The sequence below is a fragment of the Methylobacterium sp. UNC300MFChir4.1 genome, assembly GCF_900110155.1.
In the GTDB taxonomy this organism is placed as follows: Bacteria; Pseudomonadota; Alphaproteobacteria; order Rhizobiales; family Beijerinckiaceae; genus Methylobacterium.
Window position 1 is genome coordinate 168,715 of sequence record NZ_FOCS01000011.1, and the last position, 52,445, is coordinate 221,159.

At 72.9% G+C, this 52,445-nt stretch carries 52 protein-coding genes and 1 pseudogene (1 of these 53 running past the window's edge); 16 read left to right on the forward strand and 37 right to left on the reverse strand.

The features are described from left to right. Together BMY19_RS16640 and BMY19_RS16645 are read left to right on the forward strand one after the other, a co-directional pair. Nucleotides 1-306: the 3' portion of an RBBP9/YdeN family alpha/beta hydrolase gene (locus BMY19_RS16640; RefSeq protein WP_100252336.1), read on the forward strand. Its footprint begins 246 nt before the window's first position; 306 of the gene's 552 nt are visible here — the last part of the coding sequence; its start codon lies off the left edge, out of view; its stop codon occupies nucleotides 304-306. 152 nt (nucleotides 307-458) lie between these two features. Next, nucleotides 459-686: a hypothetical protein gene (locus BMY19_RS16645; protein WP_012319110.1), complete on the forward strand. Its 228-nt coding sequence runs from the start codon at nucleotides 459-461 to the stop codon at nucleotides 684-686. An 8-nt stretch (nucleotides 687-694) separates the two neighbouring features. Here the strand turns inward: BMY19_RS16645 and BMY19_RS16650 are convergent, their stop codons facing one another. From BMY19_RS16650 to BMY19_RS16685, 8 genes are all read right to left on the reverse strand, one after another. Further along, entirely contained in the window at nucleotides 695-1,723 is a 1,029-nt protein-coding gene (locus BMY19_RS16650) for a YcjF family protein (protein ID WP_100252337.1), read from the reverse strand. Nucleotides 1,724-1,751: 28 nt separating this feature from the next. Further along, nucleotides 1,752-3,197: a YcjX family GTP-binding protein gene (locus BMY19_RS16655; RefSeq protein ID WP_100252338.1), complete on the reverse strand. Its 1,446-nt coding sequence runs from the start codon at nucleotides 3,195-3,197 to the stop codon at nucleotides 1,752-1,754. Between the two features lie 87 nt (nucleotides 3,198-3,284). Then, nucleotides 3,285-4,394, reverse strand: coding sequence for a hypothetical protein (locus BMY19_RS16660; RefSeq protein WP_100252339.1), 1,110 nt, complete (start codon nucleotides 4,392-4,394; stop codon nucleotides 3,285-3,287). Between the two features lie 46 nt (nucleotides 4,395-4,440). Then, nucleotides 4,441-5,229 (reverse strand): histidinol-phosphatase, encoded by a 789-nt coding sequence (gene hisN, locus BMY19_RS16665; RefSeq protein WP_012319114.1) that lies wholly within the window; start codon nucleotides 5,227-5,229, stop codon nucleotides 4,441-4,443. 108 nt (nucleotides 5,230-5,337) lie between these two features. Beyond that, nucleotides 5,338-7,437 (reverse strand): AI-2E family transporter, encoded by a 2,100-nt coding sequence (locus tag BMY19_RS16670; protein ID WP_100252340.1) that lies wholly within the window; start codon nucleotides 7,435-7,437, stop codon nucleotides 5,338-5,340. Between the two features lie 114 nt (nucleotides 7,438-7,551). Then, the gene (locus BMY19_RS16675; protein WP_100252341.1) at nucleotides 7,552-9,006 is read right to left on the reverse strand and encodes an MmgE/PrpD family protein; all 1,455 of its coding nucleotides are present in this window, start codon (nucleotides 9,004-9,006) and stop codon (nucleotides 7,552-7,554) included. A gap of 278 nt (nucleotides 9,007-9,284) precedes the next feature. Then, complete coding sequence (gene pncB / locus BMY19_RS16680; protein WP_091680394.1) at nucleotides 9,285-10,577, reverse strand: nicotinate phosphoribosyltransferase; 1,293 nt, start codon at nucleotides 10,575-10,577, stop codon at nucleotides 9,285-9,287. A 122-nt stretch (nucleotides 10,578-10,699) separates the two neighbouring features. Continuing rightward, a complete protein-coding gene (locus BMY19_RS16685) occupies nucleotides 10,700-11,203 on the reverse strand; it encodes a pyridoxamine 5'-phosphate oxidase family protein (RefSeq protein WP_024830124.1) in 504 nt (167 codons plus the stop codon). 127 nt (nucleotides 11,204-11,330) lie between these two features. Here BMY19_RS16685 and BMY19_RS16690 point away from each other — a divergent pair, with 127 nt between their 5' ends. The 3 genes from BMY19_RS16690 to mobA all read left to right on the forward strand — a co-directional run bounded on the left by BMY19_RS16690 (nucleotide 11,331) and on the right by mobA (nucleotide 13,541). Beyond that, the gene (locus BMY19_RS16690) at nucleotides 11,331-11,618 is read left to right on the forward strand and encodes a hypothetical protein (protein ID WP_170862981.1); all 288 of its coding nucleotides are present in this window, start codon (nucleotides 11,331-11,333) and stop codon (nucleotides 11,616-11,618) included. Between the two features lie 155 nt (nucleotides 11,619-11,773). Beyond that, the gene (gene apbC / locus BMY19_RS16695; protein ID WP_020095387.1) at nucleotides 11,774-12,922 is read left to right on the forward strand and encodes an iron-sulfur cluster carrier protein ApbC; all 1,149 of its coding nucleotides are present in this window, start codon (nucleotides 11,774-11,776) and stop codon (nucleotides 12,920-12,922) included. A 70-nt stretch (nucleotides 12,923-12,992) separates the two neighbouring features. Further along, the gene (mobA, locus tag BMY19_RS16700) at nucleotides 12,993-13,541 is read left to right on the forward strand and encodes a molybdenum cofactor guanylyltransferase MobA (RefSeq protein WP_244534938.1); all 549 of its coding nucleotides are present in this window, start codon (nucleotides 12,993-12,995) and stop codon (nucleotides 13,539-13,541) included. Between the two features lie 152 nt (nucleotides 13,542-13,693). On the opposite strand, the gene BMY19_RS16705 is transcribed toward mobA, so the two are convergent. From BMY19_RS16705 to BMY19_RS16730, 6 genes are all read right to left on the reverse strand, one after another. After that, entirely contained in the window at nucleotides 13,694-14,152 is a 459-nt protein-coding gene (locus BMY19_RS16705; RefSeq protein WP_010686120.1) for a peptidylprolyl isomerase, read from the reverse strand. Nucleotides 14,153-14,229: 77 nt separating this feature from the next. Beyond that, entirely contained in the window at nucleotides 14,230-14,727 is a 498-nt protein-coding gene (locus tag BMY19_RS16710; protein ID WP_100252342.1) for a hypothetical protein, read from the reverse strand. 7 nt (nucleotides 14,728-14,734) lie between these two features. Beyond that, on the reverse strand, nucleotides 14,735-15,283 hold the full coding sequence (locus tag BMY19_RS16715; protein WP_020095390.1) for a peptidylprolyl isomerase: 549 nt from the start codon (nucleotides 15,281-15,283) through the stop codon (nucleotides 14,735-14,737). A gap of 27 nt (nucleotides 15,284-15,310) precedes the next feature. Further along, nucleotides 15,311-15,814, reverse strand: a complete 504-nt coding sequence (gene coaD, locus BMY19_RS16720; protein ID WP_100252343.1) for a pantetheine-phosphate adenylyltransferase — start codon at nucleotides 15,812-15,814, stop codon at nucleotides 15,311-15,313. A gap of 49 nt (nucleotides 15,815-15,863) precedes the next feature. Then, nucleotides 15,864-18,596, reverse strand: coding sequence for a DNA gyrase subunit A (gene gyrA / locus BMY19_RS16725; protein WP_091927538.1), 2,733 nt, complete (start codon nucleotides 18,594-18,596; stop codon nucleotides 15,864-15,866). Nucleotides 18,597-18,809: 213 nt separating this feature from the next. After that, complete coding sequence (locus BMY19_RS16730) at nucleotides 18,810-19,139, reverse strand: hypothetical protein (protein ID WP_091977339.1); 330 nt, start codon at nucleotides 19,137-19,139, stop codon at nucleotides 18,810-18,812. Between the two features lie 247 nt (nucleotides 19,140-19,386). Between BMY19_RS16730 and BMY19_RS16735 the strand changes: the two genes are divergently transcribed. After that, nucleotides 19,387-20,244: a S49 family peptidase gene (locus BMY19_RS16735; RefSeq protein WP_100252344.1), complete on the forward strand. Its 858-nt coding sequence runs from the start codon at nucleotides 19,387-19,389 to the stop codon at nucleotides 20,242-20,244. Between the two features lie 4 nt (nucleotides 20,245-20,248). Here the strand turns inward: BMY19_RS16735 and BMY19_RS16740 are convergent, their stop codons facing one another. Together BMY19_RS16740 and BMY19_RS16745 are read right to left on the reverse strand one after the other, a co-directional pair. Then, a complete protein-coding gene (locus BMY19_RS16740) occupies nucleotides 20,249-21,967 on the reverse strand; it encodes a methyl-accepting chemotaxis protein (RefSeq protein WP_100252345.1) in 1,719 nt (572 codons plus the stop codon). A gap of 97 nt (nucleotides 21,968-22,064) precedes the next feature. Beyond that, nucleotides 22,065-23,150: an NAD(P)-dependent oxidoreductase gene (locus tag BMY19_RS16745; protein WP_348529856.1), complete on the reverse strand. Its 1,086-nt coding sequence runs from the start codon at nucleotides 23,148-23,150 to the stop codon at nucleotides 22,065-22,067. Between BMY19_RS16745 and BMY19_RS16750 the strand changes: the two genes are divergently transcribed. Together BMY19_RS16750 and BMY19_RS16755 are read left to right on the forward strand one after the other, a co-directional pair. After that, nucleotides 23,044-24,066 carry a P1 family peptidase gene (locus BMY19_RS16750; RefSeq protein WP_100252346.1) on the forward strand — a complete coding sequence of 341 codons (1,023 nt, stop codon included), beginning with the start codon at nucleotides 23,044-23,046 and terminating at the stop codon, nucleotides 24,064-24,066. The two genes, BMY19_RS16745 and BMY19_RS16750, sit on opposite strands and share 107 nt — an antisense overlap. 122 nt (nucleotides 24,067-24,188) lie before the next feature. Then, complete coding sequence (locus tag BMY19_RS16755; protein WP_100252347.1) at nucleotides 24,189-24,455, forward strand: GCG_CRPN prefix-to-repeats domain-containing protein; 267 nt, start codon at nucleotides 24,189-24,191, stop codon at nucleotides 24,453-24,455. A gap of 66 nt (nucleotides 24,456-24,521) precedes the next feature. Here BMY19_RS16755 and BMY19_RS16760 read toward each other — a convergent pair whose 3' ends face one another. From BMY19_RS16760 to BMY19_RS30925, 10 genes are all read right to left on the reverse strand, one after another. Next, on the reverse strand, nucleotides 24,522-25,136 hold the full coding sequence (locus tag BMY19_RS16760; RefSeq protein ID WP_100252348.1) for an NIPSNAP family protein: 615 nt from the start codon (nucleotides 25,134-25,136) through the stop codon (nucleotides 24,522-24,524). A gap of 106 nt (nucleotides 25,137-25,242) precedes the next feature. Then, the gene (locus BMY19_RS16765; protein WP_020095400.1) at nucleotides 25,243-25,524 is read right to left on the reverse strand and encodes a hypothetical protein; all 282 of its coding nucleotides are present in this window, start codon (nucleotides 25,522-25,524) and stop codon (nucleotides 25,243-25,245) included. Further along, complete coding sequence (locus BMY19_RS16770) at nucleotides 25,521-27,911, reverse strand: response regulator (protein ID WP_100252349.1); 2,391 nt, start codon at nucleotides 27,909-27,911, stop codon at nucleotides 25,521-25,523. The genes BMY19_RS16765 and BMY19_RS16770 overlap by 4 nt, the downstream gene beginning before the upstream one ends. Nucleotides 27,912-27,963: 52 nt before the next feature. Further along, a complete protein-coding gene (gene rarD, locus BMY19_RS16775; protein ID WP_020095402.1) occupies nucleotides 27,964-28,860 on the reverse strand; it encodes an EamA family transporter RarD in 897 nt (298 codons plus the stop codon). Between the two features lie 146 nt (nucleotides 28,861-29,006). Next, nucleotides 29,007-29,609, reverse strand: a complete 603-nt coding sequence (locus BMY19_RS16780; RefSeq protein ID WP_100252350.1) for a pyridoxamine 5'-phosphate oxidase family protein — start codon at nucleotides 29,607-29,609, stop codon at nucleotides 29,007-29,009. Beyond that, nucleotides 29,606-29,938: a lipid-A-disaccharide synthase N-terminal domain-containing protein gene (locus BMY19_RS16785; RefSeq protein WP_020095404.1), complete on the reverse strand. Its 333-nt coding sequence runs from the start codon at nucleotides 29,936-29,938 to the stop codon at nucleotides 29,606-29,608. The genes BMY19_RS16780 and BMY19_RS16785 overlap by 4 nt, the downstream gene beginning before the upstream one ends. After that, entirely contained in the window at nucleotides 29,932-30,723 is a 792-nt protein-coding gene (locus BMY19_RS16790) for a glycosyltransferase (RefSeq protein WP_100252351.1), read from the reverse strand. Before BMY19_RS16790 ends, BMY19_RS16785 begins: the two co-directional genes overlap by 7 nt. After that, nucleotides 30,720-32,441 carry an ArnT family glycosyltransferase gene (locus tag BMY19_RS16795; RefSeq protein WP_100252352.1) on the reverse strand — a complete coding sequence of 574 codons (1,722 nt, stop codon included), beginning with the start codon at nucleotides 32,439-32,441 and terminating at the stop codon, nucleotides 30,720-30,722. The genes BMY19_RS16790 and BMY19_RS16795 overlap by 4 nt, the downstream gene beginning before the upstream one ends. Nucleotides 32,442-32,606: 165 nt before the next feature. Continuing rightward, complete coding sequence (metC, locus tag BMY19_RS16800) at nucleotides 32,607-33,797, reverse strand: cystathionine beta-lyase (RefSeq protein WP_020095407.1); 1,191 nt, start codon at nucleotides 33,795-33,797, stop codon at nucleotides 32,607-32,609. Nucleotides 33,798-33,904: 107 nt separating this feature from the next. After that, nucleotides 33,905-34,078, reverse strand: coding sequence for a ribosome modulation factor (locus BMY19_RS30925; RefSeq protein WP_012319140.1), 174 nt, complete (start codon nucleotides 34,076-34,078; stop codon nucleotides 33,905-33,907). Between the two features lie 88 nt (nucleotides 34,079-34,166). Between BMY19_RS30925 and BMY19_RS16805 the strand changes: the two genes are divergently transcribed. Continuing rightward, a complete protein-coding gene (locus BMY19_RS16805; protein WP_056532366.1) occupies nucleotides 34,167-34,436 on the forward strand; it encodes a hypothetical protein in 270 nt (89 codons plus the stop codon). A 100-nt stretch (nucleotides 34,437-34,536) separates the two neighbouring features. Here the strand turns inward: BMY19_RS16805 and ntrC are convergent, their stop codons facing one another. The 3 genes from ntrC to dusB are packed head-to-tail and all read right to left on the reverse strand — an operon-like array spanning nucleotide 34,537 to nucleotide 38,225. Further along, the gene (gene ntrC / locus BMY19_RS16810; RefSeq protein ID WP_012319142.1) at nucleotides 34,537-36,003 is read right to left on the reverse strand and encodes a nitrogen regulation protein NR(I); all 1,467 of its coding nucleotides are present in this window, start codon (nucleotides 36,001-36,003) and stop codon (nucleotides 34,537-34,539) included. A 48-nt stretch (nucleotides 36,004-36,051) separates the two neighbouring features. Continuing rightward, the gene (locus BMY19_RS16815) at nucleotides 36,052-37,194 is read right to left on the reverse strand and encodes a two-component system sensor histidine kinase NtrB (RefSeq protein ID WP_020095410.1); all 1,143 of its coding nucleotides are present in this window, start codon (nucleotides 37,192-37,194) and stop codon (nucleotides 36,052-36,054) included. Continuing rightward, nucleotides 37,191-38,225, reverse strand: a complete 1,035-nt coding sequence (dusB, locus tag BMY19_RS16820) for a tRNA dihydrouridine synthase DusB (protein ID WP_100252353.1) — start codon at nucleotides 38,223-38,225, stop codon at nucleotides 37,191-37,193. The genes BMY19_RS16815 and dusB overlap by 4 nt, the downstream gene beginning before the upstream one ends. A 171-nt stretch (nucleotides 38,226-38,396) precedes the next feature. Between dusB and BMY19_RS16825 the strand changes: the two genes are divergently transcribed. Beyond that, nucleotides 38,397-39,728 (forward strand): bifunctional 2-C-methyl-D-erythritol 4-phosphate cytidylyltransferase/2-C-methyl-D-erythritol 2,4-cyclodiphosphate synthase, encoded by a 1,332-nt coding sequence (locus BMY19_RS16825; protein ID WP_100252354.1) that lies wholly within the window; start codon nucleotides 38,397-38,399, stop codon nucleotides 39,726-39,728. A gap of 59 nt (nucleotides 39,729-39,787) precedes the next feature. Here the strand turns inward: BMY19_RS16825 and BMY19_RS16830 are convergent, their stop codons facing one another. Then, the gene (locus BMY19_RS16830; protein ID WP_100252355.1) at nucleotides 39,788-40,186 is read right to left on the reverse strand and encodes an MAPEG family protein; all 399 of its coding nucleotides are present in this window, start codon (nucleotides 40,184-40,186) and stop codon (nucleotides 39,788-39,790) included. Between the two features lie 103 nt (nucleotides 40,187-40,289). Between BMY19_RS16830 and BMY19_RS16835 the strand changes: the two genes are divergently transcribed. Together BMY19_RS16835 and BMY19_RS31360 are read left to right on the forward strand one after the other, a co-directional pair. Next, entirely contained in the window at nucleotides 40,290-40,787 is a 498-nt protein-coding gene (locus tag BMY19_RS16835) for a CinA family protein (RefSeq protein ID WP_020095414.1), read from the forward strand. A gap of 77 nt (nucleotides 40,788-40,864) precedes the next feature. After that, nucleotides 40,865-41,013, forward strand: a pseudogene (locus BMY19_RS31360) (FAD-dependent oxidoreductase); the annotation flags it as partial. A gap of 281 nt (nucleotides 41,014-41,294) precedes the next feature. On the opposite strand, the gene BMY19_RS16845 reads toward BMY19_RS31360, so the two are convergent. The 7 genes from BMY19_RS16845 to BMY19_RS16875 all read right to left on the reverse strand — a co-directional run bounded on the left by BMY19_RS16845 (nucleotide 41,295) and on the right by BMY19_RS16875 (nucleotide 48,397). Then, a complete protein-coding gene (locus BMY19_RS16845; protein ID WP_020095415.1) occupies nucleotides 41,295-41,753 on the reverse strand; it encodes a type II toxin-antitoxin system RatA family toxin in 459 nt (152 codons plus the stop codon). A gap of 15 nt (nucleotides 41,754-41,768) precedes the next feature. Further along, complete coding sequence (gene lipA, locus BMY19_RS16850) at nucleotides 41,769-42,752, reverse strand: lipoyl synthase (protein ID WP_020095416.1); 984 nt, start codon at nucleotides 42,750-42,752, stop codon at nucleotides 41,769-41,771. A gap of 134 nt (nucleotides 42,753-42,886) precedes the next feature. Further along, nucleotides 42,887-43,618: an MIP/aquaporin family protein gene (locus BMY19_RS16855; protein WP_100252357.1), complete on the reverse strand. Its 732-nt coding sequence runs from the start codon at nucleotides 43,616-43,618 to the stop codon at nucleotides 42,887-42,889. Nucleotides 43,619-43,877: 259 nt separating this feature from the next. Then, the gene (gene glpK, locus BMY19_RS16860) at nucleotides 43,878-45,383 is read right to left on the reverse strand and encodes a glycerol kinase GlpK (protein WP_100252358.1); all 1,506 of its coding nucleotides are present in this window, start codon (nucleotides 45,381-45,383) and stop codon (nucleotides 43,878-43,880) included. 55 nt (nucleotides 45,384-45,438) lie between these two features. Continuing rightward, nucleotides 45,439-46,971, reverse strand: coding sequence for a glycerol-3-phosphate dehydrogenase (gene glpD / locus BMY19_RS16865; RefSeq protein ID WP_100252359.1), 1,533 nt, complete (start codon nucleotides 46,969-46,971; stop codon nucleotides 45,439-45,441). An 83-nt stretch (nucleotides 46,972-47,054) separates the two neighbouring features. Then, nucleotides 47,055-47,876, reverse strand: a complete 822-nt coding sequence (locus BMY19_RS16870) for a DeoR/GlpR family DNA-binding transcription regulator (protein ID WP_020095420.1) — start codon at nucleotides 47,874-47,876, stop codon at nucleotides 47,055-47,057. Nucleotides 47,877-48,154: 278 nt separating this feature from the next. Then, the gene (locus BMY19_RS16875; RefSeq protein ID WP_043343441.1) at nucleotides 48,155-48,397 is read right to left on the reverse strand and encodes a hypothetical protein; all 243 of its coding nucleotides are present in this window, start codon (nucleotides 48,395-48,397) and stop codon (nucleotides 48,155-48,157) included. A 206-nt stretch (nucleotides 48,398-48,603) separates the two neighbouring features. On the opposite strand from BMY19_RS16875, the gene BMY19_RS16880 reads away from it, so the two are divergent. The 4 genes from BMY19_RS16880 to BMY19_RS16895 form a co-directional block, all read left to right on the forward strand. After that, nucleotides 48,604-49,098 (forward strand): chemotaxis protein CheW, encoded by a 495-nt coding sequence (locus tag BMY19_RS16880; RefSeq protein WP_100252372.1) that lies wholly within the window; start codon nucleotides 48,604-48,606, stop codon nucleotides 49,096-49,098. Between the two features lie 7 nt (nucleotides 49,099-49,105). Next, nucleotides 49,106-50,650 (forward strand): CheR family methyltransferase, encoded by a 1,545-nt coding sequence (locus BMY19_RS16885; RefSeq protein ID WP_100252360.1) that lies wholly within the window; start codon nucleotides 49,106-49,108, stop codon nucleotides 50,648-50,650. Continuing rightward, entirely contained in the window at nucleotides 50,650-51,225 is a 576-nt protein-coding gene (locus tag BMY19_RS16890; protein WP_100252361.1) for a chemotaxis protein CheW, read from the forward strand. Before BMY19_RS16885 ends, BMY19_RS16890 begins: the two co-directional genes overlap by 1 nt. A 36-nt stretch (nucleotides 51,226-51,261) precedes the next feature. Further along, nucleotides 51,262-52,445 (forward strand): methyl-accepting chemotaxis protein (locus BMY19_RS16895; protein ID WP_100252362.1); only part of this gene is annotated, 1,184 nt, incomplete at its 3' end.

A 52,445-nucleotide genomic window follows, 5' to 3' on the forward strand; every position in this document is an offset into this window, starting at 1 on the left:
TTCCCCGAGGGGGTGGTGCGCGGCGCCCTCCTGGTGGCGCTCCCGGACGTCGAGGAGGCGCCGGGCCTGCCCGACGCGGTCCGGGCCTTCGCGCCGGTGCCGCGCGATCCCCTGCCCTTCCCGTCCCTGCTGGTGGCCAGCCGTACCGACCCGTACTGCCGCTACGAGCGGGCGGACGACTTCGCCCATGCCTGGGGGGCGCTCACGGTCGACGCGGGCGAATCCGGCCACCTCAACGTGGCAAGCGGGCACGGTCCCTGGCCCGAGGGGCTGATGCGGCTCGCCGGGTTCCTGAAGGGGCTCTGAGCCTGCGAGCCCTGCGGCGCGCGGACGATCGGCGTCCCCGTGGCTCGGCGGGATGGGACCGGCGCGGGTCGCATTAACGCGCTGTTTACCACCGCCCTCTTCAGTGGCGGCACGGGCGGTCCTTCGTCCCGAAGCCGCCCCTGGAGAGCACCGTGACGCGCAAAGAGCTTCTGGAACGACTCGAAGCGGTGCAGACCGCCCTCGGCCCCCGGGCCCAGAGCAACTTCAACAGCTCGCTGTTCAACGACGTGACGCTGCTTAAGCGGATCGAGGCCTTCGAGGCCAAGCTCGGCGAGCCCGAGAAGCCGAAGACCGCCGACTACACCGGCAACATGTTCTCGCGCATCGCCAACCGCCGCGCCGCCGCGGGCGCCAAGTAGCCCCGCCCCTACTTCGGCTCGGCCTCGGCCGAGCGCAGCAGCTCGCCGGCGACGTCGGCGAGCCGCGGCGGGGCTTCCCGCACGAACGGCAGCGGCCGGCAGACGTTGAGCGCCGCGAGCCCGAACCGGGCGGTCATCAGCCCGTTGAGCACGCCCTCCCCCAGCTTGGCGGAGACCCGGGCGGCGATCCCGAGCCCCAGAACCTGCTGCATCACGCTCTCGCCCACCGCCATGCCGCCGGTGACCGTGAGATGCGCGAGCGCCGCGCGCCCCAGTCGCAGGAAGCCCAGGAAGCCCGGCCGGCCGCCGTAGATCGCCGCGATCCGGCGCAGCAGCCGCACCGCCGCGAACACGACGAACGCCACGTCGACGATCGCCCGCGGGCTGAGCGCCGTCACCGCCGAGACCTGCTTGGCCGTCGTCGCGATGGCGTTGCGCGCCTGCCGGTCGAGGCCGGCGAGCAGTTCGTGCTCGGCCAGTCCGATCCGGTCGTCGACGTCGAGGATCGCGTCGGCGGCGGCGTCGATCCGGGCGCGGCCCGCCGACAGGGCGTCGCGGTCCGCGTAGAAGGTCGAGAGCGCCTGCACCACCGCCTGCGCGCCGGTGTGGTCGCGGGTGGCGAGGGCGTCCAGCGCCGACTGGCGGAGCCGCTCGATCTTGCGCTCGCGCCGAAGGCCGGCGAGCTCCCGCACCACGATCGCCAGCAGCGCCAGCGCGGCGAGGCCCAGCAGCGCGAGGGCGACCCAGCCGAGCCAGGGGGCGGCCTGGAACAGGTCACTGATCATCCGCTCGACCGACAGGCCGACGCCCAGGGAGACGAGGCCGCCCACCGCCGAGAAGAACAGGGCGCCCCAGGGCGAGCGCGAGCGCGGCGCCACCGGCACGGCGACGCCGTCGGCGGCGTCGAGGATCTCGAAGGGTTCCTCGACGATCCTGGCCTGCGGCGGCCGGGGCCCGAGCGGCGTCGTGGTCACGCTCGGCTCGCCGACCGGTTCGGGGCTGATCCGGAAGGCGCGGGGTTTCTGGCCGGAGGTCATGGTCGCGGGCTCCGCATCGCACACATCGTCACGCCAGCCGGTCGCCGATCAGGAACTGCATCGCCCGGTCGAGCCGGATCTGCGGCAGGTGCCCCGCGCGGCCGAGCCCGTCCGGGCGCACCAGCGGCGGCCGGAAGCGCGGGAAGCGCAGCGAGCCCGGCTCGACCGCGCCCTCCAGCACCGCCTCGGCGCGGGCCGGCAGCTCGCCCGGGAAGATCGCGGCCTCGCTGTTGCCGTCGAAGACCTCGTCGCCCACCACCTCGCCGGCCTCCGGGGTGCCGGCCACCGCCCGCAGCGTCTCCGACCCGTCGTGGACGGTGGTCTCGCGGGTGGCGCGCACGGAGGCCAGCGCCACGGTGCCCACCCGGGCGCCCGCGGCCTCGGTCCGCCGCATGGCCCGCGACACGAGCAGCCGCAGCAGCGCGTCGAGCCGGTCGTGGCTCGTCTGGTGGAGATGGTCGGCCTTGGTGGCGGCGAACAGCACGCGGTCGGCCCGTGGCGCGAACAGCCGCGACAGCACCGTGTTGCGGCCGATGTTGAGGCTGAGCAGCACCGCGTTTAGCGCCTCCTCCAGCTCAGCCAGGGCGGTCGGCCCGGCATCGACCGCCGACAGGACGTCCACCAGCACGATCTGCCGGTCGACCCGCTGGAAATGGTCGCGGAAGAACGGCGTCACGACCTTGGACTTGTAGGCCTCGAAGCGCCGCTCCATCAGCCCGGCGAGGCTGTCGGGGGCGATCGTCTCGGTAAGCCGGTCGAGCGGCGCGAAGGTGAGCGCCGGCGAGCCCGCGAGGTCGCCCGGCATCAGGAACCGGCCCGGTGGCGTCGTCGCCACGGCTTCGGGGCCGGCGCGCAGGCCCGCGAGGTAGGTCTTGAAGGCGTCGCTCGCCCGCTCGGCCGCGACCTCGTCGAGGGGGCCGTTCGGGTCGAAGCCCTTGAGCGCCTCCAGCCAGGGCGCCGCCACGGCGGCGCGGCCGGGCCGGCGGGTGCCGCCGATCGTGGCCCGGGACCACGCCGTGTAGCTGGTCTCGATCAGCGCGAGGTCGAGGAGCCACTCGCCCGGGTAGTCGACCACGTCGAGCATCAGGGTCGCGGGGCCGGAGCGCCAGCCGGCGGCGCGCTCGTAGGCGATCTCCAGGCGGAACTGGCTGATCCGGTCGGTGGAGCGCGGCCAGCGCCGCGCCTCGGTGAGCGTCGCGAAATGCTCCTCGAAGGGGAAGCGCGGCACGTCGTCGTCGGGCTGCGGCACCAGCTTGGCGCGGCGCAGGCGGCCCTCCTGCGCGGGCGCGAAGGCCGGCAGCGCGTGGGTCTCCACGAGGTGGTGGATCAGCGCCGTGGTGAACACGGTCTTGCCCGAGCGCGCGAGCCCGGTCACGCCCAGCCGCAGGGTCGGCTGGACCAGCAGGTCGTGCGAGGCTTCGGCGAAGGCTTTGACGGCCGAGCCGGCGCGCGCGGCAAGGTCGATCAGGGGCACGGGCGAGCTCGTGGTGAGGGGAACGGGCCGGGCAGAGGTGGCGCGGGCGGGCCGGAACCGCAAGGCTTGCCGCCCGGGAAGCCTCCCCTAGGGCGGCGTGAGCGGCCTCAGCCGGGCGATCGCCCCGGCGACGAGGTCCGGGCCGGCCCGCAGCGTGCCGAGTTCCACCGCCGACATCGCTAGCATCACGGGCGCCAGGTTGGCGCGCGGCGCGCCGTCCGGCCCGAACAGGTCGAGGTCGTCGCCGGGCTTCAGGCCGACGCTGGCGCTGATGCGGTTGGCGTAGGCCTGGATCCGGACCTCGTCGCCGGTGCAGAGCGGGGCCGGCAGGCGCAGGTCGAGGACCGGCAGGCCGGCCGCGATCGCCGGCAGCAGCGCGGATTCGGCGACCATCCGGTCGGCACTCGGGACGCGACTTGGCTTCCGATCGAGCAGCGCCGACGGGTCGGCGACGCTCCCGGCCGGGCGGCCGGTGGAGGCGGAGATGCCCGCGGCGATGTCGGGAACCGGCTGGAGCATCGCCACCCGCGGGATGGCGACCGGGCGTCGGGTCGGGCGGCCGGCCATCCGGGCGAGCGGCGACCAGGGCTGAACCCGCAGGGCCGCCCGGCCCCGCGGCGCGCCGCCGGGGCGGTGCGCGGCGAGGTAGCGCGCCCGCAGGGTCCGCCCGAGCCCGCGGGGCGCGAGGGCCGCCGAGACGACCGGCGCCGCCGCCGGCCGGCCCGGCCGCGCGGGCGCGGCACCGACGCGGCACTCGGCCGGCGCCCAGCGGCGCACGATGGCCAGCGCTGTGCGACGGCCGTAGTCGCGGTAGTAGCGCCGCAGCAGGCTCGCGGCGGCGTCGGCGCCGTCGTCGAGGGTGGCGAAGGCGGTGTGGCCCTCCCCGTCGGCGCCGATCTCGCCGGACCAGCGGGCGGACTTGATGCACCAGCCGTTGTTGAGCCGCACGCAGCGGGCGACGTAGGGCGGATCGTCGGCCAGCGAGGCGGTGATCGCCAGCGCCCGCGGCGTCAGCTGCGCGCCGGTCTGGGCGTGCCAGTTGGACACGGAGCGGGTCGCGGGGTCGAAGCGCGGGGGTGGGCTGTCGGCCGGAGCGGAAACGGTCGCCGGGGGCGGAAGGGCGCGCGCGAGGGCGTCCGCGCCGGCCTCGGCATGCGGCACCAGGGTCGTGATCAGGATCAGCGCGTTCAGCAGCACGCGGTCGGGCCTTCGCGGCGGCGGACGGGCTCGATGCGGACGCGCGTCACGGGTTCAGAACCTTGAGCGCGGCCTCGTGCAGCCGCGGGTCGCCGGCCGCGATCACGCGGCCGCCGCCGGCGGCCGAGCCGCCGTCCCAGGCGGTGACCCGCCCCCCCGCCCCCTCGACGATCGGGATCAGCGCGACGATGTCGTAGGGCTTGAGCCCGGCCTCGACCACGAGGTCGATCTGGCCGGCCGCCAGCATGCAGTAGGCGTAGCAATCCGCGCCGTAGCGGGACATCCGCACCTGGCCTTCCAGCGCCCGGAATCGCTCGGCCTCGTCGCCGGCCGCGAACAGCCGGGGATCCGTGGTCGCCAGAATCGCCTGGGCGAGGTCACCGCAGCGGCGGGTGCGCAGGGTCCGCTCGCCCGCCGGCGCGCGGAGCTTGGCGCTGCGCCCGTCCCCGGTGAACCGCTCCGCGAGATAGGGCTGGTGCATCATCCCCCGCACCGGCACGCCGTTTCGGGTCAGCCCGATCAGGGTTCCCCAGGTCGGCAGGCCGCCGATGAAGGCGCGGGTGCCGTCGATCGGGTCGAGGACCCAGACGCACTCGGCGTCGGTGCGCTCCGCGCCGAATTCCTCGCCGAGGATGCCGTGGCCCGGGAAGGTCTGGCCGATCATCGCCCGGAGGACGACCTCGGCGGCCCGGTCGGCCTCGGTGACCGGATCGAACGGCGCCCCGCCGCGGGCCTTGTCGTCCAGGCCGAACTGGGCGCGGAAGAACGGCAGGATCGCCTTCCCGGACGCGTCCGCGAGGTCGTCCATGAACCGGCCGAGTTCAACGACGCTCATCCGTTCCGTCCCCTGTTGCGCCCGAAGGCCGCCCGGCCAAACGGCCCGTCCCGACGAAACCGGCGCGCGCCCCTGCCCGTCAAGCCCCCGCCCCCGCGCATCCGCGACTCACGCCCCGGCCGGAGCGGGCAGACGCGCCGCCTCGCCGCGTGCGTCCGAAGTGCCCTCCGATGTGTCTGCCGATGCGTCCGTCGATGCGTCCGTCGCGGTCGCGCAGGTCGCGTCCTCCTGCGCGGCCGCCAGAATAGCCTCGACGGCCTCGCGCAGCGATCCCACCTGCGCGTCGGCCTCGGCGCCCCCCGGCCCGCCGGCGAGGCGGTTCGCCCCGCTGTCCTGGGCGAGCCACAGGCCGAGCAGGATCGGCACGCCCGGGACCCGGCCGCGCAGCCGGCGGATCAGGCGGCGCAGGTGCGTCGGCTCGCCGTCGAGCGCCAGGGAGACCACGCAGGCGATCCGCGCCGGCCCGGCCTCGAACCGGCCGATCCGCACGGAGGCCGTCTCGGCGAAGGGGACCGTGCGGACGCCGAGGCCGCGCTTCTCCAGGATCTGCGCGAGGATCGCGGCCGCGGCCTCGTCCAGGAAGCCGCGCCCCGCCACGCACAGCACCGCGCCCTCGCGCGTCCAGGCGACGGGCAGCGCCTCCGCGGGCGGCCCCATCGGGAGCGGGCTGCAGGCGCTCTCCTCGCCGTCGCCCGTCGCCCCCGCGACGGCGTCGCTGCGGTCGGAGAGGTCGGCGATCAGCTCGGTGAGCGCGGCGCGCATCGCGCCCTTCTGCTGCGCGGTCAGCACCCCGCGGGCCGCGTCGCGGGCGGCGAGTTCCAGCGCCTTGAGCACGACGTCGTCGTAGTAGGATGAGAGCGAGCATTGCTGCAGGATCAGCTCGGCATGGCCCAGCACCTCCTCGGAATCGCCCGCCAGGATGCGCTGGTAGAAGTTCTGGACAGGCGTCAGCGCCGGCCGGTCGCCGAACAGCACGTCCAGGAACTCCAGGTGCTCGACGTAGCGTCCGAGCACCACGAGGCAGACGGTCAGGGGCGTCGAGAGCAGCAGGCCGACCGGCCCCCATAGCCACGTCCAGAACAGGGCCGAGACCAGGACCGCGAAGGGCGAGAGTCCGGTGGATTGCCCGTAGAAGATCGGCTCGAAAACCTGGCCGGTCAGCGGCTCCAGGACGACGAACAGGATCGCCACGGCGATCATCATGTTCCAGCCGGGATCGACCGCCGCGGCGAGCGCCATCGGGAGGATCGCCGACAGGACCGCTCCGAGATACGGCACGAAGCGCATCAGGGCCGCGAAGATCGCCCAGAGCACCGGGTTCGGCACGCCGATGAGGTAGAGGCCGATGCCGATGACCACGCCGAAGGCGGCGTTGAGGGCGAGCTGGACCACGAAGTAGCGGCTCAGGCGCTTGGCCGCGTCGTCGATGGCCACGGTGGTCCGGTGCAGGTCGCTCGATCCGGCCAGCCGGATCATGCGGTCGCGCAGGTCCTCGCGCTGCATCAGCACGAACAGCAGCACCACGAAGACGATGCCGACCGTGGCCAGGGGATGCATCACCGGCGTGAGCACGGTCGAGAGCATCTCCAGGGAGCCCGGCGGGGTCGTGGCGACCTCGACGAGGACGGGCTTGGGCGCGGCCTGGGCCGGCTCGGGAGCCGCCGACGGCGTCGACGTTGACGGCGACGATGCCGTTGAGGGCGGTGGCGCGGCCGGCTGCGCCTCCGGGCTGCCGGCCTCCTTGGCGCCGCCGTGGAGCGCCCGGCCGATATTGGCGACGTATTCCGTGACGTGGCCCACGGGCGAGTCGCGCAGGCCGTTGATCTTGCGCTCGATCGTGGCCCGGTAACGCGGGACGTCCCCCGCGAGATCGGCCGCCTGGATGCCGATCAGGGTCGCCAGGGAGGCGACGATGCCCACGGTCAGGAGCACGCTGACGCCAACCGCCACCAGCCGCGGCAGCCGCAGCCGCCGCAGGCGGTTCACCAGCGGCGTCAGCACGAACGACAGCAGCAGCGCGATCGCGATCGGGATGAAGATCTCGCGGCCGAAATACAGGGCGGCGATGATGGTGGCGCCGACCACGACCGGCGACGCCATGGCGGCCCGCGGCGTCTCGGCCGCGGCGACGCGGGTCGGTCGCGGCGGGATCAGGGGAGTCCCGGGCCGTGCTGCCGGTTCGACCCCGACCGGGGTTCTCGTGCCCATACTGTGATCCACGTCCCGAACGCCACGCGCGGGCGGCCGCCGGGAGCGGCGGAAGCCTCGCGGACGGGGAACGGCACAGGACGCGAAATCGATCCCGAGGGTTTCGCGTTCAGGTTAGGCCCCCGCGACGCCGGCCCGCGCCACGTCGCCCGCATCCTTCAGCTCGGGCAGAGACCAGCACAGCTGCATCACCTTCCTGGCCTGCGCGTCCGGCAGGATGCCGGCGGCGAGGTCGGTGAATTTCGCCTCCAGCTGCGCGTCCGACATCGGCTTCTCGACGCTTCCGATGGCGTGCTCGATATGCCGGTGGAAGGTCCGCCCGTCGTTCAGCGTCACGGTCATGTCGACCTGCGCGGGATCGACGCCGGGGGTGATCACCGGCACCACCTTCTGGCGCAGGGCCACCACACGCGGATCGTTCACCGCCCGGTCGCTGAACTGCTTCTCGCCGCCCGCACCCTCCACGAAGGCGACCGCGGCGGCGTGGTAGATGCTGAACTTGCCCTCCAGGCCGGTCTTCGGCGCGGTCTTGCCGGTCAGCTCCAGGACGAGCGGGTGGACCTTCAGGTCGACGCGCTGGATGTCCTCCGGCTTGACGTGGTCCTGGTCGCGGATCTGGATCGCCGCGTCGATCGTCGGGTGCATGACGATCCCGCAGGCGAAGGGCTTGTAGGTGTTGAGCTGCGCCTCGTAGCGGGTGCCGAGCCCGTCGGTGATCTGCGACCAGTCCTGCTTGGTGGAGATCGTGTTGGCCCAGCCGCGCTTGGCCTCGATCATGCCGTCCGACGAGGTGAAGCCCTTCGCGGCCAGGATCGCTGCGAACAGGCCGTTGGACGCGGCCCGGCCCGGGTTGAAGCTCTTGTTCATCGAGCCGAACGACTCGCGCAGGCCCACCGGCTGCGAGGCGGCGAGGCCGAGGGCGTAGACCATCTGCTGCTCGGTGAGCCCCATCAGCTTGCCCGCGGCGGCGGCCGATCCGAACACGCCCGCGGTGCCGGTGATGTGCCACCCGGCATCGTAGTGGTTCGGGTAGACCGCGTTGCCGATCCGGCATTCGGCCTCGATCCCGACCACCAGGGCTTCGAGGAAGTCCTTGCCGGAGACCGGTTTCATCGCCGCGTAGGCCAGGATCGCCGAGGCAACCGGGCCGGCCGGGTGGATGATCGTCTTCAGGTGGGTGTCGTCGAAGTCGAAGATGTGGCTCGACACGCCGTTGAGGAACGCGGCGTTCATGATGTCGAACCGCTCGGTCCGTCCGAACAGCCCGGCCTGCGGCGGCCCGGAGAAGGGCTGCAGCGCCGAGACCGCCACGTCGACGGTCTCGTGGTGCGAGCCGCCGATGGCCACCCCGACCCAGTTGAGGAAGCTGCGCACGCCCTCGCGGCGGACGGGCTCCGGCAGGGTGTCGTAGGAGGATCCCAGGATCCACTGCGCGAGGATCTTCGTGACGTGCGGCGGCGCTGCCTTCGCGGCCGGCTGCGCGGCCTCGGCCGCCTGCGCGCCCTGCAGGGCGGGCGCCGTCAGGGCGAGGCCCGCGGCCCCGATGAGCGAGCGGCGATTCATCGACATGGCGTTCTCCCGGACAGGGCCGCCCGAGGCGCCCCGATTGCCGGACATGATAATGAATTCATCCCTGGGTCGGCGGCCTCCGTGTTTCACCGCAGCGGGTCTGATACCGTTTCCGGTTGAACGCTTCGGTCGGTGCGGCCCGCTCCGTCCTTGCGAGCGCAGCGAAGCAACCCAGGGCTGCGGGACAGCAGGGAGCGTGGCGCTATCTGGATTGCTTCGCTCCGCTCGCAAGGACGGCGGAACCGATCTGATCAACCGGAAACGGTACGAACCCCCCTTCACACCACTACCGGGAGGGCCTCCTGCGCGCCCACACCGAATACCCGCCGGTACCGGGCGACCTCGTCGGCCGGGCCCTGCGCCTTGGTGGGATTGTCGGAGAGCTTCACGGTCGGCCGGCCGTCGGCCTGCGTGACCTTGCAGACGATGGAGACCGGGTCGAGCTTGCCGTCCGGCAGGAGCCCGCGGAAATCGTTGGTGAGCAGCGTGCCCCAGCCGTAGCCGATGCGCATGCGCCCGTGGAATCGGGCGTGGATACGCTCGATCTCGTCGATGTCGAGGCCGTCCGAGAAGATCGCGAGCTTCTCCCGCGGGTCGTGCCCGCGATCCTGCCAGAAGCGGATGACCTCCTCGCCGCCCTCGATCGGATCCTTCGAGTCGATGCGGATGCCGGTCCAGTCGCTGACCCAGTCGGGGGCGTTCGCCAGGAATCCGGTGGTTCCGTAGGTATCGGGCAGGATCACCAGCAGGTTGCCGCCGTAATCCTCCTGCCAGTCGGCGAGCACCGCGTAGGGCGCGGCGGCGAGCGCCGCGTCGTCCTCGGCGAGCGCCGCGTAGACCATCGGCAATTCGTGGGCGTTCGTCCCCACCGGCTCGACCTCCTGCCGGGCCGCGATCAGGCAGTTGGAGGTGCCGAGGAACGCGCCGTCCAGGCCCTCCGCCATGGCCTGGACGCACCAGTCCTGCCACAGGAATCCGTGGCGCCGACGCGTGCCGAAATCCGCCACCGACAGGTCCGGAAGCCTCTGCAGCCGCTCGATCTTCTCCCAGACCCGGGTCATGGCGCGGGCGTAGAGCACCTGCAGGTCGAGCTTGCCGAGGCCCCGCAGCACGGCCCGCGCCCGCAGCTCGTTCAGGATCGCGAGCGCCGGGACCTCCCACATGGTGGTCTCGACCCAGGGGCCGTGGAAAGTCAGCTCGTACTGGCCGTCATGGACGGCGAGCTCGTATTCGGGGAGCTGGAAGGTCTCGAACCAGGAGACGAATTCGGGGCCGAGGATGCGTCCCTGGCCGCGGAACACGTTGCCCCGCAGCCACGTGATCTCGCCCTTGCTGAGGCGCAGCGTCCGCGCGTGGTCGAGCTGTTCCCGCAGCAGCCCGGCATCGACCTCGTCGGCGATCCGGATCCGGCGGGTGCGGTTGGTGATGCCGAAGGTGGTCTGGATGTCGGGGTGCCGGCGCAGGATCGTCTGCGCCATCAGGAGCTTGTAGAAATCGGTGTCGAGGAGCGACCGCACGATCGGGTCGATGCGGAAACTGTGATCGTAGACCCGTTTCGCCAGATCGAGCATTCGTCAGGCACTCTGCCGCGCTTGGAACGCGCAGAGCGCATGCCGGAACCGCACACGTCAAGAAGACGGGCGGCCTCCGCCCGGAGACCGCCCGCGAAACCGCCGATCCTGACGACCGATCCTCAGGCGAGGTCGACCTTCTTGGTCTCGGTCTTCGGGCTCTCGCCGGTGAGCGAGGCCTTCACGTAGCCGTAGAGGTGCAGCATCGTGCTGTTCGGGCTGTCCCAGTACTCGCCCTTCTCCGGGTGGACGCGGATCAGAGCGACCTCCGGATCGTCCTTGCCGTTCGGGAACCAGGTCTTCAGGCTCTCATTCCACTTCGCGTCGATGATCGACTGGTCGCGGACGATCTCGGCCTTGCCGGCTACCGAGACGTAGTTCTGGCTCGACGGGTCGGAATAGGCGAGGTTGATCTGGTTGTCCTTGCTGATCTCGGCCGTCTTGGGCGAGTGCAGCTTGGTGAAGAACCACAGGTCGCCGTTCTCGTCGGCGTCGTTGTTCCACATCGGGCGGCTGTTGAGCGTGCCGTCGGAGTCGACGGTGGTCATCATGGCGATCTTCACGTCCTTGATGAGCTCGAACAGCTTCTTCGCGCCCTCGTGGTCGCGGTGGTTGCCCTGATGCATGAAAGTGGTCTCCTACGCGTCGTTTCGGTCCCGGCGGGGTCTCCGGAGGGTGCCCCGGCCGAAGGCTGCCCCGACAACGGATCAGTCTCCCGTTGGTTCAGCTTGCCCGTGCGGTGAGGAGGTTCGTATGCGAGGTGTTCGGAGATTGGGGCGTACGGCCGCGGCGCTGGCGCTGGGCGCGCTCTGTCTCGGCGCTCGGCCGGCCGGCGCCGAGGTGCGCTTCGGCCCGGGCGTGCGCATCGGCGGCCACGACTTCTCGAACCGCCGCTACGGCAGCGTCCACATCGAGCGCGTGAAGCGCCTGCGCGGCCCCCTCGGCTGCCGTCGCCTGCGGCACGGGGTCTACCGGCGCGGCGACGGGACCGTGGTGCGCGGCCCGATGGAGGCGTGCAACCTCATCGCCCGGCCGCACTGACGCCGGCACGGTCCGGGCGGCGCCCCGCTCCGGCGCGCGATGGCCGCGGGGACGCGGGCCACCGGCGCGCGCCGATCTCGGGCCCGGGGTCTGGTGTTCTGGGCCCGCTCGGTTACATGCACTGGCATACCTGCTTGCCCCGGTGGAGAACGATTTTGGCGATCACCCGCGACGACGTGCTGAAGGCGCTCGCCGACGTCACCGTCGATGCCGCCGGCACCACCCTGCCCGGCTCGGGACGGCTGTCCCAGGTCGTGGTCGATCCGAACAGCCGCGTGATGTTCTCGATCCTCGTCGATCCCAGCGAGGCCGAGCGGTTCGAGCCGGTGCGGCGCCAGGCCGAGGGGCGCGTCCTGAAGATGCCGGGCGTCTCGGGCGTGTTCGCGAGCCTCACCTCCGAGCGGAACCAGAGCCACCCGGCCCAGAGCGGCGCCGCTCCCCGGCCCGTGACGCCGCCGCCGGTCGCGCCGCCGCGGCCCGGCGCGCCGCCGAACCAGGGCCCGCAGATCGCGGGCGTGCGCCACATCGTGGCGGTCGCCTCCGGCAAGGGCGGCGTCGGCAAGTCGACCACCGCCTGCAACCTCGCCCTGGCGCTCCAGGCCCAGGGACTGAAGGTCGGCCTCCTCGACGCCGACATCTACGGCCCCTCCGTGCCGAAGCTGTTCGGGCTCTCGGGCAAGCCCAACGTCGTCGACAACAAGGCCATGGAGCCGATGGTCGGCTACGGCCTCAAGGTCATGTCGATCGGCTTCCTGATCGAGCCCGAGACGGCGATGATCTGGCGCGGCCCGATGGTGCAGTCGGCCATCACCCAGATGCTGCGCGACGTGCTCTGGGGCGAGCTCGACGTGCTGCTCGTCGACATGCCGCCCGGCACCGGCGACGCGCAGCTCACCATGGCGCAGGCGACGCCGCTCTCCGGCGCCGTGATCGTCTCCACCCCGCAGGATCTCGCGCTGATCGACGCGCGGCGCGGCGTGACCATGTTCAAGAAGGTCGCGGTGCCGATCCTCGGCGTGATCGAGAACATGGCGACCTTCGTCTGCCCGAATTGCGGCCACGCCTCGCACATCTTCGGGCACGGCGGCGCGCGGAACGAGGCGCAGCGGCTCGGCGTGCCGTTCCTCGGCGAGGTGCCGCTGAACATGACCATCCGCGAGACCTCGGATGCCGGTCGGCCGGTGGTGGCGACCGATCCGGAGGGGCCGCACGCCAAGGTCTACCGGGACATCGCCGCCCAGCTCTGGGCGAACCTGTCCGGCGCTCCGGCCGGGCGGACGGCGCCGAAGATCGTCTTCGAGTGATCCTGTGCCCTCCCCGCCTCTTCCGCCGCCGGTCCTGGGCCTGATCCTCGCCGGCGGGCGGGCGCGGCGGATGGGCGGGGGCGACAAGCCGCTGCTGCGGCTCGGGGGGCGGACCCTGCTGGAGCGGGTGGTCGAGCGGCTCGGGCCGCAATGCGGGGCGGGACTGGCGCTCAGCGCCAACGGCGACCCGGCGCGGTTCTCCGGCTTTCCCGGTCCGGTCCTGCCGGACCCCGTGCCGGATCAGCCAGGCCCGCTCGCCGGCATCCTCGCCGGGCTGGAGCACGCCGGCGCGCGGGGTATCGCGCGGGTGGTGAGCGTGTCGGGCGACGCGCCGTTCCTGCCGGAGGATCTGGTAGCGCGCCTCGGCGCGGCCGGACCGGAGACCGGCATCGCGCTCGCGGCCTCAGGGGAGCGGCAGCACTACACGATCGCGCTCTGGCCGACGGCTCTGAGCGACGCGCTTCGGGACTATCTCGAACGCGGCGAGCGGCGCGTCGGCGCCTTCATCGCGCGCCACGGGGCCGCGGTCGCGACCTGGCCGGTCGAGCCGGTGGACCCGTTCCTCAACATCAATTCGCCGGCGGATCTGGCGGCGGCGGAAGCCCTGGACCGCGGGTGATGCGGCCCGCCGTCATCACGAGCGAAGCGAAGTGACCCAGGGCAGCGCGACGCGTGAAGACGCGGCGCTACTGGCTCGCTTCGCTCCGCTCGCAAAGACGGTACAGCCGAAGCCATCGGGAGATGGCTTCGGCTGTGAGGCTTGATCCGAGCTCAGGCCGCCGCGACGGTCGCCTTCACGATCTTGTCCGGCGAGCGCGGCGGCTCGCCCTTGTTGATCGTGTCGACCACGTCCATGCCTTCCACGACCTTGCCCCACACCGTGTACTGCTTGTCGAGGAAGCGGGCGTCGTCGAAGCAGATGAAGAACTGCGAGTTCGCCGAGTGCGGGAAGTTCGTCCGCGCCATCGAGCAGGTGCCGCGCACGTGCGGCTCGGCGTTGAACTCGGCCTTCAAGTCCGGCAGGTCGGAGCCGCCCGAGCCGGTGCCGGTCGGGTCGCCGGTCTGGGCCATGAACCCGTCGATCACCCGGTGGAACGGCACGCCGTCGTAGAAGCCCTGGGCGGCGAGCGTCTTGATGCGCTCGACGTGGCCCGGGGCGAGGTCGGGGCGCAGCGCGATCACGACGCGGCCCTTGGTGGTCTCCAGCACGATGGTCTCGTTGTCGGCCATAGTCTTTCCTTCCGGTTGGGGGAACTGTATCGGCGCGTGCCGGATCCGGCCAGCGCCCGTGTCGGTCTCGCCGGCGCTCAGGCCGGCGGGCGGTAGACGAAGCGGAGCGCCACCGGCCGCCCCGCGATCGCCCGGCCCAGACCCGGCGTGATGTGGACCGGGGTGCAGCGCGCGAGGGCGTCGAGGGTCCCGCGCACGAGGGTATTCCGCCGATCGCCCGCGACCCCCGCCGCGTAGGTGACGCGGGGCGGCCCGATGAGGCTGCCGTCGCGTCGCAGCGCGAGCCGCAGGGTGATCTCGATGTCGTCGGACCCGCCGGTCGGGCGGCCGAGGCCGCCCGGCGCCTGCCAGCAGGCGGCGAGCGCCGGGTAGAGCTCGGCCAGGGTGTCGGCTGGCTTGGTCGCCATCCGGGCGACCGGGACCGGGACCGTGGCGCGCAGGGTCTGGGGCAGGCTCAGCGGGTAGCCGCCCCCCGGCTCCTCGGCGTAGCCGTAGAACGGCGCGCCGTCATAGGCCGCGGCGGCCGCCGGGATCAAGCTCAGCAGGAGGATCGAGGCGGCGCGCCGGCCCGGCATGCGGCCGCTACTTGGCCTTCTCGGCGAGCGTCATGCTGACGATCTTGTCGGGATCCTGGACGGCCCCGCCCGGCGCGCCCGGGGCGGCCTTCTTGATCTTGTCGAGGACGTCGAGCCCGTCCGTGACGTTGCCGACGATCGTGTACTGGCCGTTCAGGAACGGCGCGTCGCCGAGGCAGATGAAGAACTGCGAGTTCGCCGAGTTCGGATCCTGCGAGCGGGCCATGCCCACGGTGCCGCGGCGGAACTGGGCCGACTGCGTGAACTCGGCCGGGATGTTCGGCAGGCTGGAGCCGCCGGTGCCGTTGCCCTTCGGGTCGCCGGTCTGGGCCATGAACCCGTCGATGACGCGGTGGAACTTGAGGCCGTTGTAGAAGCCCTGCGAGACAAGGGTCTTGATCTGCTTGACGTGCTTGGGCGCGATGTCGGGCCGCAGCTCGATGGTGATCCGCCCGTCCTTGGTCTGGAGATAGACCGTGTTGGCGTCGGCGGCCCGGGCCGCCTGAGCGGTGCCGAGCGTCAGGGCGAGCGCGAGGAGGGCGTGGCGTCGGTTCATCGAAGTCCTTCCAGGGTCGGGCCGGTGTCAGGAATGGGCGGCGAAGCGCTGCCGGAGGCGCGCGGCGACGGGAGCGGGCACGAAGGGCGAGACGTCGCCCCCCATGCCGGCGATCTGGCGCACCAGCGTCGCGGTGATCGGGCGGGCCTGCGTCGAGGCGGGCAGGAACACGGTCTGCACCTCGGGCGCCATGGCACCGTTCATGCCGGCGAGCTGCATCTCGTAGTCGAGATCCGTGCCGTCGCGCAGGCCGCGGATGAAGATCGCGGCGCCGCAGCGCCGGGCGGCTGAGACGGCGAGATCGTTGAAGGTGACGATCTCCAGCGCCGCACCCTCGGCCTGGGCCACCGGCCCGCAGGTCTCGCTCAGCAGCGCCGCCCGCTCCTCGGCGGAGAACAGCGGGGCCTTGCCGGGGTGGACGCCGATGGCGATCACGAGGCGGTCCACCAGCCGGCAGGCCTGGCGGACCACGTCGAGATGGCCGTTCGTGACCGGATCGAACGAGCCGGCGTAGAGGGCAGTGCGGGTCATCGCGACCCGACCTAGAGCATTTTCGCGCCGGACGGAACCGGGCGGCGCCTCAGGCCTCCTCGCCGCCCTCGGGACCGGCCTCGGCGCCCTCGTCCTCGCCCTCGATGTGCTCCACCGAGACGACCTTCTCGTCCTTGGCGGTGTTGAACACCGTCACGCCCTGCGAGGCGCGGCCGACGATGCGGATGTCGTCCACCGGCACGCGGATCAGCTGGCCGCCGTCGGTGACCAGCATGATCTGGTCCGAGGCCTCGACCGGGAAGGACGCCACGAGGCTGCCGTTGCGGGCATTGACCCGCATCGCCGTGATGCCCTTCCCGCCGCGTCCCGAGGTCCGGTACTCGAACGACGAGGAGCGCTTGCCGAAGCCCCGCTCCGACAGGGTCAGCACGTACTGCTCGGCCGCGCCCATCTCGTTGTAGCGGTCGAGCGAGATCGCGGCCGCCTCGGCGCCGTCCTCGGGCTCCGCGTCGCCGTTCTCCTCGGCCTCGCCGGTCACGGCGCGGCGCATCTTCAGGTAGCCGGCCCGCTCCTCGGCGCTGGCGTCGAAGGCGTTCAGGATGGTCATCGAGATGACCCGGTCGTCCTTGGCCAGCAGGATGCCGCGCACGCCGGTCGAGTCGCGGCCCTTGAACACGCGCACGTCCTCGACGGGGAAGCGGATGCACTGACCCAGAGCGGTGGTCAGCAGCACGTTCTGGTCCGGCCGGCAGATCTCGACGTGGACGATGTGGTCGCCCGGGTCGAGCTTCATGGCGATCTTGCCGTTGCGGTTCACCGTGGTGAAGTCCGAGAGCTTGTTGCGCCGGACGTTGCCGCGCGCGGTCGCGAACATGACGTCGAGCGTCTCCCACGACGCCTCGTCCTCGGGCAGCGGCATGATCGTGGTGATGCGCTCGGAGGTGTCCTGCAACTGCAGGATATTCACCAGCGCCTTGCCGCGGGCGTTCGGGGCGGCCATCGGCAGGCGCCAGACCTTCTCCTTGTAGGCCTGGCCCTGGCTGGAGAAGAACAGCACCGGCGTGTGGGTGTTGGCCACGAACAGGCGGGTGACGAAATCCTCGTCGCGGGTCGCCATGCCGGAGCGGCCCTTGCCGCCGCGGCGCTGGGCCCGGTAGGTCGAGAGCGGCACGCGCTTCACGTAGCCGGCGTGCGACACGGTCACCACCATGTCCTCGCGGGCGATCAGGTCCTCGTCCTCGACGCTGCCGTCGAAGTCGACGATCTCGGTCCGGCGCGGGGTGGCGAACTGCTCGCGGACCTCGGCGAGCTCGCCCTTGACGATGCCCTGGATGCGGGCGCGCGAGCGCAGGATGTCGAGGTAGTCGGCGATCTCGTCCGCCAGCGTCTTCAGCTCGTCGCCGACCTCGTCGCGGCCCAGAGCCGTCAGGCGCTGCAGGCGCAGGTCGAGGATGGCGCGGGCCTGGGTCTCGGACAGGCGGTAGGTCCCGTCCTCGGCGACGCGGTGGCGCGGGTCGTCCACGAGCGCGATCAGCGGCGCGATGTCGTGGGCCGGCCAGTCGCGGGCCATCAGGGCCTCGCGGGCCGTGTTCGGGTCCGGCGAGGTCCGGATCAGGCGGATCACTTCGTCGATGTTGGCGACCGCGATCGCGAGGCCGCACAAGACGTGGGCGCGCTCGCGGGCCTTGCCGAGGAGGAACTTGGTCCGCCGGGAGACGACCTCCTCGCGGAAGTCCACGAAGGCCTGGAGCAGGTCCTTCAGGTTCATCAGCTCGGGGCGGCCGCCGTTCAGCGCCACCATGTTGCAGCCGAAGGAGCTCTGCAGCGGCGTGAACCGGTAGAGCTGGTTCAGCACCACGTCGGCCATGGCGTCGCGCTTGATCTCGACGACGATGCGCATGCCCGTCCGGTCGGACTCGTCGCGCAGGTCGGAGATGCCCTCGACCCGCTTCTCCTTCACCAGCTCGGCGATCTTCTCGACGAGCGTCGCCTTGTTCACCTGATAGGGGATCTCGGTGAAGATCAGCGCCTCGCGCTCCTTGCGCAGCTCCTCGACATGCGACTTGGCGCGCATGATCACCGAGCCGCGACCCGTCGCGTAGGCCTGCCGCGTGCCGGCCCGGCCGAGGATCATGCCGCCGGTCGGGAAGTCCGGGCCGGGCACGATCTCGGTGAGCTGCTCGATGGTCAGGCCCGGATCGTCGATCAGCGCCACGCAGGCGTCGATCAGCTCGCCGAGATTGTGCGGCGGGATGTTGGTCGCCATGCCGACCGCGATGCCGCCCGCGCCGTTGACCAGCAGGTTCGGGAAGCGGGCCGGCAGGACGGTCGGCTCCTCGCGCGACTCGTCGTAGTTCGGTCCGAAATCGACGGTGTTCTTGTCGATATCGGTGAGCAGCGCGGTCGCGGGCTTGGCCAGCCGCGATTCGGTGTAGCGCATGGCGGCCGGCGGATCGCCGTCCACCGAGCCGAAATTGCCCTGCCCGTCGATGAGCATGAGGCGCATGGAGAAGTCCTGCGCCATCCGCACGAGGGCGTCGTAGATCGATTGGTCGCCGTGCGGGTGGTAGAGACCGATCACGTCGCCGACGATGCGCGCCGACTTGACGTATTTCCGCTCGGGCAGGTGCCCGGATTCGAAGGCGGAGTAGAGGATGCGCCGGTGCACCGGCTTGAGACCGTCGCGGGCGTCGGGAAGCGCCCGGCTCACGATCACGCTCATCGCGTAATCGAGGTAGGAGCGGCGCATCTCGTCGGTGATGGAGACGGGGCGGATGTCGCTGGCGGGCGGGGCGGCGCCAGTCGGATCGTTCTCGGCCAAGTCGGTATCCGTTCTGAAGCCCGGACGGGCGGTGCTCACGGCCGTTCCCGGGTGGCGCGCGATGCGCCGGAACGGCCTCTCGGAAGAGCAGTGATATCAGACGGTTAAATAAGGTTTTCCGAGGCCGCCCGCAAGGTCGCAGCGCGGCTGCCGGCGCGCGTCCCGGCAGGGATGCGTCCCGGCCGGATCGGGCCGGGACGCGCAGGGCTGCGCTCAGTAGAACGTGACGTGCCGGTGGCCGTACGGGCGGCCGTAGGGCCGGCCGTGCCAGACGTGGTGACGGTGCCAGTGGCGGCGGAAATGGTGGTGCCGGTGCCAGTGATGGCGACGGTGCCAGTGGTGGCGGCGGTGGTGCCAGTGGCGCCGCCAGTGGTGGCGGCGGTGCCAGTGGCGGCGGTGGCGCCAGTGGGCCTGCTGCACCGCGGGGGCGGGCGCGGCGGCCTCGGCGCTCGCGGGGACCGGCAGGGGCGCCGCGCGCGCGGGCGCACTCGCCAGCCCGCCGAGCAGCGCGGCGAGGAGGACCAGGATCGGCCAGGGTCGCATCGTTTCTCTCCCGTGTGAGCGCCCGTCCGAGTCCAGCGGATCCGGGCCGGCACGAGGCTCGCGCCGTCGCCTGAAACGGCCAAGGTCGGCAAACGGTTCGATCCGTTCCGACTGCGCAGATGCGCCGCCCTCGCGCACCACCCTCGCGCACCGCCCTTGCGCGGGGCCGGAAAGCGCCCAGTTTCCGACGACAGGCGCTTCCGGGCCGTCTCCCGCCCGGCTTCCCGATGAGCCGCGTAAGACTCCCATGGTGTTCGCGTTCCCCGACACATTCCGCGCCCTCCTCCCGCGCCGCTTCCGGGACCGACGCCCGCGGGTCGCGGTGGTCCGACTGTCGGGCACGATCGGGGCGGTCTCGCCGCTCCGGCCGGGGCTCTCGATCGGGGGCGTCGCGGGCAGCCTGGAGCGCGCCTTCGGGATGCCGGGGGTGAAGGCGGTGGCGCTGGTGATCAACTCGCCCGGCGGCTCGCCGGCGCAGTCGCACCTGATCCACCGCCGCATCCGGGCGCTGGCCGAGGAGAAGGGCGTGCCGGTGATCGCCTTCGTGGAGGATGTCGCGGCCTCCGGCGGCTACATGATCGCCTGCGCGGCCGACGAGATTGTCGCCGACGCGACCTCGATCGTCGGCTCGATCGGCGTGGTCTCGGCCGGGTTCGGCTTCCACGGCCTCCTGGAGAAGCTCGGCGTCGAGCGCCGGGTGCACACGCAGGGCGAGGCGAAGTCGATGCTCGACCCGTTCCGCCCGGAGGAACCCGCCGACGTGGAGCGCCTGAAGCGCATCCAGGCCGACGTGCAGGACCTGTTCACCGGCCTCGTCACGGCCCGGCGCCCGGGCCTGTCGACGTCCGAGAACCTGTTCACCGGCGCGGTCTGGACCGGGCGGCAGGCGCTGCCCCTCGGCCTCGTCGACGCCCTGGGCGACGTGCGCACCGCGATGCGCGCGCGCTTCGGCGAGAAGGTCGACCTGCGCCTCGTCGCCGAGGCGCGCGGCGGCCTGCTCTCCCGCATCCTGCGCCGGGGCGGCGCGCCGGGCGGGATCGACCTGGCCGAGGGGGCGATGGCTGCGTTCGCGGAGCGCGCGGCCTTCGCCCGCTACGGGCTCTGAGGGCTCAGGCCGCGACCTGACCGAGGAAGCGCTCGATCTCGCCCTCGAGGTCGGCCGCGACCGCGTCGACGGTCTGAGCCGCCTCGGTGACCGTGGCGGCCATGCGGGCCGAGCGCCGCGCGGCGTCGGCGACCGTGGTCAGGCCGCCCGCGATGGCCTCGGTGGCGCCGGCCGTGTCGGCGACGTTGCGGGAGATCTCGGCGGTGGCCGCGCCCTGGGCCGAGACCGCCGACGCGATCCCGCCCGTGGTGGCGCTGACCGCCCGCATCCGCTCGCCCATCCGGCCGATGGCCGCCACGGCCGCCGTCGTCGAGGCCTGCACGCCGGCGATCTGGCTGCCGATCTCCTCGGTCGCCCGCGCGGTCTGCGACGCCAGCGCCTTCACCTCCGCGGCCACCACGGCGAAGCCCTTGCCGGCGGCGCCGGCCCGGGCGGACTCGATCGTGGCGTTGAGCGCCAGCAGGTTGGTCTGCTCGGCGATCTGGCGGATCAGCCCGACCACCGCGCCGATGCGCCCTGCGGCCTCGGCGAGCTCGCCGATCTCGGCGTTCATGGCGTCCGACTCCGCGGCGGCCGTGGCCACCAGGGCCTCGGCCTGGTCGAGCTGGGTCCCGATCTCCGCGATGGAGGCGGAGAGCTCCTCGGCGGCGCTCGCGACGGTCTGGACGCTGGCGGAGGTCTCGTGCGAGCCGCGCTCGGTCTCGGCGACGGCGGCCTCCGCCTCGGCGGAGCTGGCCGCCATCTCGCCGGCCCGGGCGCGCATCGCGCCGGTGCTGGCGGTCAGCGCGTCCTTCAGGCGGACGATCTGGCCCCGGAACGCCTCGATGGCGCGGTCGAGGGCGGCCCGCCGCCGCGTCTCGTCGGCCGCGCTCGCGCTCTGCAGGCTCTCGAGCTCCCGGGTCCGCAGGCCGGAGACGCGCAGCACCTCGAGGGCGCGCGCCACCGTGCCGATCTCGTCGCCGCGCGCCGCGTGGGGGATCGCCGAGTCCAAGTCGCCCGCCGCGAGGGCCTCGATCCGCGCGGCGATCGTCGCGAAGGGCCGGAACAGTCGCGCCGCCGCCAGCCCCACGAGGGCGCAGGCCAGCACCGCGATGATCAGGGCGGCGACGCTGAGGCTCGTCATCGTCTGGGCATGGGCGTCGAAGTACATCTCGATCGGCAGGCCGACGAACAGGATGCCGTTCACCTTGCCGGCGGCGTCGACCGTCGGCTGGTACACCGTGTGGTAGCGCCACCCGAACAGGGTCGCCGGCCCCTCGTAGGTTCGCCCGCCGCGGATCGCGGCCTGGGCCGGGCTGTCGCCGGCGAGCGCCGTGCCGACCGCGCGGGTCCCGTCCTCCCGGCGCACGGTGGTCTGGCGCCGCACGAAGCTGTCGGAGGCGGGCTCGTAGCTGAACACCGTCGCCAGGCCGCCCGAGTAGGCGACGGCGTCGTCCACGACGCGGGCATCGGCGAAGCCCGACAGGCTCGGCGTCGACACCCGGGCGACGCGCACGCCGTCGAGATCCGCCGCCGCGCCCTCGACCCGCGCCGCCAGGACGAGCGCCAGAGTTCTCAGGTTGCGCTCGCCGTTGGTGCGCTGGCGCGCCTCCATCTGCGACCAAGTTTGTCGCGAGACCGTAATCCAGATGGCGCCGGCGGTGAGTGTCACGGCGAGCATCGCCAGCAGGATGACTTTCGTCGACAGAGTCATCCTGCGCAGCGAATAGGAATGTGTGCGCATCTATTGGTATCCGTGCCTATAGCCGGCCGGACACTCTGTCGTGAGGTTGAAATGACGGGTTAAGGTTCGCCAGAAAGGCGAGCCATTGCCGCAGATTTCAACCCTGCCCTGCGCGCCGGGCGGAGACGCGGGCGAGCGCCGCCAGATCCTTCTCGCCGTCGCCGTGGCTGATCGCCTCGATGAGACCGTCCCGCAGCACGCTGGCGAAGGGCATCGGCACCCCGGCGCCCTCGGCCGCCTGCAGGGCGAGCCGCACGTCCTTGGCCCCGAGCCTGAGGATGAAGCCCGGCGGCTCGTAGCGGTTCTGTGCGATCGAGGCGCCGTAGCCCTTGTAGACCGGCGAGGCGAACAGCGTGTTGGTCATCAGGTCGAGGAACTCGGCGCCCGGGACGCCGTGGCCCTCCGTCAGGGCGCAGGCCTCGGCCATGGCCTCGATCGCCGAGATCAGCATGAAGTTGCCGGCGAGCTTGACGGCGTTCGCCCGCGTCGGGTCGTCGCCGAAGCGCCAGGTCCTGGCGCCCATCGCGTCGAGGAGTGGGCCGGCGCGGTCGATGAGGGCTCCCTCTCCCGCCGCAACGATGTTGAGCTTCCCGGCCTCCGCCACGTCCGGCCGCCCGAAGACCGGGGCCGAGACGTAGGGGACGCCGGCCCGCGCGTGGACGGCGGCGAGCTGCTTCGCCAGGGCCACCGAGACCGTGCTCATCCCGATATGCAGGCCGGGGCGCTCCGGCCGGTCGAGGAGGCCGCCGGCCACGATCACGGCCTCGAGGGCCGCGTCGTCGGCCAGCATGGTGATCACGGCGTCCCCGGCGAACGCCTCGGCGGCGCTCGCCACCGGGGTGACGCCGTCGATGCCGCGCGCGGCCTCCGGCGAGCGGTTCCAGGCGCGCACCGTGTGGCCGGCCCGGGCGAGATTGGCCGCCATGGCGCGACCCATCCGCCCCATCCCGATGAATCCGACGTCCATGCCGTGCTCCTCGACGCGCTGTGCCGTCTGCCAACCTGGGAAACCCCGGCCGGCGGTCAACGGCCCCGGCCGGATTTGCGGCGCTCGCACGGCGTGGCAAGCTCGGTCCATGCCGCAGAATCGCATCACCGACATTCCCGGCCTGCGGGTCGGCCACGCCACCGACCTGCGGCTCGCCAGCGGCGTCACCGCGATCGTGTTCGATGAGCCGGCCATCGCCGCGGTCGACGTGCGCGGCGGCGGGCCGGGCACCCGCGAGACCGACCTGCTCGACCCCGAGCGCACCGTGGAGCGGGTCGACGCCTTCGTGCTCTCCGGGGGCTCGGCCTTCGGCCTCGACGCGGGGGCGGGCGTGGCGGCGTGGCTCGCCGAGGCCGGGCGCGGCTTCCCGGTCGGTGCCATGCGGGTGCCGATCGTCCCCGGGGCGGTCCTGTTCGATCTCCCCAACGGCGGGGACAAGGCCTGGGGCCGCTATCCGCCCTATCGCGAGCTGGGCTTCGAGGCCGCCGCGGCCGCGGCGGAGGATTTCGCCCTGGGCTCGGTCGGGGCCGGGACAGGCGCGCGCACCGGTCGACTGAAGGGCGGGATCGGATCCGCCTCGGCGCACGTCCCGGGAACGGGCTTCCGCGTCGGGGCGCTCGCGGCCGTGAACGCCTTCGGCAACGCGACGATCGGAGCCGGGCCGCATTTCTGGGCGTCGCCCTTCGAAGAGGGCGACGAGTTCGGTGGTCTCGGCGCGCCGGTCCGGGTGCCGCCGGAGGCCCTCGCCTTCCCGGCCCGGGCGCTGCCGGGCGCCGCCACGACACTGGCCGTGGTGGCGACCGACGCGGCGCTGACCAAGGCGCAGTGCCGGCGCCTCGCGGTGGCCGCGCAGGACGGACTCGCCCGCGCGCTCGTGCCGGCGCACACGCCCCTCGACGGCGACCTAGTCTTCGCCGCGGCGACCGGCGCCGTGCCCCTCGCCGAACCGGTGGTCGACCTCGCCCGCCTCGGCGACGTCGCCGCGCGCGTCCTGGCCCGGGCGGTGGCCCGCGGCGTGTTCTCGGCGACGAGCCTGCCCGGGCACGCGCCGTCATTGCCCCTGGCCGGCACGGGGCTTCCACCGGCCTGGCGCGACCTGTTCGGCGCCTGATCGGCGGCCCCGCCCGCGCGCGGAACGATGCCGCGGGCACGGGGTTACCGGCCGCGGCCGGAGGCCGCGACGCGGCCCGGATCGCCCGGGGCCGCGCCCAGTGCCCAGCGGGAGAGAACCTCATGAGAATGACCGGCCTGATCGTCGCCGCGTCCGTCGCTCTGTTCGCCGGCGGAGCCCAGGCGATGCCCGTGGCACCGCTGACCGGCGGCGACGCCGCCGTCACCCTCGTCCGCGGCGGCTGCGGGTTCGGCGCCCATCGCGGGGCCTACGGCGGCTGCCGCCTGAATCGCGGCCCGCGCGGTGCGATCCGCCGCGCCGTCACCGGCGCTCCCCGCGGCTGCCCGCCCGGCCTCTATCGCGGCCCGCGGGGCGTCTGCCGCCGCTGAGTGACGGCGCTGGCGCCGCCTCCTGGGGTGGCGCCAGCGCGGGTTGCGGCTCTCGAGGGATGGCGGTCAGCGCAGGGGCGAGCGCCCCTGGGGGAGCGCGATCGTCGCGGTCGCCTCGGCGATCTGGTCCGGGCCGCCCTTCGGCGGCCAGATTCCCGCCTCGTAGGCGCGGGCTCGCAGCGCGGCCCGCTCCTCGAGGCTCGGGAAACCCCAGACGTGCGTGATGCGCGGCGCGCCGTCGAGGGCGTACATGTTGACGACGAGGTGCTGCGTGTAGGCGCGTGCCGGCCCGATCGCGGCCTCCCAGGCCGCGAGGGTCGGCGGCAGGCCCCCCGGCTTCTGGCGATAGGTCCGGATCTCGTACACCCCGCCCCGGTCGCCCGTCCGGATCGGCGGCAGGAAGGGGAACGGGGCGTAGCTGTCCATCTCCAGCGCGGTGATCACGTGCCCGGCGTTGAACGGGTTGGCGCTGAGGAGGGCGCGCCGGCGCTCGGCGGTCATGTCCTCGGGCGCCGCGAAGCCGCGCAGCACGATCAGGCGCCCCAGCGTCCCGATCTCGGTGCGCCAGCAGCCGACCAGCTCGCCCTTGGCGTCGGGATCGTCCAGCCAGGCCTCGACGCCGGCCGAGACCTGACCCACCGCGAGCAGCGGGCACGAGAGGGTCGCGAGTTCGTACAGCATGGGCGCCTCGGCGACGTCGTCCCGTCGACGTCACGCCGTCAAAGCGGGAGAACGTCTTTCGTTGCCATCGGGACGCGCGGACCAGCTCCGCGCCGCCGGCCGAGCCTCACAGCTCGGCGCGGGCATCCTCCAGCAGCTGCGCCAGCCCGCTGTCGACCTCCTCGGCGAGCATCGTCCGCTCGGCGTCGGTGAGGTCCTTGGCCCAGGCGCCGCTGCCGAACCCGTCCGTGCAGCGCGCCCGCTCCGAGGCGATGTAGGCCTCGGTCTCGACCGGCCTGGTCTTCATCGCGTGGACGAAGCCGAACCATGCCGCCCGCTCCACCACCGCGAGCCGCGCCCGCAGCCGGATGGCCACCGCCTTCTCCGGATCGATCCCGTCCGCGCTCATCGTGGTTCTCCCGCGTCCTTCTCGGCGAGCCGATCCAGCAAGCCCTGGAGCTGCCCCGGCACCGGCTCGGTCGCCGAACGCGCGTAGAGGACGCGCAGTTGCCGGCCGATCTCCGCGAGGCTCATGGAGCCCTTGGCGATCACCCGGTCGGCCTGCCGGTTCAGGCTCTCCTTCTCGGCCGCCGTGACCTCCTTGGCGGTGAGCACCACCACGGGCACGTCGCCGTCGGGCCGCGACCGGAGGGCCCGCAGGAAGCCGAACCCGTCCATCTCGGGCATCATCAGGTCGAGCAGGATCAGGCTCGGCCGCGCCTGGCTGACCCGCTCCAGGGCGATCCGGCCGTTCTCCGCCTCGTCGACGGTCCAGCCCTCGCGGCCGAGCGACCGGCGCAGGCGCTCCCGGGCATCCGCGTCGTCGTCGACCACGAGGACCCGCGCCTCGTTCGGCGCCGCGGGCCGGTAGCGCTCCATCAGGCCCTTGAGCCGGTCCCAGTCGATCGGCTTGACGAAGTAGTCGGTGGCGCCGAGCGCCTGGCCGAGCCCCTGCTCGGCCACCACCGAGGTCATGATCACCGGCGTCCCGGCGAGGTCGGGGTCGTTGCGGACCGCGTGCAGGACCGCCCAGCCGTCCATGCGCGGCATCTCGACGTCGAGCAGGATCGCCCGCGGCTTCAGGGCCCGGGCGAGCGTCAGGCCGGCGCGGCCGTCGTTGGCGGTGCGGACGTGGAAGCCCTCGCGCTCCAGGAAGCGCTGGAGCAGCTCGCGGGCGGCCGGGTCGTCGTCGACCAGCAGCACCGTCTCGTGCTCCTCGTGCGGCTCCACCGGCGTGTGCGCCTCGGCCTCGGTCGGCGGCGCGTCCTCCGGGCGCAGGGTCGCGGGCAGGCGGATCGTGAAGGTCGCGCCCGCGCCCGGGGTGCTGGCGACGCCGATATCGCCGCCCATCGTCCGGCAGAACGCGCGGGTGATGGCGAGCCCGAGGCCCGTCCCGCCGAACTGCCGGGTGGTCGAATCGTCGGCCTGGACGAAGCGCTCGAACAGGCGGTCGATCTGGGCCTCGGTCAGGCCGATGCCGGTGTCGGCGACCGCGAAGGACAGCCAGTCGGCCCCAGCCTCGCGGTGCCGCCGCACCGTCAGGGTGATCGTCCCCCGCTCGGTGAACTTCGCGGCGTTGCCGATCAGGTTCAGCAGGCACTGGCGGATCTTGGTCTGGTCCTGGTGCATGGAGCCCAGGCCGGTCTCGCCCGCCGCGCCGGCGTCGAGGACGAAGCGGTTGCCCTTCTTCTCGACCAGGGATCCGGTGGAATCGCAGACGTCCCGGAGCAGGTCGGCCACCGTGAAGGACTCGGCCGAGGCGGTCATGCGGCCGGCCTCGATCTTCGAGATGTCGAGGACGTCGTTGATCAGCGACAGCAGGTGACGGGCGGCCGCCTCGATCTTGCGCAGGTCCGGCAGGAGGGCGGCCTGGCCGATATCCTCCAGCTCCTCGCCGAGCATCTCGGAATAGCCGATCACCGCCGAGAGCGGCGTGCGCAGCTCGTGGCTCATGTTGGCGATGAACTGGCTCTTCGCCCGGTTGGCCGCCTCGGCGGCCTGTCGGGCGCGCTCCACCGCCTCCTCGGCCTCCTTGCGCTCGGTGACGTCGACGCAGGTGCCGACCCATTCCCGCAGGGAGCCGTCCTCGGCGAGGACCGGCACGCCGCGCACCTCCATGGCGCGCCAAGCCCCGTCGTGCCGGCGCAGCCTGTACTCGACCTCGTAGGTCGCGCGCGCCTCCACGCAGGCCGCCCAGGCATCGGCCGCGTGGCCCCGGTCGTCGGGATGGACGGCGTCCAGCCAGCCCCAGCCCTGGTAGGCCTCCTCGGTCTGGCCGGTATAGGTGCTCCACCGGACCTGCGGCGGCATCAGCTCGCCCGCCGCATCCGTGTTCCAGATCACAGCCGCCGAGGCGTCCACCAGCGCCCGGAAGCGCTGCTCGGAATGGCGCAGGCGCTCCTCGACCGCGCGGCGGACGGTGATGTCGGTGTTGGTCCCGTACCAGCGCAGGATCCGCCCGGATCCGTCCCGGTGGGGCAGCGCCTTCGACAGGAACCAGCGGTAGCTCCCGTCGCGGCCGCGCAGCGGGAACGTGTCTTCCCAGGACCGGCCCAGCGTGATCGCGGCGCGGTAGCGCTCGGTCACCGCCGCGACGTGGTCCGGGTGGTGGACCGTGCGCCAGCCCCAGCCCCGCATCTCGTCGAGGGAGGTGCCCGTGTAGTCGTACCAGCGCTGATTGTACCAGACGATGGTGCCGTCGGCCTCGGCGATCCAGGCGAGCTGCGGCAGCGTCTCGGCGAGGTTGCGGTAATCGGCCTCCGTGACGGATCCTGGGCCGCTCTCAGTCTCGCTCATCGACCCGACGCTGTCCCGTCACCCGCCCCGCGGCGGCTCGAACCAGTATTCCTTATACACGCATCGCGTCCGGATCCGACCGCGGGGCGGCGGGAGCCGGCGGCCGGCGAAAACGCAGGGCGTCGATCGTGTAGAGCGCGAGCGCCACCCAGATCAGCGCGAGCATCAGCGCCCGATGCGGTTCGACGCGCTCGCCGTAGACGAGGACGCTCAGGACGAGCAGGCAGGTCGGCGCCACGTACTGCAGGAGGCCCAGGGTCGTGAGCCGCAGGCGCACCGCCGCCGCGGCGAACCAGATCAGCGGCAGCGCGGTGGTCAGCCCCGTGAGCATCAGCAGGGCGCGGTCCCCCGGCGCGGCCGGCAGGAACGGCTCCGGCGACAGGACGAGCCAGACGATCGCGGCCGGCAGGAGCAGCAGGGTCTCGGCCAGGAACCCGACCAGCGCGTCGACGCCGACGATCTTCCGGGCGAGCCCGTAGAGGGCGAAGCTCACCGCCAGCGACAGCGACATCAGGGGCAGTTCCCCGGCCCACACCACCGCGACGGCGACGCCCGTCGCGGCGATGCCGATCGCGACGGCCTGCGCCGGCCGCAGGCGCTCGCCCAGCACCACCCGGCCGAAGGCCACGCTCACCAGGGGATTGATGTAGTAGCCGAGGCTCGCGTCGAGCAGGTGACCCCCGCTGACGGCGTAGAGGTAGAGCAGCCAGTTCACGCCGATCATCGCCGCCGAGAGCACCAGCAGCGCGTGGCGCTTCCGGAGCGGCAGCGGCAGGTTGAGGCGGTGGCGGGCCGCGAGGATCAGCGCCAGCGCGCCGGCGAACACGCTCGACCAGACGATCCGCTCCGACAGGATGTGGTACGGCGTGTAGGCCCCGAGCATCCGGAAATGCACCGGGACCACGAGGCCCCAGCTCAGGTAGGCGGCGAGCGCGTAGACGAGGCCCACGGAGTCCTCCCGGTCGACCCGGATGGGCGGCCGGGTCCGCGGGCTTTAGCCCGGACGGCCCGATCGCGACAGGCCGGGCGGTGCAGGGCTGCCATCCGGACCGGCGGGCCGACCCCGGGCGGCCCGGCTCGCGGACGGCGCTCCGGCTACGGCGCGATCCAGCCACCGGGCCACCCGCCGGCCAGCCGATGCCAGGCGGCCCGGCGGTGTCCGCGGCGGTCGAGATAGAGGAAATCCAGCCGCTCGGCCCGAACCAGAACGGCGGCGAAGTGCGGCCGGCCGAGCGTCGCGGCCGCGGTCTCGTCCGGCAGGCTGTAGGCGTCCCCCGCCGGAAGCGACGTACCGGGGCCGGGCTCGGCCCCGTAGCAGACCCGGCTCATCGCCCGGGACCCGGTCCAGGCCGCCTCGGCCAGAGCGTCGTCGGTGTGCAGCGCGGCGCGGCCCTCGACGCGGATCTGGATCTTCGCGGCCGCGTCGTAGGCGGCGAGGGCGCAGGCCGGATCGGCCAGGATCTCGGCGGCCTTGTCGGAGCGGCGGTCGCAGTGGAACCGGAGCGTCCCCTCGGCCGGGTCGGCGGCGCGCAGGACCACGGTGCGCAGCCGCGGCCCGCCGTCGGCTCCGAGCGTCGCCAGGGTCGGCAGGTGGAAGCCGCCACGGCCATGGGCGGCCCCGTCCGCCAGCAGCCGCCAGAGTTCCGCGAAGGTGGCGTCGAGGTCGTCGTAGAAGGCGGGCAGCGGCGTCCGTGTCATGCGGCGCCCCGCTTCCTCCGCCGCTCGCGGAAGATCAGCGCGAGGTTGCGCAGGTAGATGCCGGTGGAGAGGCTCTGGCCGATGATGATCACCGGCTCGCGGCGCACGAACCCGTAGACCAGCGTCATCATCCCGCCGAGGATCGACAGGAACCAGAACGACAGCGGCATCACGCTCCGCCCGGCCCGCTCGCTGGCGATCCATTGCAGGATGAAGCGCGATCCGAACACCACCTGGGCGACGATTCCGAACACCAGCCAGAAGTCGAGCCGGGTGACGAACACGTCGTAGAAATAGGCCGGCAGATCGTGGGCGAGCTGGATCAGCATCCGACGTCCTGGTCCGCGGGTTGGCTGGCCGGCTGCTCCGCCGGCACGCCGGCGGGGCCGGCGATCTCCTCGGGCCGCGGGTCCGCGCGCTTGCGCCGGATCAGCCACCAGACGCCGGCGAGATCCAGAAGCCCCACCCAGAGGCGGTCGAACAGGCCGTAATTGGACACGCCCGTCAGCCGCGGCCGGTCGACCACGTCGCGGTGGACGACGGAGAAGCCCTCGCGGGCGACCAGGGCCGGCATGAACCGGTGCAGGGCGTCGAAGTACGGCAGCCTGAGATACACGGCGCGGCGGAAGACCTTCAGGCCGCAGCCGGTGTCGCGGGTGGAATCGTTGAGGATCCGGCCGCGCACGCCGTTGGCGATCCGGGACTGGAGCATCTTGAAGCGGCCGTCCTTGCGGCCGCGCCGCTGGCCCTGGGCGAGGCCGGCCCCCGGTCCCGCCGCCTCCAGGGCCTCGAGCAGCGCGGGGATGAAGGCCGGATCGTTCTGGCCATCGCCGTCGAGGGTCGCGACGATCCCGCCGCGGGCCGCCAGGACGCCGCTGCGCACCGCCGCCGACTGGCCGCCGCTCCGCGCGTGGCGCAGCACCCGCAGCCAGGGGCGCCCCGCCCGGGCCGCCGCCAGGGCCGCCGGCGTGCCGTCGGTGGAGCCGTCATCCACGTAGATCAGCTCGAAGGCGAGGCCCGCGCAGGCGGCCTCGATCTCGGCCACCAGGGGCGCGATGTTGCCGGCCTCGTTCTTGACCGGAACGACGACGCTGAGATGGGGGGATCCGCTCACGGCGCCACCGCGTAGGCCGTTACGAAGACCCGGCGGCCGGTGTTGAGGTTGAAGCCCTCGACCTCCGCAAGGGGCGCGGGCGCGCCGCGTCCCACCGGCCAGGCCGCGTTGAAATCGTCGCGGTCCCGGGATTCCACGAAGAGCAGGCGGCAGCCGCCGCCCTCGAGAAAGGACCGGGCGGCGGCCCCGTCGGGCGGCAGGGCGAGGCCGGTGCCGACGAGGAAGACGAGGCTCGGCTCGCGGTAGCCGAGGCTCGCCACGAGCGGGTTCGGGCAGGGCATCCGGTCGCGCAGGGCCGCGAGCCGCGGCGAGACCTTCAGGGCCGGCAGCGAGCGCTGCGCCACGCCGAGCACCGCGGGCCCGAGCAGGGCGGAGGCCAGCACGCCGAGGACGAGGGCGCGCTCGGCCGACCCTTGCGCGAAGGCGAGCCAGGCCAGGAATGCGACCGCGCAGGCCGCGGCGAGTAGCGGGAGGGCCGGCCACGGGATCGTGTGGGCGTCGAGGCGCCAGCCGGCGAGGCAGAGGCCGAGGGTCAGGGCGACCGGGATCGCCGGCAGCAGCAGGGCCGTCAGGCGGGCGCCCCGCAGGCGCGGGTCCAGCGCGCCCCGGTTCAGCGCCACCACGGTCAGGATCGCGAGCCAGGGCATCAGCGGCAGCACGTAGTGGGGCAGCTTGGTCGGCACCGCCTCGAAGATCAGCCAGGCCGGCAGCACCGCGGCGATCAGGAAGATCACGGCGGGCTCCCGCCGCGCCCGCCACGCGAAGGGCAGGCTCATGGCGGCGAAGGCCGCCCCGGGCCAGAAGGTCGCGAAGAACACGAGCGCGTAGGCTCCGGGCGGTCCCCAGTGCCGCTCGGCCACCCCGCCGACCTTGCCGAGCATGTCGTGCCCGACCGCCTCGGCATAGAACGCGCCGCCGCTCTTCCAGGCGATCGCCGCGAACCAGGGCGCCACCAGCAGGAGCGTCAGGGCGAGGCCCGGCCACGGCCGCAGGGGCAGCAGCCAGCGGCCGGACCGCGCGACGAGCGACAGGCCGAGCGCCGGCAGCGCGACGAAGAGCGGCACCATCGGCCCCTTCACCAGGATCCCGACCGCCATGCCGAGCCAGAACGCCGCGAAGGTCGGCCACGAGACCGGCCTGCCGTCCCGCGGCGCCAGCCACGCGCGGGCGAGCGCGGCGAGGCTCGCGGTGGCGCAGGCGGCGAGCAGCGCGTCCGTCTTGGCGAGGTGGGCCTCGGCCGAGAGCATCAGGCAGGCGCCGTAGAGGGCGGCGGCGAGCAGCGCCGACCGCCGGGGCAGGAAGGCGAGCGCCCCCCAGTAGGCGAGCAGGACCGAGGCGACGGCGCCGATCAGCGACGGGATGCGGTACAGGGCGATCTGGGTGCGGGCGCCGGGCACGCCCAGCGCCTCGCCGGCCGCCACGGCGGCGGCCTGCGCCCAGTAGATCCCCACCGGCTTCTTGTGCCGCGCCTCGCCCTGGAAGCGGATATCCACGAGGTCGCCGCTCTCCAGCATCTGCTTCGAGGCCTGGGCGAAGCGGGGCTCGTCCCGGTCCATCGGCTGCAGCGAGATCTGGCCCGGCAGGAACAGGATCAGGCACAGCGCCAGCAGGGCGGCGACGGCCCTGGCATGGGTGAGGCTCAGCGCGTCGAGCCCGCGGCCGATCCGGTCGACGGGGGCAAGGCGCGGCGCGCCGCCGGCGGAGAGGCTCGTGGTCATGCCGGGCCGGTCAATCAGGAACGCGGCGCGAGGTCAAATACGGCGGTGCCGTCGCCGGTCGCCACGGCGCGCGCGCGCATCACGATGCGCGGATGTGGCGCCGCTCCCGCCGCGCGTCCCGGCCCTGAGGTTCGCCGGTCCCCGCCTGTCGGGGACGGGACTGCCCTACGACGCCGCCCGGAGGCGCGCGAAGCCGGCGTCGAGGTCGGCCTTGAGATCGGCGGTGTCCTCGAGGCCGATGTGGAAGCGGAGCGCCGGTCCGCCGGGGGCCCACCGGGTTGCGGTCCGGTAGCCCGCGCAGTCGAAGGGGATCACGAGGCTCTCGAAGCCGCCCCAGGAGAAGCCCATCCCGAAGAGCTGCAGCCCGTCGAGCATGGCAGCCACCGCCGCCTCGGGCACCGGCTTGAGGATCACCCCGAACAGACCGGAGGCGCCCGCGAAGTCGCGCTTCCAGATCGCGTGGCCCGGATCCTCCGGCAGGCCGGGATGGAGCACCCGCAGCACCTCGGGCCGCGCCTGGAACCACCGGGCCATCTCCAGCCCGGCGCGGCCGTGCTCGCGCAGCCGCAGGTTCATAGTGCGCAGGCCGCGCAGCGCCAGGAAGATGTCCTCCGCGCCGGCGCACATGGCGAAATGGTCGAAGGTGCGGCGCACGGCCGGGTAGTAGCGCGCGTTGGCGGAGGTCAGGCCGATCAGCAGGTCCGAGCCGCCGCTCAGGTACTTGGTGCCGGCCTCCACGGCGATGTCGACGCCGCGCGCGTGCGGCGGGAACAGCAGCGGCGTCGCCCAGGTGTTGTCCATGATCACGCAGGCATCGTGGGCGTGCGCCACCTCGGCGATGGCCGGGATGTCCTGCATCTCGAAGCTCTGAGATCCGGGCGCCTCGACCAGCACGGCCCGGGTGTTCGGGCGCATCAGTTCCGCGATGCCGGCGCCGATGACCGGGTCGTAGTAGGTGATCTCGACGCCGTAGCGCGCCAGCACGCCGTCGCAGAACTGGCGGGTCGGCCGGTAGGCGGAATCGGTGACGAGGAGGTGGTCGCCCGCCGACACCGCGGCCATCAGCGCGACGGTGAGCGCCGCGAGGCCCGAGGGCGTCACGACGGTGCCGGCGGCGCCGGCGAGTTCCGTCCAGGCCCCCGTCAGCGCGTCCATGGTGGGCGTCGCCGAGGTGCCGTAATTGTAGCGCCCGCGCCGGTTCTTGATCGCGTCGTAGGTCGGGTAGAGGACCGTGGAGCCGCGGTAGATCGGCGTGTTCACGAAGCCGTGCTGCTCGCCCGGGTCGCGGCCCGCGTGGACGAGGCGCGTCGCGGGCGCGAAGGTCTGCGTGGCGTCGGGCGAGGGCTTCAGGGACATCGAGGCTCGGAGATCGCGTTGCGGTGCACCGCACGAAGCGCGCCGCGCCCGGCGAGGTCAAGCCGGACGCGCGGGCTCGCAGTGCCGGGCCGCCGCGTTTTCCGCCGTCACGGCTTCTCGGGCGGATCCGAGACCACGGCCTCCTCGTAGGCCTCCATCCACGCGGCGCGCTCCTGGGAGCCCTCCGGATAGGGGCATTCGCTCACGGGCTTCCCGTAGAGGCGCGCGTTGCGGCCCTGGATGAACGGGCTGTCGCTCGCGGTGGCCTGGACGTTGGTCAATATCGCCTCCCGAAGACTTGGAGTGGGGCTTCGTTAACGGCCGCGCCGTAAATCTGTTGCCGTCTCAAGTCGCGTCCCGGGTGGTCGCTTGCGTATCCTGCGTTCCCTCCTCGGCGCCGTCCTCGTCCTCGTCTCGACGGCGACCGTCGCCCTCGTCAGCGCCGACCGGCTCGCCCATCTGGCGCCGGCGCCGGTGGTCCGTGCCGCCCAGGCCGAGCCGTCGGCGACGGGGTCGATCCCGCTTCCGGCGAAGGCCGCACCGGCGCCGAAGCCGGCCGTGCCCAGCATTCCCAACGGGTTCGACACGGAGCGGCTGCACGCGCTGATGCGCGGCGACCCGATCCTGCCGGGCCGCTGAGAGCGGGCCGGAGCGCGCTCATCCCACCCTCCGCGTGATCCCGGGGCGCGCCGCGCGCACCTCGGGACCTGGGATGTGTTGGGATCGGCCGGGGATCGCCCTACCGCGCCGTCCGGAAGACCTGCAGGTCGAGGTCGCGGACCTTCTTGCGCAGGGTGTTGCGGTTGACGCCGAGCAGCTCCGCGGCCCGGATCTGGTTGCCGCGGGTGGCGGCGAGCGCGGCGCCGATCAGCGGGCCTTCGATCTCCCGCAGGATCCGGTGATACAGCCCGGGGGGCGGCAGCGTGTCGCGATAGCCGGAGAAGTAGTCCGAGAGGTGGCGCTCCACCGCGCTGGACAGGGTCTCCGACTCGCCGTTGGCCTTGCGGGCGGCGCCGTTGGCGGCCGGCGCCGCGGGTGTCGCCAGCGGCAGCGTGTCGAGCTCGGCCTCGATCACCGGGCCGGTGATGGTCTCCTGCGGGTAGAGGGCGGCGAGCCGCCGGACGAGGTTCTCGAGCTCGCGGACGTTGCCGGGCCAGCGGTAGCGCTTCAGCCGCTCCATGGCGTCGCCGTCCAGGGTCTTCCGGGTCAGGCCCTCGCGCTCGACCAGCACGAAGAAGTGGCGGACGAGGTCCGGCACGTCCTCGGAGCGCTCGCGCAGGGCCGGCAGCCGCAGCGGCACGACGTTGAGGCGGAAGAACAGGTCCTCGCGGAAGATGCCCTGCTGGATCGAGACCCGCAGGTCCTTGTTGGTGGCCGCGATGATCCGGACGTTGGTGCGGATCGGGACGCGCCCGCCCACCGTCGTGTACTCGCCCTGCTGGAGCACGCGCAGCAGCCGGGTCTGCGCCTCCATGGGCATGTCGCCGATCTCGTCGAGGAACAGCGTGCCGCCCTCGGCCTGCTCGAACCGGCCGGCGGAGCGCTGGAGCGCGCCCGTGAACGCGCCCTTCTCGTGGCCGAACAGCTCGGACTCGATCAGGTCGCGCGGGATCGCCGCCATGTTGACCGGCACGAACGGGCCGGTGCGGCGGCGGCCGTAATCGTGCAGCGCGCGGGCGACCAGCTCCTTGCCGGTGCCCGACTCGCCGGTGATCATCACGGTGAGGTCGGTCGGCATCAGCCGGGCGAGCGCCCGGTAGATCTCCTGCATGGCCGGCGAGCGGCCGACCAGCGGGATGTCCTCGTTCTCGGGGGGCGCCCCGGCCGGCGCCGCGCCGCGGGGGCGCGAGAGCGCCCGGCCGACGATGGCGATCAGCTCCTTCAGGTCGAAGGGCTTGGGCAGGTACTCGTAGGCGCCGCGCTCCGAGGCGCGGATCGCCGTCATGAAGGTGTTCTGCGCGCTCATCACGATGATCGGCAGTTCCGGCCGCACCCGCTTGATGCGCGGCAGCAGGTCGAACACGTTCTCGTCGGGCATGACCACGTCGGTGATGACGAGGTCGCCCTCCCCCTGCGCGACCCAGCGCCAGAGGGTGGCGCAGTTGCCCGTCGAGCGGACCTCGTAGCCCGCCCGGGACAGCGCTTGGTTCAGCACGGTGCGGATGGCGGCGTCGTCGTCGGCGACGATGATGTGGCCGTTCGGCATGACTCTCTACTCAGACCTCCGACGGGGGGCCGGATTCGGGGATCGACATCACGGATCGACCGCCGATTCGCGCCCGTCCCGGGCACTCGACATCGGCAGAAGGATGCGGAACGCCGTGCGGCGCGGGGCGGGATCGCACTCGACGATCCCGCCGTGATCGCCGACGATCTTGGCCACCAAAGCAAGACCCAGGCCGGAGCCCTGCGCCTTGGTGGTGACGAACGGGTCGAACAGATCGGGCAGGAGGTCGGCCGAGATGCCCGGGCCGTTGTCGCGCACCGCCACCTCGATCGGCAGGCTGACCCGCTCGCGGGAGCCCGGAACCTGAAGGCGCAGGCCGGTGCGGAAGGCGGTCGACAGGGTGATCTCGCCCTCGACCGCGTCCGGGCCGATCGCCTCGGCGGCGTTCTTCACGAGGTTCAGGATCACCTGGATCAGCTGGTCGCGGTTGCCGAGCACCGGCGGCAGCGACGGGTCGTAGGTCTCGATGAACCGGATGTGCCGCGCGAAGCCCGACTGCGCCGAGCGCTTCACCTGGTCGAGCACCCCGTGGACGTTGACGGCGCCGCGATCCGAGGGGCGCTCGTCGCCGAACAGCTCCATGCGCTCGACGATGCGCACGATCCGGTCCGACTCGTCGCAGATCAGGCGGGTGAGCAGCCGGTCCTCCTCGGCGCCGGTGCTCTCGAGGAGCTGCGCCGCGCCGCGGATGCCGGCGAGCGGGTTCTTGATCTCGTGGGCCAGCATCGCGCCGAGCGCCACCATCGAGCGCGCCGCGCCGCGATGGGTGAGCTGGCGGTTCATCTTGTCGGCGATGGTGCGCTCCTGGAGCATCATCACCACGGCCTCGCCGTCGTCGCCGAGCGGCGTCGCGAACACGTCGACGCTGCGCTCCAGGCCGAGGCGCGGCTGGGTCAGTTCGACCCGGTACTCGCTGACGCTCGCGCGGCGCCGTCGGACCTCGGCCACGAGCGCGATGATCGGCGAGGCGAACGGGATGATGTCGCGCAGCCGCCGGCGCTGCATCAGCCGCGCCGAGTAGTCGAAGAACGCCTCCGCGGCGTGATTGCAGTGGAGGATCTGCTCGTCGGCGCCGATGGTCAGGACCGGCAGCGGCAGCGCGTTCAGGACGGCCTCGGCGGCCGTGTCGCGCCGGGTGCCGGGCTCGCGCGGGAGGGGCTCGTCGCTCACGCGGCCTCCTGCACGGGGTTCGCCGCGCCCGCGAAGGCCCGGGCCAGCAGGTTGAGCGCGATCTCCGGGTCGGTGGTGGTGAGGAGGGTCGCGCGTTCCGCGGGACCCAGCGCGCCGCCGGTCTCGGCGTAGGCGGCGAGGTGCTTGCGGGCGTGGCGCACGCCCATGTCGCGGCCGTAGAGCGACAGCAGCCCCGCGTAGTGTTCCGCGGCCAGGGCGGCCTGCGCGGCCCGGGACGGCTCCGCGGCCGGCCGGCCCGCGAGCGCCGCGGCGACTTGGCCGACCAGCCAGGGGCGGCCGGTCGCCGCACGGCCGATCATGACGCCCGCGGCGCCGGAGGCGTCCAGGCAGGCGCGGGCGCTGGCGAGGTCGGTCACGTCGCCGTTGGCAATCACCGGGATCGACACCGCCGCGACGACGGCCCGGATCGCCGACCAGTCGGCGCTGCCCTTGTAGAATTGCTGCCGGGTCCGCCCGTGAACCGTCACGGCGTTCAGGCCCAGCCGCTCGGCCCGGGCGGCGAGATCCGCGGCGTTGCGGCTCGCGTCGTCCCAGCCGAGGCGCATCTTCACCGTCACCGGGACCGACACCGCGCCCCGGACCGCGGCGAGCAGGCGCTCGGCGTGGTCGAGGTCGCGCATCAGGGCCGAGCCCGAGGCGATCCCCGTCACGATCTTGGCCGGGCAGCCCATGTTCACGTCGATCACGTCGGCGCCCCCGGCCTCCGCGATCCGGGCGGCCTCCGCCATCGGGCCCGCCTCGCAGCCCGCGAGCTGGACCACGTGCAGGTCGACCCCGGAGCCCTCGGCGCGCATCGCGGCCTCGCCGGACCCGCGCGCGAGTTCCCGGGCCGCCACCATCTCGGAGACGACCGCGTCGGCGCCGCAGCGGCGGGCGATGCGGCGCATGTGCAGGTCGGTGACGCCCGAGAGCGGCGCGAGCAGGCAGAGCGGGGCGGGATCGGTCCCGTTTGCCCCCTCCGCGGTCGCTCCCGCACGGCGCAGCGCGCTCAAATATTGGTCAGTCGTCATTCTGCACAACAATGAGGCAAAGCCGGTCCGCTGGCAAGCGGGACCGCGCGTTGATTTCGGGCCCTCCCCCGCTTAAACGACGGGCACCCTCCGCGGCAGGGTCACGGCGGCACGCCTGGCCCGCGCGCTGGCCGCCATTCCGCCCCTCAGGACGTCACGAGCTCGTTGCCCATGCCCGCCACCGGCACGCCAGCCACCGGACCCGCCAGCGCGGGAGCCGGCGTCGCCGCGGTGGTGGTGGCGGCCGGACGCGGCATCCGCATCGGCGGCGGCACCCCCAAGCAGTACCGCCGAGTCGGCGGCCAGGCGGTCCTCACCCGCACCCTGGCGGCGCTCGCGGCGGACGACGCGATCGCGCGGATCCAGCCTGTGATCGCCGCCGACGCGGCGGAGTTCTTCCGCGACTGCCTGGAGGAACTCGCGCCCGCGATCCGCGCCAAGGTCGCGCCGCCGGTCGAGGGCGGCGCGACGCGCCAGCTCTCCGTGCGCGCCGGTCTCGAGGCCCTGGCCGCCGGCGACGCGCCCGAGATCGTGCTCGTCCACGATGCCGCCCGCCCCTACGTGGATTCCGCTTTGATCGCCCGGGCGATCGCGGCCGGCCGCGACCACGGGGCGGCCGTTCCGGGCGTGCCGGTCACCGACACGGTCAAGCGCGTCGTCGACATCGCGCCCGGCATCGGCCGGGTGCACGAGACCCCGCCGCGGGAGCACCTGCGCGCGGTCCAGACACCCCAGGCCTTCGTGTTCGGCCCGCTGCTCGGTGCCCACCGGGACGCCGCCGCGCAGGGCCTCGACGGTTTCACCGACGACGGCGCCCTCGCCGAATGGGCCGGCCTGCCGGTGGTGGTGTTCGCGGGCGACGTCGCCAACCGCAAGATCACCCAGCCCGCCGACCTGATCGAGGCGGACCGCGCCTTCGCGACCGAGACCACCGCATTGCCAGCGCCGGGAGCCCGCGCCATGACCACCTACGTGACCCGCCTCGGCACCGGCTTCGACGTGCACGCCTTCACCACCGGCGACCATGTCTGGCTGGGCGGGGTGAAGATCCCCGCCGACCGCGGCGTGCTCGCCCACTCGGACGGCGACGTGGCGCTGCACGCCCTGACCGACGCCCTGCTCGGGGCCATCGCGGACGGCGATATCGGCACCCACTTCCCGCCCTCCGACGAGCGCTGGCGCGGGGCTTCCTCGGACCAGTTCCTGGCCCATGCCTGCGACCTCGTCCGTGCCCGCGGCGGCCGCATCGACCACCTCGACATCACCGTGCTCGCCGAGGCCCCCCGCATCGGCAAGCACCGCGAGGAGATCCGCGCGCGCATCGCCGCCATCGCGGGCGTCCCGCTCTCGGCGGTCTCCATCAAGGCGACGACCACCGAGAAGCTCGGCTTCGTCGGCCGGGCGGAGGGGCTCGCCGCCCAGGCGGCCGCGACGGTCCGGCTGCCCGAGGAGGACGGCCCCGCCCTCGACGCGCAGGCCGAGACCGCGATGCGGCAGGGCTGAGCGGCCAGAGGTCGGGCGCGGGCCCCTCTCTCGCACGGGAGGGGGCGTCGCGCTCCGCCTCAGGCCACCCGCACCAGCAGCGTGATCGCCGCGACGCCCAGGACCGCCATCGTCAGCAGGATGCCGCCGCCCCGGCAGGCGAACTGGCGCGGCGAGTTCGGGGGCGCGAACATCCCGATCGGGTGCAGGATCCGGGCGACCAGCAGGGCGACCAGCAGCGCCCGGACGAGCCCGTGGCTGCCGCCGCTCGCCTCCAGCAGGCCGATGACGATCAGGGCCAGCGGCACGTATTCCGCGAAATTGGCGTGCGAGCGCACGCGCCTGAGGACCGTGTCGTCGCCGCCGTCGCCGAGCAGCACGTTCCCGGAGACGCGGGCCCCGATCACCCATCCCGAGAGGCCGAGATACACGAGGGCGAGCAGCCCGGCGTAGAAGGCCGTGGTCGCGGGGAAGATCATGGAAGGGCTGTCTCCAGTCGGCGGCCGCCGGTCCTTGAGCCGGGCTCGGCCATGGGTCACAACAGGAGATAGGGCGGCGGCGCCCGAGGGGAGCCCGTTCGCGATGGTCGACGACGCAGAGCTTCTCGCCCGGGCCGAGGCGCTGGTGACCGCCTACGCGGCGGACGGGCGCACCGTCGCCACCGCCGAATCCTGCACGGGCGGCCTCGTGGCCGGGCTGCTCACCGCGGTGCCGGGCTCGTCGGCCGTCCTGGAGCGCGGCTTCGTCACCTACTCGAACGACGCGAAGGCCGAGGCTATCGGTGTGCCCATCGACCTGATCCGCCGGCACGGCGCGGTCAGCGAGCCCGTGGCGCGGGCGATGGCCGCCGGGGCGCTGGCCGCGTCGCGGGCCTCCGTCGCTGTCGCGATCACCGGCATCGCCGGCCCGGGGGGCGGGAGCGCCGAGAAGCCGGTGGGGCTGGTGCATTTCGGCCTCAGTCGGCGAGATGGCGAGACGCGCCACCTGGAGCGGCGCTACGGCGATCTCGGGCGCGCGGGCATCCGCCGCGCCGCCGTGGCCGACGCGCTCGGTCTGTTGGAGGACGCCCTCGGCGACTGATCGCGGCACGGGAAGGACGGCCCACGGGTACGGTGACGACTCGCCTCTGCCTCGTCGGCGGGGGCCCCGCCGGGACGATGGCCGGCCTGCTCTTCGTCCGTGCGAGCCTCGACGTCACCGTTCTGGAGACGCACGCGGACTTCCTGCGCGACTTCCGCGGCGACACCATCCACCCCTCCGGCCGATGGACGAGCCGGGCTTCACCGAGCGCTTCCGCGCCCTCCCCCATTCAGTCCCGCGTGATCGCCGCGTCGCTGGCGGCCGACGTGCCGCTCCGGGCGCCGCTCGCCCTGCGCCTCCTCGACGCCCTGCCGCGGCTTCAGGTCCTGCCGGCGCGGAAGATCGGGATGGTGGATGTGCGGCCCGAGCACGTGCGCGTGTCGCTGCGGGCCTGACGCCATCCCTGCGCACCGTCTTCGCGAGCGCAGCGAAGCAATCCAGGGCAACGCCACATTCGGAGGCGTCCCATTTCCCTGGGTCGCTTCACGGCGCGCGCGAGGACGGCGGCTAAGCCCGCGCCCCGTACATCCGGTTCGCCCGCCCCTCGAAGGCGTCGGTGAACTTGCGGAAGGCGCGGTCGAACATCGTGCCCATGAGGAGCCCCAGGGTGCGGCTCTTGAACTCGTAGGTGATGAAGAAGTCGACGTTGCAGCCGCCGTCGGGGCCGTCCTTGAACAGCCAGCGGTTCTCCAAGTGCCGGAACGGGCCGTCGATGTACTCGGCGACGATCTTGAGACTCGCCGGATCGAGGGTGACCCGGGTGGTGAAGCGCTCGCGGATCGCCTTGTAGCCGACGCCCATCTCGGCGATCAGCACCTGCCCGCCCTCGGGCATGTCCTGCCGGCGGATCACCCGCAGGGATTCGCAGAGCGGCAGGAACTCTGGGTAGCGCTCCACGTCGGCGACGAGGTCGTACATCTGCTGCGGCGTGTGCTTCACCGCGCGGGTGACCCGGAAGGACGGCATGGTCTTCGGATATCCTCAGGCCGAGAGCGCGGGCGACAGTTTGGCCAGGCGCGCCGCCTGCAAACGCGCGAAGTCCTCGCCCGCATGGTGCGACGAGCGCGTGAGCGGCGTGGCCGAGACCAGCAGGAAACCCTTGGCGTAGGCGGTGGTCTCGTAGGCCTTGAACTCGTCCGGGGGGACGAAGCGCACGACCTCGTGGTGCTTCTTCGACGGCTGCAGGTACTGGCCGACGGTGAGGAAGTCGACGTCGGCCGAGCGCAGGTCGTCCATGAGCTGGAGCACCTCGTTCCGCTCCTCGCCGAGCCCGACCATGATGCCGGACTTGGTGAAGATCGTCGGGTCGAGCTCCTTCACCCGCTGCAGCAGGCGCACCGAGTGGAAGTAGCGGGCACCCGGCCGCACCGTGAGGTACTTGGCCGGCACCGTTTCCAGGTTGTGATTGAACACGTCGGGCTTGGCGGCGACCACGACCTCCAGCGCCCCGTCCTTGCGCAGGAAGTCGGGCGTCAGGATCTCGACGGTCGTGCCGGGGCTCGCGAGCCGGATGGCCGCGATGGTCCGGGCGAAGTGCTCGGCGCCGCCGTCCTTCAGGTCGTCCCGGTCCACCGAGGTGATGACCACGTGGTGCAGGCCGAGCTTGGCCACCGAATCGGCGATCTTGTCCGGCTCACCCAGGTCGAGGGCGTCGGGCAGGCCGGTGCGCACGTTGCAGAAGGCGCAGGCCCGCGTGCAGGTGTCGCCCATGATCATGAAGGTGGCGTGCCGCTTCTCCCAGCACTCGCCGATATTCGGGCAGCCCGCCTCCTCGCAGACCGTGACCAGACCGTGCTCGCGCACGATCTTCTGCGTCTCGGACCAGGCCCTGGAGCCGGGCGCCTTCACGCGGATCCAGTCCGGCTTCTTGGCCTGGACGGGCTGGTCGGGCCGGTGCGCCTTCTCGGGGTGGCGCAGGCGGACCGGTCGCGGATCGTTCTTCAGGGTGTCGAGGACGACGGCCATGGGTCGGGGGCACACCGCGGGGAAGCGCCCCAGGGGCGCGGTCGGGATCGCCCTGACTTAAGGCCCAAGGCCGCGCGCCGCAAACCGCCGCGACGCCGGGCCGCCCCGCGGTGGTTGAGGGTGCGGCCGTTCCGTCAGATCCCCAGCGCCCGGACGAAGAGCCCGGCCAGCACCGCCCCGACCAGGGGCGCGGCCACCGGGATCAGCGCGTAACCCCAGTCGGAGCTGCCCTTGCCGGCGATCGGCAGCACCGCGTGGGCGACGCGCGGCCCGAGGTCGCGGGCCGGATTGATGGCGTAGCCGGTGGTGCCGCCGAGCGACAGGCCGATGCCCCAGACCAGCATGCCGACCATGTAGGGCGCGACCGCCCGCGGGATCGCGCCGGCCGAGCCCAGGGTGGTGGTCACGAGGGCGGAGATCGTCAGGATCAGGAAGAAGGTCGCGATGATCTCGGAGATCCAGTTGGCCTTCGCGTCGCGGATCGCCGGGCCGGTGCAGAAGCAGGCGAGCTTGAGGCCGGGATCCTGGGTCGCGCCCCAGTGCGGCAGGTAGTGGAGCCAGACGAGCACGGCGCCCACGAAGGCGCCGAGCATCTGGGCCGGAATGTAGACGGGGATCTTGCTGAAATCGCCGGAACTGACCGCGCCCGCCACGGTGACGGCCGGGTTGATATGGGCGTCGGCGCTGCCGGTGGCGTTGGCCACGAAGACGCCCGCGAGGACCGCGAAGGCCCAGCCCGCCGTGATGGCGATCCAGCCGGCATTCTCGCCCTTGGAATGTTTGAGCAGGGCGCCGGCCACGACGCCGTCGCCGAGCACGATCAGGGTCATGGTGCCCAGGAATTCGCCCATGAAGGGTGATGTCATCGTCTCGTCTCCCCCGTTCGCTGCTTTTTGTGAAAGTTCAAAGCTTTGGCGAGCGCGTGAACGCCGGTGGCGGTCACCGAATGGTTACGCAGGTCCGGGCCGGCGCCCTCTCCTGCGGTACCGGAGCGCCCCGGAGGCCTCTTCGAAGGCCTCCGGGGATCCCGCGGCGATCTGGAGCCCTTCTTCGAGGCCGCCGCGCAGCGGCTCCGGATGCGGACGCGAGCGGGACTGCGCGGGGCGTGTGCGCCCCGAGCCCGTCTCAATCCTCGTCGGTCTTCCAGTCGAAGGAGCGCTGCACAGCCCGGCTCCAGGCGGCGGCGATCTTCTCGCGCTGGCCGGCATCCATCTTCGGCGTCCAGCGCTTGTCGACGCCCCAGTTGCGCTTGAGGTCGTCGAGGCCCTTCCAGTAGCCGACCGCGAGACCCGCCGCGTAGGCGGCGCCGAGCGCCGTGGTCTCGGCCACCTTCGGGCGCACCACCGGCACGTCGAGCAGGTCGGACTGGAACTGCATCAGGGTGTTGTTGGCGACCATGCCGCCGTCGGCCCGCAACTCCTTGACGGGGATGCCGGAATCCTTGGCCATGGCCTGCAGCACCTCGCGGGTCTGGAAGGCGGTCGCCTCCAGCACCGAGCGGGCGATGTGGCCGCGGTTGACGTAGCGGGTCAGCCCGATGATCAGGCCGCGGGCGCCCTCGTTCCAGTGCGGCGCGTAGAGGCCCGAGAAGGCCGGCACGAAGTAGACGCCGCCGTTGTCCTCGACCGTCGTGGCGAGCGTCTCGACCTCGGCGGAATCCTTGATCATGTGCAGGTTGTCGCGCAGCCACTGCACCAGGGCGCCCGTGATGGCGATCGAGCCCTCCAGCGCGTAGGCCGGCTTCTGGCCGTCGAGGCGGTAGGCCAGCGTGGTGACGAGGCCGGCCTTCGACGGGACCGGCTCCTCGCCGGTGTTCATCAGCGCGAAGCAGCCGGTGCCGTAGGTGTTCTTGGCCTCGCCCGGCGCGAAGCAGGTCTGGCCGAACAGGGCCGCCTGCTGGTCGCCCAGGATGCCGGCGATCGGAACGCCCGCGAACGGCGCCCTGGTCTCGCCGTAGACCTCGCTCGACGAGACGATCTTCGGCAGCATCGCCCGCGGGATGCCGAAGGTCGACAGCATGCCCTCGTCCCAGTCGAGGGTCTTCAGCGACATGAGCTGCGTGCGGCTGGCGTTGGTCACGTCGGTGACGTGGAGGCCGCCCTCGGTGCCGCCGGTCAGGTTCCAGACGAGCCACGTGTCGATGTTGCCGAACAGCACGTCCCCGGCCTCGGCCTTCTGCCGGGCGCCCTCGACGTGGTCGAGCAGCCAGCGCAGCTTGAGGCCGGAGAAGTAGCTCGCCAGCGGCAGGCCGGTGAGATCGCGGAACCGGTCGCGGCCGCCGTCGCGGGCGAACTCGCCCACCAGCCGGTCGTTGCGGGTGTCCTGCCAGACCAGGGCGTTGTGCAGGGGCTTGCCGGTCGTCCGGTCCCAGATCAGCGTGGTCTCGCGCTGGTTGGTGATGCCGACTGCCGCGAGGTCGGAGGGCTGGAGCCCGCCCTTCTCCAGGGCCTCGCGCATCACGCTCTGGGTCTTCGTCCAGATCTCCGTGGCGTCGTGCTCGACGTGGCCGGGAGCCGGGTAGATCTGCGCGTGCTCGGCCTGGGCGAGCGCGATCACGCTGCCCTCCCGGTCGAACACGATGAAGCGGCTGCTGGTTGTGCCCTGGTCGATGGCCCCGACGTAACGGCTCATCGTTCCCTCCCCTAGATGGCCCGACCGGTCTGTCGCCGGATCGGGTTCGAAAGCGTCAGGCGGCCTCGGCCCTGCGGTCGAGGTAAGCGGCGAGGCGCGCGGCGCTCTCCGCGCCGGTGCGCAGACCGAGCTTGGAGCGCCGCCACAGGATGTCGTCGGCGGTGACCGCCCACTCCTCGGTGCGCAGGTAGTCGACCTCGGCCGCCGTGAGGCCGCCGTCGAAGGCCTCGCCGAGATCCGCCATGGACTGCGCCGTCCCGACGATGTCCCGGGCTCGGGTGCCGTAGGCGCGGGCGAGGCGACGGGCGGTCTCCTCCGGCAGGAACGGCGTCTCGGCCCGCAGCTTGGCGAGGAACTGGTCGAAGTCGGCGTCCTTCATGGCGCCGCCCGGCAGGACCGCGTCGCCGGTCCAGGACTTCCCGAGGTGCGGGAAGTAGGGCTTCAGCTTCTCGAGCGCGTGCTCGGCGAGCCGCCGGTAGGTCGTGATCTTGCCGCCGAAGACCGACAGCACCGCAGCCACCCCGCCCTGGTCCTCCACGTCGAGGACGTAGTCGCGGGTCACGGCCGACGCGTTCTCGGCCGCGTCGTCGTAGAGCGGGCGCACGCCCGAGTAGCTCCAGACCACGTCGGCCGGGGTGATCGTCGTGTCGAAGGAGCGGTTGATGCAGCCGCAGAGGTAGTCGGTCTCGCTCTCGGAGATCGAGACCGGGCCGGGCTCGCCCTCGTAGGGGACGTCGGTGGTGCCGATCAGCGTGAAGTCGCGCTCGTAGGGGATCGCGAAGATGATGCGCTTGTCGGGCTGCTGCAGGATGTAGGCCTGATCGCCCGCGAACAGGCGCTTGACCACGATGTGGCTGCCCTTGATCAGCCGCACCGCCGCGCGGCTGTTGATGCCGAGCGTGCCGCCGAGCGTCTCGCTGACCCACGGGCCGGCGGCGTTGACGACGGCCTTCGCGCGGACCGTCCGCTCGGTGCCGCCGCGCTCGTCGCGCAGCGTCGCGACCCAGCCGTCACCCTCGCGCCGGGCCGAGACGACACCGGTGCGGGTCATCACCGTGGCGCCGCGCTCGCGGGCGTCCATGGCGTTGAGCACCACGAGGCGGCTGTCCTCGACCCAGCAGTCGGAATAGACGAAGCCGCGCGTCAGGCGCCGCTGCAGCGGCGCCCCGTAGGCGGAGCTGCGCAGGTCGACCCCGTGCGAGCCCGGGAGCGTGCGCAGCCGCGCGAGGTGATCGTAGAGGAAAAGGCCGAGCCGCAGCATCCAGGCCGGGCGCAGGCCCTCGTCGTGAGGCAGGACGAAGCGCAGGGGCCAGATCACGTGCGGGGCGAGCCGCAGCAGCCGCTCCCGCTCGGCGAGCGCCTCACGCACGAGGCGGAACTCGTAGTATTCGAGGTAGCGCAGGCCGCCGTGGATCAGCTTCGTCGACGACGAGGAGGTGAAGCCGGCCAAGTCACCGCGCTCGGCCAGCAGGACCGACAGACCCCGGCCGGCCGCGTCCCGGGCGATGCCCGTGCCGTTGATGCCGCCGCCGATGATCAGGAGATCGTAGGCGTCGGACGGCTCGCGCTGTCGCGGTGCAGCCGCCATGATTCCTCCTGGGCCGCCTTGGTGGCGGTTCGGCAATATATTGACGCGGCGGTCGGCTTTCGCAAGCGAAAAATCGATGTTCGTTACGGTTCGTCCGCGCTGTCGGCGACCGCCAAGTTGACGCCCAGGCGCTCCATGAGCGCGACGATCTCGGCCGGTGGCGCCCGGTCGGTGAAGAAGGTGTCGACCTGCTCCAGGCGCCCGACCTGGACCATGGGCCGCCGCGTGAACTTGGTGTGGTCGGCCACCAGGAAGGTTTTCCGGGCATGGGCCAGGATGGTCTGGGTCGCCCGCACCTCCTCGTAATCGTAGTCGAGGAGCGCCCCGTCGCCGTCGATGCCGCTGATGCCGATCACCGCCACGTCGACCCGGAACTGGCTGAGCGTGTCGCAGGTGAGCTGACCCAGCACCGCGCCGTCGCGGTTCCGCACGGTGCCGCCCGCCACGACGATGCGGAACTCGGTCGTCTCGGCGAGCGAGATCGCCACGTTGAGGTTGTTGGTGATGATGCTGAGATCGTCGTGTCGGGTCAGCTCGCGGGCGACGGCCTCCGGTGTCGTGCCGATGTTGATGAAGACCGAGCAGTGCGACGGGATACGGCTCGCCGCGAGGCGGCCGATCCGGCTCTTCTCCGGCAGCAGGGTCACCCGCCGGTCGGCGTAATCGATGTTCTCGACGCTGGAGGGCAGGCCGCCGCCGCCGCGGTAGCGCTCCAGCCGCCCCTCGGCGCTCAGCTCGTTGAGGTCGCGCCGGATCGTCTGGACGGTGACGCCGAACTGCGCCGCCAGGGCCTCGATCGTCACGAAGCCGCGCTGGCGGACCGAGGCGACGATCGCGCTGCGCCGCCCCTCGACACCGGTCGCCTCGATCCTGTCGTCGGATCTCCGGTCGAGCGGTCGTGACATCGATACTCCCTCGCCTTCGTGAGGCCGTCGCACCGCTGTACTGATTGCCGGACGATGTTCGTTTGCGAACATGTTCGGGCGTCGCGGCTTTCGCACAATTCTGGACCGCGCCGCGCCGGCCGGCAACAGTCGGACGCCACGCGTCGACCGGACTGCACTATGCTTCAGGCCCGCACGACCGGCACTTCGCCTGCGACCGGGCATAAAAAAGGCCTGCCGCGGGTGCGACAGGCCGAGCCACCCGGACGACGCCTGCGGCGCGTCCCGGTGTTCGCCACTCACATGTGGTGGCGCATCCGGCGATGATGCTTCATCCGCTTGTGCTTCATGCGCTTGCGCATCGTCGGACGCGCGGCCGGAGCGGCACCCTGCTCCATCGCGGCCGCCTCGCCGGCGCGCTCCAGGCCGCCGCGCGGGCCGCCGGCCTGCGCGCCCGAGGCGTTGTAGGGCGAGTTGCCCTGGGCGTAGGCGGAGCCCGCGAGGAGCGTCAGCGACGCGGCGGCCAACAGAAGTTTCCTCATCGTCAATCCCTGGCGTAGACCGGCGCAGGCAAAGCACGCGCCTCGTCAGGCGCGTTGCCGCTGCGTCGGAAAATAAGCGGCTCAGACGAGACTTGGTTCCGCGTCATCGTGCCGGTGCGGCGCACAATTGCCGGCAGCGTTAACTCGGCCTATGTCGCGACCCGTCCCGGCCCGGCCGCGACCGAGCAACAGGGGAGCGGGTGGCGGTGGCCAGCAGCGGTTCGGCCTATCTCCTGCTGGACGTCGCCGGTGCGGCCTGCGCCCTGCCCCGCGGCGCGGTCGCCGAGATTCTGCCGCTGCCGGACCTGCACGCGCCGCCCGCCTCCGGCAGCTGGCTCACCGGCTTCCTCAATCTCGGCGGCACGCCGGTCCCGGTCGTCGACCTCGCGGCGCTGCTCGGCCTGCGCCCGGCCGGCGCGACGCCCGGACTCTACGCCCATCTCGCGCTGATGCAGGGCGAGGCCGTCGCGTACCTCGTCGATCGCGTGGCCGACCTCACGACCGTCCCGGATTCCGCGGTCCGGCCGGCCGAGGCGGCCGACACGCTCAACGGCTGCGTCGCCGCCGAGCTGGTCCTCGGCGAGCGGCTCGTCCACGCGCTGGCGCCGGAGCGCCTCCTGACCGTGCAGGAACGGGTCCGCGTCGACGCCCTGGCGCGGGCCGCCGCCGAACGTCTCGCCGCGCTGCCGCACGCCGTCTGACCGCGCGATGGCCCGACCGGGGAATCCCCGTCCCGACCTGAGTGCCGATCCCGCCTACGCGCCGCTCAAGGCGCGGATCATCGCGCGCACCGGCCACCACTACTACACCGACAAGGACGAGCTGCTGATCGAGCGGCTGCACCGCCGGTTCCGCGCCGCCGCCGTGGCCGATTGCGCCGCCTACGCGGCCCTCTTGTCGAGCGGCGCGGAAGGCGAGGCGGAATGGGCCCGGCTGGAAGCTGAGATCACCGTCGGCGAGACGTTCTTCTTCCGCTACGCCGAGCAGTTCAGCGCGCTGCGCGCGACGATCCTGCCGGCGCTGATCGCGGCGCGGGCCTCCGAGCGCGTGCTCCGGATCTGGAGCGCGGGCTGCTCCACCGGGGCCGAGGCCTATTCCCTGGCGATCCTGGTGCACGAGCTGCTCGGCGACGCCCTGCCCGAGTGGCGGGTGGCGATCCTCGGCACCGACATCAGCGTCGAGGCGCTCGCCACGGCCCGCGCTGCCGAGTACGGCCGCTGGGCGCTCCGGACCATGCCGCCGGAGGACCGGCTCCGCTACTTCACCCGGCTGCCGCCCGCGCCGGGCATCCGGCGCGAGGGCGGCTACGCCCTCCGGCCCGAATACCGCGGTCCGGTCCGGTTCGAGCGCGGCAACCTGCTGAGCCTCGTCGAGCCGGGGCCGCCGCAGGGCGAGCCCTTCGACCTGATCCTCTGCCGGAACGTGCTGATCTACTTCGATGCCCGGACGGTCGCCGCGGTGGTGCGCGGGCTGGGCCGCAGGCTGCGGCCGGAGGGCTGGCTGCTCCTCGGCCACGCCGAGCCGAGCCCCGCCTTCGCGAGCTTCCTCGACGCCGTCAGCCTGCCCGGGACCGTGGCCTACCGACCGCGCGCCGAGGCGCCGCCGGTCGCGCCGGCGGTCGCGCCGCCGGTCGACCTGTCCGGTGCGCCCGCGCCGGACCCCGTCCCTCCGGCGCGACAGGCGACGGAGCCGCTCCCGGCGGATCCTGGCCCGGGCCAGTCCGGGGCTGCAGAGGCTGCCGCCGCGGCCGTTCCCGCCCCGGACCCGGTCGCCGCACCCGGCACCGGTCCGGCTCCCGCAGCGTCGGAGACCCGGGAGGACCGGCCGGAAGAGGAGGACGCCGTCGACCTCGACCGGATCCGCGCGCTGGCCGATTCCGGCGAGACCGGAGCGGCCTGGCGGGCGCTGCGGGGCGCCCTCGACCGCGATCCGACCGACACCGCCCTGCGCTTCTACGAGGGTCTCCTGGCCCGCACCCTCGGACGCGACGCCGAGGCCGAGCGGGCGCTGCGGGCCGCGCTCTACCTCGACCGCGGTTTCGTGATGGCTCACTACCACCTCGGCCTGCTGCTGATCGCGCTGCGACGGCCGCACGAGGCGCTCCGCGCCCTCGACAACGCCGTCGCCTTGAGTCAAGCCCTCGGGCCGGACACGGCGCTGCCCGAGGGCGACGGCGCCTCCGCGGGCGAGATCGCGGCCAGCGCGGCCGCGGCCCGCGCCGCGCTCGGCGGCGCCGGCAGCAGGAGGTCCTGATGGGCGCAGGCCCGAGTGCACAGGGCGGCCGTCCGCGGCCGGAGCGGGACCTGCGCGCCGAGCGCGCCGCCGCCCTCGCCCGGCGCGGTTCCGCGGCGGCCGCGACCGATTCGGGCGTCGATCACCTCGTCTGCGCCTGCGGCGGCGAGCGCTACGGCGTGCCGCTGGCGGCCGTCGCCCAGGTCCTGCCGTCGCGCCCCGCCACGCCGATGCCCGGGGCGGTGCCGGCGCTGGACGGTCTGGTCGCCCTGTCCGGGCGGATCGTCGGCGTGCTCAGCCTCGCCCGGGCCCTCGGCCGGCCGGATCCCGCGTCCGGCGCCGACGCGGCGGCGGGCCACATGATCGTGCTGCGCGGCGTCCACCCCCAGCCCCTCGCCCTCGCTGTGGACCGGGTCCTGGGCATCGCCCGGGCCCCTGGCGCGGTCGCCGCGGCCGGCGCCGAGGCGGCCGATCCCGACCGCTTGGGCAACGAGGCCGCCTCGGTCTATGCCCCGGCCTCCGGGGCGGCGGGCGACGGCCGTCCCGACTTCGTCGTCATCGACCTCCCCCGCCTCCTGCGCCGCGCGCTGCCCTGACCGGGCCGTCTGCCACAACCGGAGCCATCCCCGCCCGTGTCGCTCTCGATCGGAAAACGCATCCTCCTCGGCTTCTTCGCCATCACGGTGGTGGTGGTGGCGCTCGGCCTCTACGCCCTGGAGCAGATCGGCGCGGTGCGCGACACGACCGACGCGATCGTCCGGCGGGACATGACGATCCTGCGCCAGCTCGACGATCTCGGGAACGACGCGCGCGACCTCGGTCTCCTGCGCCGCACGGCCGTGATCACGATGCTGATGCAGGTTCAGGGGCGCGCGACCCAGGCCGGCGACACCCTGGCGGCCTGGCGCCAGACCGCGGCCCAGGTCGAGAACCGGCTCGCCACGACGATCCAGCTCGCCACCCAGTACCGGACGCAGGTCGTATCCGCCGAGCGCGTCGCGGCCTGGGACCGCATCGCCGCGGCGGCGACCGCGGTCCAGGGCTCGTTCCGCGAGGTTAAGGCGCAGGGCGAGGCGCAGTTCGCCGCCATCGCCCAGCAGGACGTCGCGGCGGTCGAGGCCCGCAACGCGGAGATCGCGCGGCTGCAGGCACCCTTCCTCGAGGGGATCAAGAACCTCCGCTCGCAGCTCGACGGCGGCATGGCGCTGGGCCAGCGCGCCGCGCAGGAGGTCTACGAGCGCTCGCGCCTCTCGATCTACCTGACCCTGGCCGCCGCGGTGCTGCTGGCGGTCCTGATCACGTGGCTGATCAGCCGCGCGGTGGTGCGGCCGCTCGAGACGGTCATGGCCTTCGTCGGCCGCGTCGGCGAGGGTGACCTGTCCGGCCAGCTAGCGGCCGGCGGGCGCGACGAGATCGGCCGTCTGAGCACGACGCTGAACACGATGGTCTCGGGTCTGTCGGACCTGGCGCGGACGAACCGGGCGGCGACGGCGGACCTGAACGCGGCCGCGGCCGAGATCCGCGCCTCGGCGCAGGAGCAGGCGGCCTCGGTCGAGCAGCAGTTCGCCGCCGTGCAGGAGACCGCCGCCACGGTCGACGAGATCACCCATTCGGGGGCGCAGATCTCCAAGCGCGCCACCGAGGTGATCGCCACCGCCCAGGCCACCGCCCAGACCTCGCGCCAGGGGCTGCGCGCGGTGTCCGACACCGCCAAGGCCATGGACGCGATCCGCGAGCAGGCGGAGGCGGTGGCCGGCAACATCGTCAGCCTGTCGGAGAAGACCCAGACGATCGGCGACATCATCGAGACGGTCAA

Coding starts and splice junctions, on each gene's coding strand:
- BMY19_RS16735 (WP_100252344.1), top strand. CDS start 19,387: ATGGTGTTCGCGTTCCCCGACACATTCCGCGCCCTCCTCCCGCGCCGC.
- BMY19_RS16845 (WP_020095415.1), bottom strand. CDS start 41,753: ATGCCGTCCTTCCGGGTCACCCGCGCGGTGAAGCACACGCCGCAGCAG.
- BMY19_RS16670 (WP_100252340.1), bottom strand. CDS start 7,437: ATGGGCACGAGAACCCCGGTCGGGGTCGAACCGGCAGCACGGCCCGGG.
- BMY19_RS16685 (WP_024830124.1), bottom strand. CDS start 11,203: ATGCATCAGGGCAACCACCGCGACCACGAGGGCGCGAAGAAGCTGTTC.
- metC (WP_020095407.1), bottom strand. CDS start 33,797: ATGTCCCTGAAGCCCTCGCCCGACGCCACGCAGACCTTCGCGCCCGCG.
- hisN (WP_012319114.1), bottom strand. CDS start 5,229: ATGAGCGTCGTTGAACTCGGCCGGTTCATGGACGACCTCGCGGACGCG.
- BMY19_RS16890 (WP_100252361.1), top strand. CDS start 50,650: ATGGGCGCAGGCCCGAGTGCACAGGGCGGCCGTCCGCGGCCGGAGCGG.
- BMY19_RS16745 (WP_348529856.1), bottom strand. CDS start 23,150: ATGGCCGGCTCATCGAACACGATCGCGGTGACGCCGCTGGCGAGCCGC.
- BMY19_RS16675 (WP_100252341.1), bottom strand. CDS start 9,006: ATGTCGATGAATCGCCGCTCGCTCATCGGGGCCGCGGGCCTCGCCCTG.
- BMY19_RS16730 (WP_091977339.1), bottom strand. CDS start 19,139: ATGCGACCCTGGCCGATCCTGGTCCTCCTCGCCGCGCTGCTCGGCGGG.
- BMY19_RS16715 (WP_020095390.1), bottom strand. CDS start 15,283: ATGAACCGACGCCACGCCCTCCTCGCGCTCGCCCTGACGCTCGGCACC.
- BMY19_RS16780 (WP_100252350.1), bottom strand. CDS start 29,609: ATGACACGGACGCCGCTGCCCGCCTTCTACGACGACCTCGACGCCACC.
- BMY19_RS16765 (WP_020095400.1), bottom strand. CDS start 25,524: ATGAGCGCGGACGGGATCGATCCGGAGAAGGCGGTGGCCATCCGGCTG.
- BMY19_RS16795 (WP_100252352.1), bottom strand. CDS start 32,441: ATGACCACGAGCCTCTCCGCCGGCGGCGCGCCGCGCCTTGCCCCCGTC.
- mobA (WP_244534938.1), top strand. CDS start 12,993: ATGGGCGGGGGCGACAAGCCGCTGCTGCGGCTCGGGGGGCGGACCCTG.
- BMY19_RS16855 (WP_100252357.1), bottom strand. CDS start 43,618: ATGACATCACCCTTCATGGGCGAATTCCTGGGCACCATGACCCTGATC.
- BMY19_RS16770 (WP_100252349.1), bottom strand. CDS start 27,911: ATGAGCGAGACTGAGAGCGGCCCAGGATCCGTCACGGAGGCCGATTAC.
- glpK (WP_100252358.1), bottom strand. CDS start 45,383: ATGAGCCGTTACGTCGGGGCCATCGACCAGGGCACAACCAGCAGCCGC.
- BMY19_RS16755 (WP_100252347.1), top strand. CDS start 24,189: ATGAGAATGACCGGCCTGATCGTCGCCGCGTCCGTCGCTCTGTTCGCC.
- BMY19_RS16705 (WP_010686120.1), bottom strand. CDS start 14,152: ATGGCCGACAACGAGACCATCGTGCTGGAGACCACCAAGGGCCGCGTC.
- lipA (WP_020095416.1), bottom strand. CDS start 42,752: ATGGCCGTCGTCCTCGACACCCTGAAGAACGATCCGCGACCGGTCCGC.
- dusB (WP_100252353.1), bottom strand. CDS start 38,225: ATGACGACTGACCAATATTTGAGCGCGCTGCGCCGTGCGGGAGCGACC.
- ntrC (WP_012319142.1), bottom strand. CDS start 36,003: ATGCCGAACGGCCACATCATCGTCGCCGACGACGACGCCGCCATCCGC.
- glpD (WP_100252359.1), bottom strand. CDS start 46,971: ATGGCGGCTGCACCGCGACAGCGCGAGCCGTCCGACGCCTACGATCTC.
- BMY19_RS16870 (WP_020095420.1), bottom strand. CDS start 47,876: ATGTCACGACCGCTCGACCGGAGATCCGACGACAGGATCGAGGCGACC.
- BMY19_RS16690 (WP_170862981.1), top strand. CDS start 11,331: ATGCGAGGTGTTCGGAGATTGGGGCGTACGGCCGCGGCGCTGGCGCTG.
- BMY19_RS16875 (WP_043343441.1), bottom strand. CDS start 48,397: ATGAGGAAACTTCTGTTGGCCGCCGCGTCGCTGACGCTCCTCGCGGGC.
- BMY19_RS16830 (WP_100252355.1), bottom strand. CDS start 40,186: ATGATCTTCCCCGCGACCACGGCCTTCTACGCCGGGCTGCTCGCCCTC.
- BMY19_RS16740 (WP_100252345.1), bottom strand. CDS start 21,967: ATGCGCACACATTCCTATTCGCTGCGCAGGATGACTCTGTCGACGAAA.
- BMY19_RS16825 (WP_100252354.1), top strand. CDS start 38,397: ATGCCCGCCACCGGCACGCCAGCCACCGGACCCGCCAGCGCGGGAGCC.
- BMY19_RS16835 (WP_020095414.1), top strand. CDS start 40,290: ATGGTCGACGACGCAGAGCTTCTCGCCCGGGCCGAGGCGCTGGTGACC.
- BMY19_RS16760 (WP_100252348.1), bottom strand. CDS start 25,136: ATGCTGTACGAACTCGCGACCCTCTCGTGCCCGCTGCTCGCGGTGGGT.
- BMY19_RS16785 (WP_020095404.1), bottom strand. CDS start 29,938: ATGCTGATCCAGCTCGCCCACGATCTGCCGGCCTATTTCTACGACGTG.
- BMY19_RS16650 (WP_100252337.1), bottom strand. CDS start 1,723: ATGACCTCCGGCCAGAAACCCCGCGCCTTCCGGATCAGCCCCGAACCG.
- BMY19_RS16710 (WP_100252342.1), bottom strand. CDS start 14,727: ATGCCGGGCCGGCGCGCCGCCTCGATCCTCCTGCTGAGCTTGATCCCG.
- BMY19_RS16885 (WP_100252360.1), top strand. CDS start 49,106: ATGGCCCGACCGGGGAATCCCCGTCCCGACCTGAGTGCCGATCCCGCC.
- pncB (WP_091680394.1), bottom strand. CDS start 10,577: ATGCTCGATCTGGCGAAACGGGTCTACGATCACAGTTTCCGCATCGAC.
- BMY19_RS16750 (WP_100252346.1), top strand. CDS start 23,044: ATGCCGCAGAATCGCATCACCGACATTCCCGGCCTGCGGGTCGGCCAC.
- coaD (WP_100252343.1), bottom strand. CDS start 15,814: ATGACCCGCACTGCCCTCTACGCCGGCTCGTTCGATCCGGTCACGAAC.